Raw genomic sequence first — 51,517 nt, 5'->3', positions numbered from 1 at the left:
GCTCCCCCATGACCCGGGTACCCGGGCCAGGCGAGGGCACGGGGGTGATGGAAAAACCAGAATGTCCCCATTTTCCTCCCCCCGCTATACTGGCCACTTCCGACTCCGACGAGGCTGCCGATGGCCGGGAAGACGCTCTACGACAAGCTGTGGGACGCCCATGTGGTGCGGGTCGACGAGGGCGGCACGGCCCTGCTGTACATTGACCGCCATCTGGTCCACGAGGTGACTTCGCCCCAGGCCTTCGAGGGCCTGCGGCTCGGTGGGCGGAGGCCCTGGCGCGCCGGCGCCAACGTGGCGGTGCCCGACCACAACGTCCCCACGACCGACCGTGCGGCGGGCATCGCTGACCCCGTCTCCCGGCTCCAGGTGGAGACCCTGGACCAGAACTGCGCCGAGTTCGGGGTGTACGAGTTCCGGATGGACGACCCCCGCCAGGGGATCGTCCACATCATCGGCCCGGAGCAGGGGCTCACCTACCCGGGGATGACCGTGGTCTGCGGGGACTCCCACACCTCGACCCACGGGGCGCTCGGGGCCCTCGCCTTCGGGATCGGCACCTCCGAGGTGGAGCACGTGCTCGCCACCCAGTGCCTGCTGCAGAAGAAGTCGAAGAACATGCGGGTCCTGGTGGAGGGGCAGCTGCCCCCCGGCGTCACCGCGAAGGACGTGGCGCTCGCGGTGATCGGTGAGATCGGCACCGCCGGGGGCACCGGCTACGCCGTGGAGTTCGCCGGCGAGGCGGTGCGCTCGCTCTCGGTCGAGGGCCGCATGACGCTCTGCAACATGGCGATCGAGGCGGGTGCGCGGGCGGGGATGGTGGCGGTGGACGAGACCACCATCCGCTACGTACAGGGCCGCCCCTACGCCCCGTCGGGTGTGCTCTGGGAACGGGCCGCCGCCGCCTGGCGAGAGCTCCACAGCGACCCCGACGCGGTGTTCGACCGTGAGGTCCGCCTCGCCGCCGCCGCGATCCGGCCCCAGGTGACCTGGGGCACCTCGCCGGAGATGGTGGTGCCCGTGGACGGCCGCGTGCCCGACCCGGCGCAGGAGTCGGACCCGGTCCGCCGGGCCGGCCTGCAGCAGGCGCTCGATTACATGGGACTCGCGGCCGGGACCCCCATCCGGCAGATCGCCCTCGACAAGGTCTTCATCGGGTCCTGCACCAACGGTCGGATCGAGGACCTGCGCGCCGCGGCGGAGGTCGTGCGGGGCCGCCGGGTCTCCCCGGGCATCAAGCTGGCCCTGGTCGTGCCGGGGTCGGGGCTGGTGAAGCGTCAGGCCGAGGCGGAGGGCCTCGACCGGGTGTTCACCGAGGCCGGCTTCGAGTGGCGCGAGCCCGGCTGCTCCATGTGCCTGGCGATGAACGCCGACCGGCTGGAGCCGGGCGAGCGCTGCGCCTCCACCTCGAACCGCAATTTCGAGGGCCGGCAGGGCGCGGGCGGGCGCACCCATCTCGTGAGCCCGGCCATGGCCGCCGCCGCGGCGGTCGTGGGGCGCTTCGTCGACGTGCGGGAGCTCGGCCGGTAGGACCCGTGCCTGTCGGGAAGGGGCCCCGGGCCCCGTCCCCGGGCAGCGGCGACCGGCAGGGGGCGGGGCGGGCGCACCCCGCCGCGGCCCCGCAGGCGGCCCCGCCCGGCGTCAGCCGCCGTGCGGGTCAGCCGCAGTGCAGCCGGCGGTGCTCAGTCGCGGGGAAGGTCTTGCGGATGTTCGCCACCCGCTCCAGGTCGATGTCCGCGCCGATGACGCCGGGGCCCCGGGAGAGCTGGCCGAGGATCGCGCCCCAGGGGTCGACGATCGTGCTGTTGCCGAAGGTCTCGCGGCCCCCCACGTGGAAGCCGCCCTGGCCGGCCGCGATGACGTAGGAGAGGTTCTCCACCGCGCGGGCGCGTACCAGGACCTCCCAGTGGGCGCGGCCCGTGACCGCGGTGAAGGCGGAGGGCAGGGTGATCACCTCCATGCCCTGGTCCAGCATGCAGCGGAACAGCTCCGGGAACCGCAGGTCGTAGCACACCGCCAGTCCGATCCTGCCGAAGGGGCTGTCGATGACGACCGGCTGGCTGCCCGGGTCGATGGTGCTCGATTCGGCGTAACGCTCTTCCACGGCGGCCTTCACCGTGACGTCGAAGAGGTGCAGCTTGTCGTAGCGCGCAACCCGCTCGCCGGAGTCGTCGTAGACGAGGCACGCCGCGCGGTAGCGGTCCGTCTTCGGGGACTCGAGGGGGATGGTCCCCCCCACGAGCCAGACCCCGTGGCGCGCGGCCTGGGCGGCGAGGAAATCCTGGATACGGCCCCTGCCGTCGGTCTCCCGCACGGCGCGCCAGTCTCCGTCGCCCGTGCTCATGTGGGCGAAGTTCTCGGGCAGGACGACGAGCTTCGCCCCACCGTCCACCGCCTGGGCGATCAACCGTTCGGCTTCACCCAGATTGGCGGAGACGTTGGGGCCCGAGGCCATCTGAACGGCGGCGACCCATGTCATGGCCGCAGAATACCAGCCGTTCCGCGATTTGACACTTCCGACGGGGCTTCGTTAAGGTGCGGGCGGGCCCGGCACCGGGCCCGCGGGAATTGACCAGCACACCGCTGCCCCGGGGCGGGGCTCGCCGTACTGCCCCCGGGCCTTCTTCGTCGAGCATGGGGACGCTTACGTGCGCTTCGCCCTGAGAGAGAACGAGTACCCCACGCGCCAGGTGCTGCGTGGGACCGGACGGACGTCGCCTCGGGAGGCCCGCCGGGAGGCGCCGGCCGCCCCGGGCCGCGGGATGCCGGGGGTGGCGCCGTGAAGCCCGTGTGCGTGGGGCTGCTCGGCCTCGGCACGGTCGGCGGCGGCACGGTCGTGGTGCTGGGGCGCAACGCCGACGAGATCGCCCGCCGGGCGGGGCGCGGGATCGAGATCGGGCACGCGGCCGCGGCGAACCTGGACCGGGCCCGGGAGCTCGGGCTGAGCGAGGCGAGGTTGAGCGCCGACCCGGCCGCGGTGGTGAGAGACCCCGAGGTCGACATCGTCGTGGAGCTCTTCGGCGGCTACGAGCCGGCTCGCACGCTCATCCTCGACGCCATCGCCCACGGCAAGCACGTGGTGACCGCGAACAAAGCCCTGATTGCCCTGCACGGCAACGAGATCTTCGCCGCGGCGCGGGAGCGGAGGGTGATGGTGGCGTTCGAGGCGGCGGTGGCGGGCGGTATCCCGATCATCAAGGCCATCCGCGAGGGGCTCGCCGCCAACCGGATCGAGTGGGTCGCCGGGATCATCAACGGCACCAGCAACTTCATCCTCACCGAGATGCGCGACCGCGGCCGGGAGTTCGCGGACGTGCTGGCGGAGGCGCAGCGGCTCGGGTACGCCGAGGCCGACCCCACGTTCGACGTGGAAGGGGTGGACGCGGCCCACAAGCTGACCATCCTGGCGGCCATCGCCTTCGGCGTCCCGCTGCAGTTCGACAAGGCGTACGTGGAGGGCATCAGCCGCATCGCCCGGGAGGACGTGGCCTACGCGGAGGAGCTCGGCTATCGCATCAAGCTGCTCGGCATGGCCCGGCGCACCGCGAAGGGCATCGAGCTGCGGGTGCACCCGACGCTCATCCCCGAGCGCCGCTTGATCGCGAACGTGGACGGGGTCATGAACGCGGTCCTCGTGAAGGGCGATGCGGTCGGCGCCACGCTCTACTACGGAGCCGGCGCGGGCGCCGAGCCGACCGCCTCGGCGGTCATCGCCGACCTGGTGGACGTGACCCGGGCGCTCACCACCGACCCGGAGAACCGCGTGCCCCATCTCGCCTTCCAGGCCGACGCCCTCACCGACCTGCCGATCCTGCCCATGGAGGCCGTCGAAACGGCCTACTACCTGCGCATCGCGGCGGCCGATCGGCCCGGAGTGCTGGCCGAGGTGGCCCGCATCCTCGGTGACCGGGGGATCAGCATCGAGGCGCTGATGCAGAAGGAGCCCGTCCCTGGGGTCGAGCACGTGCCCCTCATCATGCTGACCCACCGGGTGACGGAGGGCCGCATGAACGAGGCCATCACCCGCATCGAGGCGCTCGACGGCGTCGCCGGAAAGGTCGTCCGCATCAGGGTCGAGCGGCTGGACGCGTGAGGGCCGCGGGGCGAAGGGCGCCTGCGCGCGGACGGGGACAGGGACAGGGACGGACGTGATGGCGAGACGGATCGTCCGCCGCGTCCTGCCCGACCCCCTGCCGCCACTCCCCCCGGGGCTCTCCCCGCTTCTCGCCAGGGTCTACGCGGCCCGTCAGGTCTCGGGTCCCCTCGAACTGGATTACAGCCTGGCGCGCCTGCACCCCTTCGCGGGCCTCGGCGGCATCGGGACGGCCGCGCGGCTCCTGGCCGACGCGCTCGCGGCGGGGGATCGCCTGCTCGTGGTGGGCGACTACGACGCGGACGGGGCGACCGGGGCGGCGCTGATGGTGCGCGGGCTGCGGGCGATGGGGGCGGCCGACGCCGACTACCTGGTCCCGACCCGGCTCGATTACGGCTACGGGCTGACCCCCGAGGTCGTCGAGGCGGCCGCCGCCCGCCGGCCCGACGTGATCGTGACGGTGGACAACGGGATCGCGAGCCTCGAGGGGGTGCGCGCCGCCCGGTCCCTCGGCATCCGGGTCCTGGTCACCGACCACCATCTGCCCGGGCCGGAGCTGCCCGAGGCCGACGCCATCGTCAACCCGAACTGTGCGGGCGACGCCTTCCCGAGCCGGAGCCTGGCGGGCGTGGGGGTCGCCTTCTACGTGATGGCGGCGCTGCGCGCCGAGCTGCGGGGGCGGGGCTGGTTCCCGGCCAGGGGGATCGAGGAGCCGAATCTCGCCGCCCTGCTGGACCTCGTGGCGCTCGGCACCGTCGCCGACGTGGTTCCCCTCGACTACAACAACCGGGTCCTGGTGGCCCGGGGGCTGGCGCGGATCCGGGCCGGGCAGGGTTGCCCCGGCATCCGCGCGCTCGCTCGCGTCGCGGGCCGCGACCCGGCCCGGATCGGCGCGACGGATTTGGGATTCTCCCTCGGCCCGCGCCTGAACGCGGCCGGCAGGCTCGCGGACATGTCGCTCGGCGTGGCCTGTCTGCTGGCCGACGACGATGCCGAGGCCCTGCGCCTCGCCCGTCAGTTGGACGCCCTGAACGGGGAGCGCCGGGCGGTGGAGGCGGAGATGCACGCCCAGGCCCTCGGCGCCCTGCGCCGCCTGGAGATCGGGGAGCAGGGCGCGCTGCCCTCGGGCCTCTGCCTCTTCGACCCGGACTGGCACCCGGGTGTGGTCGGGATCCTGGCTTCGCGCATCAAGGAGCGGTTGCACCGTCCGGTGATCGCCTTCGCGCCGGTCGCCGGGGGCGACCTGCGGGGGTCGGGCCGGTCGGTGCCCGCGGTCCACCTGCGCGACGCCCTGGAGGCCATCGGCACCCGCCACCCAGGACTCCTGGTGCGCTTCGGCGGACACGCGATGGCCGCGGGGCTCACCATCGACCCCTCCGCGCTGCCCGCGTTCTCCGAGGCCTTCGACCGGGAGGTCCGGGACCGCGCCGGCCCTGGGGGGCTCACCGGCGTGCTGTGGACCGACGGGCCGCTCGCACCCGAGGAGATGGCGATCGGGGTCGCCGAGTCGCTGCGTGAGGGGGGGCCCTGGGGGCAAGGGTTCCCGGAGCCGCTCTTCGACGGCGAGTTCCAGCTCGTCTCCCGCCGGGTGTTCGCCGAGCGGCACCTGCGCCTCGGCCTGCGGGCCGGGCCCTCCGGGCGGACCGTGGAGGCGGTGGCCTTCAACGCCCTCGAGCAGCCCTGGCCGGCCCCGGGGGGCGCCGTGCGGCTCGCCTACCGCCTGGAGGTCGACGAGTGGCAGGGAAGGCGCAACGTGCGCCTCGTCGTGGAGGAGGCCCAGCCGTTACAATAATTCTTTCGCGCCTCCAGGCCTCTGCCCCCTCGCGGTGAAGGCTGCCGCGCCAACGGGACCTGCGCCATGCTCGAGCTGAACGCCGTCTTTGCCCGCATTCGCGACATCCAGGGCCGTGTCCAAGCCCTCAGGGGGTATCTTTGACTTCGACGGCAAGCGCGAGCGGCTGGAGGAAGTCCAACGCGAGCTCGAGCAGCCCAACGTCTGGGACAACGTGCAGCGGGCCCAGGACCTCGGGCGCGAGCGGGCGCGGCTGCAAGAGGTAACCGGCGAGATCGCACGCCTCGGGAGCGCCCTCGAGGAGGCCGGTGACCTGCTGTCCCTGGCCGAGGACGACCAGGACGAGGCCACCGCGCAGGCCGTCGTGGCCGACGTGGACCGCATCGAGCGCGCCGTGGCCGACCTTGAGTTCCGGCGCATGTTCTCCGGCGAGATGGCCTCCCACCCCGCGTTCCTCGACGTCCAGGCGGGCGCGGGCGGCACCGAGGCCCAGGACTGGGCCGAGATGCTCCTGCGCATGTACCTGCGCTGGGCGGAGCGGCGCGGTTTCAAGGCCGCGATCCTGGAGGCGTCGCCGGGCGAGGTCGCCGGGATCAAGAGCGCGACGGTCCACGTGCAGGGCCCCTACGCCTTCGGTTGGCTGCGGACGGAGACCGGCATCCACCGGCTGGTGCGCAAGAGCCCCTTCGACTCGGGCAACCGGCGGCACACCTCGTTCGCCGCGGTCTTCGTCTCCCCGGAGATCGACGACGACGTCGCCATCGAGATCAACCCCGCCGACCTGCGCGTCGACGTCTACCGGGCGAGCGGCGCCGGTGGCCAGCACGTGAACCGCACGGAATCCGCGGTGCGCATCACCCACAACCCGAGCGGCATCGTGGTGCAGTGCCAGAGCGAGCGGTCCCAGCACCAGAACCGGGACCACGCCATGAGGCAGTTGCGCGCCAAGCTCTACGAGATGGAGATGCAGAAGCGCCAGGTGGCCCAGCAGGCGCTCGAGGATTCGAAATCCGACATCGGCTGGGGCCATCAGATCCGCTCCTACGTGCTCGACCAGTCCCGGATCAAGGACCTGCGCACCGGGTACGAGACCGGCAACCCCCAGCCCGTCCTGGACGGGGACCTGGACCCGTTCATCGAGGCCAGCCTGAAGGCCGGCCTGTGAGAGAAAGGAAACCCGCATGACGGACACCGTGGACACCCATGACCAGCTGGCCCTGCGGCGCGCCCGGCTCGCGGCCCTGCGCGAGGCCGGCAACGCCTTCCCCAACGACTTCCGCCGGGACACGCTCGCCGCAGAGCTGCGGGTCCGGTTCCAGGACCTGGACGCGCAGGCGCTCGAGGGCGCCCCGGTGCGGGTGCGCATCGCCGGGCGGATGATGACGCGCCGCGTGATGGGCAAGGCGAGCTTCGCCCACCTGCTGGACGGGTCCGGCGAGCGGGTCCAGGTCTACGCCCGGGCGGACGCGCTGCCCGAGGGGGTCTACGAGGACTTCAAGCGCTGGGACGTGGGCGACATCCTCGGCGCGGCCGGCACCGTGTTCCGCACCCGGACCGGGGAGCTCTCGGTGAAGGTCGACGAGCTGCGGCTGCTCACCAAGTCGCTGCGTCCCCTGCCCGAGAAGTGGCACGGCCTCGCCGACACCGAGACGCGCTACCGCCAGCGCTATCTCGACCTCATGATGAACGAGTCGACGCGCAAGACGTTCGAGGCGCGTGCCCGTACGGTGGAGCTCGTGCGCCGGTTCCTGGTGGACCGGGGTTTCCTCGAGGTCGAGACGCCCATGATGCAGGCCATCCCCGGCGGGGCGGTGGCGCGGCCGTTCGTCACCCACCACAACGCGCTCGGCATGGACCTGTACCTGCGCATCGCGCCCGAGCTCTACCTGAAGCGCCTGGTGGTCGGCGGGCTGGAGCGGGTGTTCGAGATCAACCGCAACTTCCGCAACGAGGGGGTGTCCACGCAGCACAACCCCGAGTTCACGATGCTCGAGTTCTACCAGGCCTATGCGGACTACCGGGACCTGATGGACCTCACCGAGGAGATGTTCCGGGGCGTCGCCCAGGTGGTGGCGGGCTCGCCGCAGGTCGTCTACCAGGGGGAGACCCTGGATTTCGGCAAGCCCTTCGCCCGCATGACCGTGAAGGAGTCCATCCTCCACCACAACCCCGGGGTGAGGCCGCAGGAGCTGGAGAGCCTGGAGCAGGCCTGCGCCGCGGCTGGCCGCCTCGAGATCCCCGTGAAGCCGACCTGGGGGCTCGGGAAGGTCCAGGTGGAGATCTTCGAGAAGACGGTCGAGCATCGCCTGCAGGACCCGACCTTCGTGACGGCGTACCCGACCGAGGTCTCGCCGCTCGCTCGCCGCAACGACACCGACCCCTTCGTCACGGACCGCTTCGAGCTCTTCATCGCGGGGCGGGAGATCGCGAACGGGTTCTCCGAGCTCAACGACGCCGAGGACCAGGCCGAGCGCTTCCGCCGGCAGGTCGCGGAGCGGGACGCGGGTGACCTCGAGGCGATGTACTACGACGAGGACTACGTCACCGCGCTCGAGTACGGCCTGCCGCCGACGGCGGGGGAGGGCGTGGGCATCGACCGCCTGGTCATGCTGCTCACCGACTCACCTTCCATTCGCGACGTGCTCCTGTTCCCCCACCTGCGCAGCAGGGCCTGACACGCGTCCCCCGTCTCCTCAAGCCCGTCTCCTCGGACCCGTCCCCTCGGACCCGGTCTCCGGCCCCTGGCCGGGTCCCGACGGACTGGACATGGCGAGAATTAGAATATTAGCTTATGCTTAAGCCTGGAGTGGACGAGGGTGCCGAAATGGCCGAGAAGCTGATGTGGGCGACCGCCCTGCTGATGTACGGGCTCGCTGCAATCCTGCTCTGGAACTTCCACTGGTCCTTCTGGGTCGCCGTGGGTCTGGGGACGGTGGCGGCCACGATCGGCAACTCCCTCCGGGCGCCCGACCTGGGCGCGGGCAACGCAAGACACCCCCGGGGTAACGCCCCGGCGCTCTGAATCGCTTCCGCCGTGCAGGGGCTCGCACGGCCCTTCCTCGCTCTGGCCCTGGCCCTGGCTCTGTCCCAGGGGTGCGCCGGGGCGCTCGCCGCCGGAGACGACGGCCTCGAGACGGTGACGGCCGAGCTGCCGCGCTGTGGCTACGAGGTCGTGCGGACCCTCCCTCACCGCGCCGACGCGTTCACCCAGGGCTTGGCCCTGGCGGACGGACTGCTCTACGAGGGGACGGGCCGTTACGGGCGCTCCACCCTCTCCCTGCTCGACCCCTCCAGCGGGCGGGCCCTGCGGGAGCGGCCGCTCGCCCGGGGGTACTTCGGTGAAGGGGTCACCGTGCTGGGGGACCGGGTCTACCAGCTCACCTGGCGCGAGGGCACCGGCCTCCTCTACGACCGCAAGACCCTAGAGCCCCTGGGAAGCTTCCGCTACCCGGGCGAGGGCTGGGGTCTCACCCACGACGGCCGGCGGTTGCTGATGAGCGACGGCAGCCCGGAGCTGCGCTTCCTCGACCCGGGCCCGCTCGAGGAGACCGGCCGGATCACGGTCCGGGCGCGCGGGCGGCCGGTCGCGGCGCTGAACGAGCTCGAGTACGCCCGCGGTGAGGTCCTCGCGAACGTCTGGCGGTCCGACGTGCTGTTGCGGGTCGACCCGGACGACGGCAACGTTCTCGGCTGGATCGACCTTGGGCCCCTGCGGGCGCGGGAGGGGCGGCTGCCGGAAGAGGCGGTGTCGAACGGGGTCGCCTTCGACGCCGCCTCCGGGGAGCTGACGGTGACGGGGAAGCTGTGGTCCCGGCTCTACGTCCTGCGTGCCCGGGGCCCCGGGTGCGGGCCCCTCGCCCGGCGCGCGGCCCCGGGGCTAGTCCCCGCGCCTGGCCGCCGCGATGCGCATGCGCAGGGCGTTCAGCTTGATGAAGCCCGTGGCGTCCTTCTGGTCGTAGGCCCCGGCGTCGGACTCGAAGGTGGCGATCCGCTCGTCGAACAGGCTGTCGGTGCGCGAGCGCCGGCCCGCGACGCTCACACCGCCCTTGTACAGCTTGACCCGGACCTCGCCGTTGACGTGGCGCTGGGAGGCGTCCACCAGCCCCTGGAGCAGCTGGCGCTCCGGGCTCCACCAGTAGCCGTTGTAGACCAGGCTGGCGTAGCGGGGCATCAGCTCGTCCTTCAGGTGCGCGGCCTCGCGGTCGAGCGTGAGCGACTCGATGGCCCGGTGTGCCTTCAGGAGCACGGTGCCGCCCGGGGTCTCGTAGCAGCCCCTGGACTTCATCCCGACGTAGCGGTTCTCCACCAGGTCCAGGCGGCCGACGCCGTTCGCCCCCGCCACGCGGTTCAGCGTGGCCAGCAGGTTCGCGGGCGACAGCCGCTCGCCGTCGAGCGCCACCGGGTCGCCGTGCTCGAAGGCGATCTCCACGTAGGTCGGCCGGTCCGGCGCCCGCTCGGGCGAGACGGTCCAGCGCCACATGTCCTCCTCGGGCTCGGTCCAGGGGTCTTCCAGCGGGCCCCCCTCGTAGGAGATGTGCAGGAGGTTCGCGTCCATGGAGTAGGGCGACTTCTTGCCGCGCTTCATCTCCACCGGAATCCCGTGCGCCTCCGCGTAGGCAAGGAGCTTCTCCCGCGAATCGAGGTCCCACTCCCGCCAGGGCGCGATGACGCGGATGTCCGGGCGCAAGGCGTAGGCCCCGAGCTCGAAGCGCACCTGGTCGTTGCCCTTGCCGGTGGCGCCGTGGGACACGGCGTCCGCGCCGGTCTCGGCCGCGATCTCGACCAGGCGCTTCGCGATGAGCGGGCGGGCGATGGAGGTCCCGAGCAGGTACTCGCCCTCATAGACCGCGTTGGCCCGGAACATCGGGAACACGAAGTCGCGCACGAACTCCTCGCGCAGGTCCTCGACGAAGATCTCCTTCACCCCCATCGCCTCGGCCTTCTTGCGGGCGGGCTCCAGCTCCTCGCCCTGACCGACGTCGGCGGTGAAGGTGACCACCTCGCAGCCGTAGTTGTCCCGCAGCCACTTCAAGATGATCGACGTGTCGAGCCCGCCCGAGTAGGCCAGCACCACTTTCCGGATCTCGCTCACCACCACTTCCTCCTCGCGTTCGAAGTCTTGTCACGCCGCAGGGACGCGCAGGCGCAGGGAACGGCTCACGTCACGCCCCCGCGTCAGCAGCGCCTCTGCGGTCAATTCCCAGCACCGGGGCCGCCGCTCGTGCCCAGGTCGCGCAGGATCCCCGCGAACAGCCGGCGGTTGCCGAGGTCGACCTCACTCACCGCGATGTGCGCGGGGAACGTCGTGCCGTCCTTGCGCAGCCCCTGCGCCTCGCGACCGACGCCGATGACCCGGCGCTCGCCGGTCTCCAGGTAGCGGCGCACGTGGGCGTCGTGCTCCTCGCGCCAGGGCGAGGGCATCAGCAGGTTGACGTTCTGCCCCACCGCCTCCTCGCTCGAGTACCCGAACATCCGCTCCGCGGCGCCGTTGAAGATGCGGATGAGGGCGTGGTCGTCGATCACGACGATCGCGTCGACGGCGGAGTCCAGGATGGCCCGCAGGGTCCCCTCCTGCTCGCGCAGATTGCGCTCGGCCACCCGGCGCTCCCGGATCTGGCGCTGGAGCTCGCTGTTCGCGTGGGTGAGGCGCTGGGTGCGGTCCCGTACCCTCAACTCGAGCTCGTGCTGGGCGCGGCGCAGCTGGTCCTCGGCGGCGAAGCGCTGGCGCTCGGAGAGCTTCAGGAACCGCAGCATGAAGAGCGCGACGAGTGTGAGTGCCACCACGAAAAGCCCCGTCTCCCGCCAGATCGCCTGCCGCGCCCGGCGCTCGAGGCCCGCGTCGGGCAGATCCGCGAGCAGCCAGTCGGTCCCGGGCACTGGCACGACCGCGGCGACCCGCCCGATCTCCTCGGGGGTCAGCTGCGGCTCGCGCTTGATCTGGTCGCGCGCCCCCTCCGCAGTCACCTCGATGACCCCCGAGAGGGACTCCCGCAGCAGGAGCAGCAGGTGGCGGTCCGGGGCGTGGCTCCCCAGCAGGCGGGCGACCACCGTGGGGTGGAAGCTGACGAAGAAGACCTGACTCTCTCGGCCGGGGTGGTCGAGCCGCGCCATCAGGTCGAAGTGGTAGGCCCCGGGCTGGGGGTGGATGTAGACGCGGTTGGGGTGATCCCCCGCGGCGAACTGGGCGATGTCCACGACGCAGAGGTCGCCGATCAGGTTGTCCACGTCGTCGACCAGGGTCTTCCCGGCCGCCGAGACCACGGCGAAGGAGAGGCGGTCCGAGAAGTGCCGGTCGAGCCGGGCCGCGAGCTGCTCGTGGCGCACCCGGTCCTCCGGGTGGGCGGCCAGCTGCCCGATGAGCTCGGCCTCCTGCTCGGCGAACAGGTGCACGCGCCGACGCAGCTCCTCGACCTGGAGCGCGACCTCGCTCGCGGCGGCCCGGGCGCCGCGCGTGGCCATGTCCGTCTGGTGGTCGCGGTAGTCCCGAACCCGCGACTGCCCGTTCCAGACGAGGAGCACGAGGGCCAGGGCCAGGATGAGGAGTACGAACAGCCCCGAGGCTCGGACGGTTCTGGTCATTTCACGGTCCTCGACAGGGCGGTCCCGGCCCTGGGCTGGGGGGCGCGACGGGCCTCGGCGGGGCGGCAGGGGGTCAGCATGGTAGCCGAGCGGCGTCCGGTTTGCCTACGGGGTCCCGGCGAGCGGCTCGGCCGGCTCGCGCGAGCGCGCCCGGGTGGCCGCAACCCCGGCGGCGAAGACGAGGGCGGCGCCGATGCCCGAGAAGAGCGTCGGGGTGTTGCCCCAGAGGAGCCAACCGTAGGCCGAGGCGAACAGGACCGAGCTGTAGGTGAAGGGACCGATCTGGGCCGCCGGCGCGAGCCCGTAGGCCGCGGTCATGAAGGTCTGGCCGAAGGTGGCCAGGAGCCCGAGCAGGACGAGCAGGGCCCACCCCTGGGGGTCCGGCGGGGTCCAGCCCCAGGCGAGGGGCAGGGCCGACAGGAGGGTCGACACCAGGGCGAAGTAGAACACCACGCGGGTGATGGGCTCCGTTCGCGTGAGCTGGCGCACGCCGGTCTTGCCCGCGGCGGCGAGCGCCCCCGCCCCGAGCGCCACCAGCAGGACGGGAGAGAGTTCGCCGAAGCCCGGCCGCAGGATGAAGGCGACACCGGTGAACCCGATCAGCACCGCCAGGGCCACGTTGCGCGGGACCCGCTCCCCGAGCCAGAGGAACGTCACCAGCGGGATGAAGAGCGGGGCCGTGAGCTTCATCAGGACGGCCTCGGCCATGGGGACGTGGGCGAGGGCGTAGAAGAAGCAGTACATGGACCCGAGCCCCGCCAGGGCCCGCACGACGTGCCAGCGCAGGTGGCGGGTCGCGAGTCCGGGGGTGCCCGGGCGCAGCACCCAGGGGAGGAGGAAGAGCAGGCCGAAGAGGTTGCGGAAAAAAACGATCGTCTCGTTCGAGAGGTCCGCCGAGGCGAGCTTCACGCTCGCGGCCATGCTGGTGAAGAAGAGCTCGGCCACCACCGCGTAGAGCGCCCCGCGGGCCGGGTCGTAGCGCAGGGCCCCGGGCGGGGTGGCGCGCGTGGGGTCCTGCGGCCCCGACGGCTCGGGACCGGGGGCGGGGGGCACGGTGGCGGTCATGCCGAGGGCGAGGCCGCTCGCCGGCAGTGGTCGAAGAGGACCCGGGCGACGGCGGCCGTCAGCCGGCGCGCGGTGGGCAGGTGCAGGAACTCGTTGGGGCCGTGGGCGTTCGCCTGGGGTCCGAGGACCCCCGTGATGAGGAATCGGGCCGTCGGGAAGCGCGAGGCCAGCATGCCGATGAAGGGGATCGATCCCCCCTCGCCCATGTGGGCGGCGGGCTCACCGAAGAAGGCCCGGGAGGCCTGGTCCAGCGATTCCGCGAGCCAGGGGTCCTCGGGCGGGGCATCCCAGCCGCCCATCGCCGGCTCCGGATCGAAGCTCACCCGGGCGCCGCAGGGCGGGTCGGCCCGCAACAGGGACTCGAGCTCCCGGGTGGCCGCCGCCGCGTCGCAGGTGGGGGGCAGGCGCAGGGAGAGCCGCAGGGCCGTCCACGGGCGCAGGACGTTGCCGGCCCGGTCCAGGGGCGGGAGGCCGGCGGCGCCGGTCACCTCCAGCGCGGGGCGCCAGGTGCGGTTCAGCACCAGTTCTGCAAGGTCGCCGGAGACCGGGCGCGTTTCGCCGGCGAAGGGAAACTTCCCGTGCACGCCGGAGCCCATGGCGGTGGCCGCCCGGGTGGCCTGGGCGCGCCGGACCGGCGGGATCTCGACGTGGAACGGCGCAGGGCGGATGGACCCCGTGGCCGCGTCCTCGAGCCGGTCGAGCAACTGGCGCGCGACCCGGAACGAAGAGGGCACGACGCCGCCCGCGTCCCCCGAGTGGACCCCCTCCGTCAGCACGTCGACCCGCAGGTTCCCGCTGACCAGGCCGCGCAGGGACGTGGTGCACCAGAGCTGGTCGTAGTTGCCGCAGCCCGAGTCCAGGCAGACGACGAGGCTCGGGGTGCCGATGCGCTCCGCGAGGGCCTCGACGTAGTGGGGCAGGTCGAAGCTGCCGCTCTCCTCGCAGCACTCGATGAGGACGAGGCAGCGGGCGTGGGGCAGCCCCAGGGACTGCAGGGCGGCGACCGCGGTGACCGAGGCGAAGACGGCGTAGCCGTCGTCCGCCCCGCCCCGCCCGTAGAGCCGGTCTCCCTCGCGCACCGGTGTCCAGGGCCCGAGCCCCGGGCGCCAACCGGTCATCTCCGGCTGCTTGTCCAGGTGCCCGTAGAGGAGGACGGTGTCCTCCCGGTCCCCGGGGATCTCCATCAGGAGGACGGGTGTGCGCCCCGGCAGGCGGACCACCTCCACCGTCGCCTCGCGCAACGGCTGGCGCCGGCACCAGGCCTCGGCGAGCGCCACGGCCTCGTCCACGTAGCCGCGGGCGGCCCAGTCGGGGTCGAAGTGGGGGGAGAGGGCGGGCACCCGGATGTACTCGGAGAGGACCGGCAGGATGTCGTCCTCCCAGGCGCGTTCGACGTACTCCAGGGTCTGTTCGTGGCGCATGCGGTCGGCTCGCTCGAGGGCGCGATGCCCACATGCTAACGGCCGCGGGCGTCCGCGGGGTATGACCCAGGGCACGCGGGGCGCCGCGGGCCCGCGCGGGGTCCGGCCCCGGGTCCGCGCGCCGGCTACACTTGCAGGGTGTGTGGAGCGGGGAAGGTAGGTACGACGCGAGGGGTCTGCGGGGATCCCCCAGTGTGAATCCAGGCCGGTTCCGTCGTATGCTGGAACGCGTGCCCCGCTGGGGCCGGTAGGGGATCGGACATGCGCCCGTTCGGACTTGCCCTTCTGGTGATCGGACTGCTCCTGGGTCCCGCCTACTTCGTCTACGCGAAGTTCTTCTCGGGGGTGGCGGTGGGCAGCTACGCGCTGCGCGCCGGCCCGGGTGGCTTCGAGCCGGTCTCGGTGGCGCTCACCCCCGAGGCGAGCCCGGTGCGGGTGGTGCTGAGGCTTTCGGTGCAGTACGGTCCCTCGAAGGACGGGCCGAGCGTCCCCCGCAACCGCTACCAGGCCGTCGCCACGCGGGACGGGGCGAACGTGGCGGAGCACTCGTTCGAGTTGGTGGCCAACAGCGTGGAGTCCTCTTTCCAGGAGTTCACCTGGGACTTCGCGACGCTGCAGGTCACCGAGCCGGGCGACTACCGGCTGACCCTGCGGGAAGCGGCGCCGCCCGAGATGCAGGTGACCAGCGCGTACCTCCATGTCCGGCGCAACGTCCTGGAGCCCGACCTGCGGGTGGTCTGGGCCGGGGCGGGCCTGATCGGCCTGGCGGTGCTGCTGGTGCTCCTGGGGCCGTAGCGGGCGGCCAGGCTAAAATCACCGGCCGCTCGGCCGACAAAGTGAAACGACCCATGCGCGGTCTACCCCTCATCGTCGTCGCCCTGGTCCTGGCCGCAACGCCAGCCGCGGCCCGCATCTACCAGTGGGTCGACCCCGACAGCGGCAACGTCTACCTCTCCGGCTCGCCCCCTGCGTGGTACCGCTCCGGCGGGCGGGGTCCCCGGGTTCTCGTCTTCGAGGGCGGCAAGGTCGTGGACGACACCGGCCGCCAGACGAGCGAGGAGGAGGCGGCTGCGCTGCGGGAGAAGGCCCTGCTGCAGGAGCAGGTCCGCCGGGAGGAGCAGAGCGCCCTCGAGGCGGCGGCGAGCCAGACCCCGGACTCGGGTGCCTCGAGCGGCGAGACCTCGGCCGACGTGCCGGCGGACGTGGGCATCGAGAATCAATTCAAGGCGTCGGTCGCCGAGTACTTCAAGAGCGTCGTCAATCAGTACTTCGACCAGATGCAGCGGGGCGCTCCCCCCGGGGCCGGGGCCCCCCCACCGCCGGCGCCCGCCGTGCCAACGACCATCCGATAGAGCCAGTTCCAGTCCTCAGCCTTCCCCGCGGAACAGCCCCAGCAGTCCGTCCAGGAACGAGCGCTCGCGGATCTGCACTCCGGAGCGCAGCACCTGCAGCTGTTTGTTGCTCGGGTCCACGCGCAGGCCCTCGCTGAGGTAGGTCTCCGCCGCGGCGTAGTTGCCTCGCCGGATCTGGGCCTCGGCCATCTGGGCGTAGCGCCGGCCGATGTCGGCGATCCCCTCGACCGCCTGGGGATTGCCCGGCTCGAGCTCGAGCAGCCGGGAGAAGTAGTAGTGGGCGTTGTCCTCGGGTGGCGTGGTGAGCTTCGATTCCTCGAGGCTCTTGCGTCCGAGCCACTTCAGCGCCGTGACGACCTGGCGCTGCATGGCGTCCGCCTCGCCGCCCTCGCCCCTGGCCCCGGGGGCCGCCCCGGCGCCCGGCTCCGGGGCGCGTGTCCCGGCTCGCGGCGGCCCGTGGGAGGGGGTGATCGAGACGGTGGTGTACTGGTTGATCTGGTGGGCGAAATACCCGGCCAGGGCCCCGGTCAGGAGCAGTGCGAGGGCGCCCAGGATGCTCCACACCCGCAGGCGGTTGCCCTGGGCGGCTGCCATGCTCTGGGTGACGTGCCCCCCCCGGTACGCCTGGCCGGCCTCGGGGGAGACCGGCCCGACGCCCGGGCGCTGCAGGAGCCGGGTGCCCTCGAAGCTGACCTGCAGGGCCTTCACCTGGCTCACCAGGGTGGCGGCGTCGCGCGGGCGCTGGTCGCGCCGCTTGGCGAGCATCCGCTCGAGCAGCGGTTGGTAGCGCTCGAGCCCCCGGGGGAGGCGCGGCACCGGCGCCTGCAGGTGCTGCAGGACGATGGTGATGGCCGAATCACCCTCGTAGGGGCGCCGTCCGGTCAGCATCTCGTAGAAGATGATGCCCAGGCTGTAGAGGTCGGACCGCCCGTCGAGCTCCACTCGACCCTCGGCCTGCTCGGGGCTCATGTAGTAGGGGCTGCCCAGGATGGTGCCGGTGGAGGTGAGCTCGGAGTCCCCCGCCTGTTTCGCGATCCCGAAGTCGGTGAGGACGGGTGTCCCGTCGTCGCGGTAGAGGATGTTGGCCGGCTTCACGTCCCGGTGCACGACGCCCCGGGCGTGGGCAAAGGCGAGCGCGGTGCCGATCTGGCGCACGATGTCGAGGGCGCCCTCCGGGGTCATTCCCTGGGCGATGCGCAGGGCGAGCGACCCGCCGCCGAGGTATTCCATCGAGATGTAGAGGAAGTCCTCCGCGATCCCGATGTCGAAGATGGTGATGATGTTGGGGTGCGAGAGCGAGGCGAGGACGTGGCCCTCGTTCAGGAAGCGCTTGCTGAACTCGGGGGTCGTCTCGAGGTTGGTGCCCATGACCTTGAGCACCACCGGCCGGCCGAGGGACTCCTGGATGGCGAGATAGACGGTCGCCATCCCGCCCTTGCCAATCTCGCGCTGGATCTTGTAGCCGGGTATCTCCATGCTTTCGCTTCGGCTCTCCGGGAAGTCGGCCAGACCCCGCCGCCTCGATTATACGGGGCCGGGGCGAGGCGGCCGGAGTGCACGACTTCTCCGGTGCTTAGCGGACCTTTTGCAGCCGGGTTGAGAGGCCGGTGTTCCGGGGCGGGCTTGCGGCCCGGCGCCCCGGGCCGGATTCCATCAGAGGCGAGACCACGGGGAACGGATCCATGACCGACACCTTCTTCCAGCATCTGCGCAGCACCCGGGTCGACTCGCTCAACCTGACGGTGGAGGAGTACCGGCACGGCCCCACGGGGGCCCGGCACGTGCACCTGGCCGCCCCGGACACGAACAACGCCTTCCTGGTGGCGTTCCTCACGGTGCCCCAGGACTCCACCGGGGTCGCGCACATCCTGGAGCACACCGCGCTCTGCGGCAGTCGGCGCTTCCCGGTCCGCGACCCCTTCTTCATGATGACCCGGCGCTCGCTGAACACGTTCATGAACGCCTTCACCGGTGCCGACTGGACCGCGTACCCCTTCGCGACCCAGAACGCGAAGGACTTCGACAACCTCCTCCAGGTCTACCTGGACGCGGCCTTCTTCCCTCGGCTGGCCGAGCTCGACTTCACCCAGGAGGGTCACCGGGTCGAGTTCGCGGTCCCCCAGGATCCCTCGAGCCCCTTGCTGCTGAAGGGGGTGGTCTACAACGAGATGAAGGGGGCCATGAGCGCACCGACCACGCAGCTCTGGCACGCCCTGCAGGAGCGCCTGTTCCCGACGACCACCTACCACTGGAACAGCGGGGGGGACCCGGAGCGGATCCCCGACCTGACCTGGGAGGGGCTGCGCGCCTTCCACGCGACGCACTATCACCCCTCGAACGCGGTCTTCATGACCTACGGCGACATGCCGGCCCTCGCCCACCAGCGCCGCTTCGAGGCCCTCGCGCTCGCGGGCTTCGAGGCGCGGCCGGTGCGCTTCTCGGTGCCCGACGAGCGCCGCCTGCAGTCACCGATCCGCGTGGAGACGGCGTACGCCGTCGACCCCTCGGAGCCCACCCGGGACCGTACCCACATCGTGCTCGGCTGGCTCCTGAATCGGGTGACCGACGTGAGATCGATCCTGCACGCGCACCTGCTGAGCGGGGTGCTCCTCGACAACAGCGCCTCGCCACTGCGGCACGCGCTCGAGACGACGGACCTCGGGCGCTCGCCCTCCGAGATCTGCGGCCTGGACGACTCGACGCGCGAGGCGAGCTTCGCCTGCGGCCTCGAGGGGTCGAGCCCGGAGCGCGCCGAGGCGGTGGAGGAGTTGGTGCTGGGCGTGCTCCGCCGGGTCGCCGACGAGGGGGTGCCGGCCGAGCACGTGGAGTCGGTCCTGCACCAGCTCGAGCTCTCCCAGCGGGAGATCCGGGGGGGGCACGTCCCGTACGGCCTGCGGCTGATGGTGAACGTGCTCGGACCCACGCTGCACGGGGGCGACCCGGCCGACCTGCTCCACATCGACCCCGCGCTCGAGGAGCTGCGCGCTGCCACACGCGACCCGGCCTTCATCCGCGACCTGGTGCGGACGCGGCTCCTCGAGAACCCCCACCGGGTGCGGGTCGTCATGCGCCCGGACCCGGAGCTGTCGGCGCGCCGCGAGCGGCAGGAGACCGAGAGGCTGGCGGCGATGCGGGCAGGCCTCGACGAGTCCGGGGCGCGCCGGGTGGTGGAGCGGGCCGCCGCGCTCCTCGAGCGCCAGCGGGCCCAGGACGACCCCGACCTGCTGCCCCGGGTGGGTCTCGCGGACGTCCCGGCCGACCTGCCGATCCCCACGGGCCAGGGGGCGCCCGTCGCGGGGCTCCCGGCCCACTGGTACGTCCGGGGGACGAACGGCCTCGTGTACGTGCAGGTGGTGGCGGACCTTCCGGCCCTCTCCCCCGAGGACACCGACCGGCTCCCCCTCCTCTGCGACTGGGTGACGGAGGTCGGCTGCGGTGGGCGCGACTACCGGGCCACGCAGGCCTGGCAGGCCGCCGTGACGGGGGGCATCTCCGCCGACGCCTCGGTGCGTGCCAGCGTGTCGGCGACCGCCCGGGCGCGGGGACTCTTCGTTCTGTCCGGGAAGGCGCTCGCCCGCAACGCGGACGGGTTGGCGGAGGTCCTGCGGGAGACCTTCCAGCGAGCCCGCTTCGACGAGCGCGAATGGCTGCGGGAGCTCGTGGCCCAGTCGCGGGCCGAGCGCGAGCAGGCCGTGGTGGGCCACGGCCACGTGCTCGCGATCTCCGCAGCCTCGGCGGGAGCGAGCCCGGTGGGGCGGTTGGTCCACCGCTGGGACGGCCTGCTGGGTCTGCAGCGTCTCAAGGCCCTGGACGACGCGCTCGACCGCGAGGAGGCCCTCGTCGAGCTCGGCGAGAGTCTCGCGCGGCTGCGGGACCGGCTGATCGAGGTCCCGTTCCGTCTGCTGGTCGTCTCCGAGGCCTCGCGCCAGGACGCGTTGCGTGAGGCCCTCGAGAGGCGCTGGGGCGACCTCCCGCGGCCCGCCGGGGCCAGCGGGTTCGCCCTGGAGTCGGCGCCGTCTCCGGTGCGCGAAGGGTGGGCGGTCCCGAGCCAGGTGAGTTTCTGCGCCCGGGCCTACCCCACCGTGCCTGCCGACCATCCCGACGCCCCGGTCCTCGCCGTCCTGGGCCACTTCCTCACCAACGGCTTCCTGCACCGCAAGGTTCGTGAGGAAGGCGGGGCCTACGGGGCGGGGGCGGGCTGGGACTCGGACACGGGCACATTCCGCTTCTTCTCCTACCGCGACCCGCGCCTGGCGGAGACCCTCGAGGACTTCGACGCCGCGCTCGATTGGCTCGCGGGCGGCGCCCACGCGGCACGCCAGGTGGAAGAGGCCGTCCTCGGGGTCGTGGGGGCCATCGACCGCCCCGAGTCCCCCGCCGGCGAGGCGGTGAAGGCCTACTTCGGGGAGCTGCACGGCCGCTCGCCGGAGCAGCGCCGGCGCTTCCGCTCGCGGGTCCTCGCGGTAACCCTGGACGACCTGCAGCGCGTGGGCGCAGCCTGGCTCGACCCGGCGCGGGCGAGCACCGCGGTCGTCGCCGACCGCCGGGCCCTGGAGAGCGTCGCGACGAGCCTCGGGCTCGAGGTGCAGGGGGTGTGACCCGCGTGGGGTAGGGCGGCGCCGGCGACCCGGGGGCGCGAGGACCCTCGGTGCTGCCCGGCCCGGCCCGGTTCGGCCCGGCCCGGCGCCCGCCGGCACCCGGGTGTGGCTCGCCCCGGTGGTCAGCCCTCCAGGGCGTAGCTGGCGACGATGCCGGCGAAGACGGTCGCGCCGAGCCAGTTGTTGTGGAGGAAGGCCCGGAAGCATTGGGCCGGGTCCCGGTCGCGGGCGAGCCAGAGCTGGTAGACCGCGAGCCCGGCCGCCACCCCCAGGCTGGCGTAGTAGGGCCAGCGCAGCCCGGCGAGCCGGCCCACGGCGACGAGGAGCAGGAGGACGGCCGCGTGCACCCCGGCGACGACCGGGAGATCCGCGGAGCCGAACAGGATCGCCGTGGACTTCACCCCGATGCGCAGGTCGTAGTCCCGGTCGACCATCGCGTAGAGGGTGTCGTAGGCCACGGCCCAGAGCACCACCGCGGCGAGCAGGACCCACGCCACGGCCGGCGGCCAGCCGCCGGTCTCGGCGGTGAACGCCATGGGCACGCCCCAGCCGAAGGCGACGCCGAGGTGCACCTGGGGCAGGTGGTGATAGCGCTTCATGAAGGGGTAGGTCACCGCCAGGGCGACGGCCGCTGCGGAGAGCAGCACCGTCAACCGGTTCATGAGCAGGACCAGCCCGAAGGACACCAGGCACAGGGCGAAGAACAGCACCAGCGCCTCGGACGGGCTGACGCGCCCCGTGGCGAGGGGTCGGTCGCGGGTGCGCTCGACGAAGGGGTCGAAGTCCCGGTCGGCGTAGTCGTTGATGACGCAGCCGGCGGAGCGCATGAGGAACACGCCGGCGACGAACACCACCAGGACCAGCGGATCGGGCCGGCCCTCGCTGGCGATCCAGATCCCCCAGAGGGTGGGCCAGAGCAGCAGGAAGGCGCCGATGGGGCGATGCAGCCGCATCAGGCGGACGTAGTCGGCGAGGTGCTCGGTCAGAGGCGGCACGAGGGTTCCTTGTCGTCGTTCGGCGTCAGGGTAGCTCGGCAACCCCGGGCAAGAACACCTCGGTGACCAGCACCGGTTTGCCCCGGGGGTAGAAGAGAGACCTGCGGGCCCACAGGGGGGCCTCAGGCGGGCACCCGAGGCCCCTTGCCGCGGCCTCGTACAGGGCCTGTCCGGGGCCGACGGGGGCGACCTCGATCGTGCCCCGGGCGGCCGGTACGGGGCCGAAGAGCAGCACCGCGAGCGGGCGGGACCCGAGCCGCGCCAAGCGCCCGTTGGGGCCGCCGAGGCTCCCGGGTGGTATCACGCTGCGCGCGAAGACGAGCGGCCGGTTCCCACAGAGCAGGTAGACCTGGCGCACCAGCGCCACGCACCCCGACGGCAGCGCCAGGGCCCGGCGCTCGTCCGGCAGTACCGGACCGCGGGAGGAGCCGAGGAGCCGCAGGGCGAACCGCTCGCCGCAGCGCGCCACCAGGCGACGGGTGAGCGACCCCTTCTCGAACAGCCAGTCCTGCAGGCCGGGGGGGAGGGGGGAGCCCACGGCCTGCCGCCGCGACTGCCATCGCGGGGCTCGCGCTCGCATCGGGTGGTCGGCCTCGGCTGAGGGGGCGGCGGCGGGGCAGGCTCCAGGCGCGGTGTGTGGGGCACGAAACCCACCGCACGCGGCAGGGACGGGGCCCGCGTCAAACGTGACCATAGTCTACCCGATCGCCGCCCCACCGGCGCAGGAGGGCGGCGACGCGGTCCGGGTCGCGGGCGAGGTCGCCGGCGGCGGCGGTGACCCGCTCGAGCAGTCCCCGGTCGCGCAGGGGGTCGGCGACCCGGAACTGGAGCAGGCCCGTCTGCCGGGTACCGAGCACCTCCCCGGGTCCGCGCAGGCGCAGGTCCTCCTCGGCGATGGCGAAGCCGTCCGTGTGTCGGCGGATGACCGAGAGGCGCCGGCGGGCGGTCTCGGAGAGGGGTCCCCGGTAGAGCAGCACGCAGGTGCTCCTCTCGCTGCCACGGCCGACGCGGCCGCGGAGCTGGTGCAGCTGGGCGAGCCCCAGGCGCTCGGCGTTCTCGATCACCATCAGGCTCGCCCGGGGCACGTCCACCCCGACCTCGATCACGGTGGTGGCCACCAGCAGCCGGACGTCGCCCGCCTGGAAGGCCGCCATGACGGCGTCCCGCTCCCCCGGGCGCATGCGCCCGTGGACCAGGCCGACGGCGATCCCCGGCAGGCCCGCCCGCAGGCGGGCGGCGGTCGCCTCCGCCGCCTCGGCCTCCAGCACCTCGGATTCCTCGATGAGCGTGCAGACCCAGTAGGCCTGGCGCCCCGCGGCGCAGGCCTGCCGGATGCGGGCGACCACCTCGGCGCGGCGCGCCTCGGGCACCGCCACGGTCTCGATCGGCTGACGGCCGGGGGGCAGCTCGTCCAGCACCGAGAGGTCCAGGTCCGCGTAGGCGGTCATGGCGAGGGTGCGCGGGATGGGGGTGGCGGTCATGATCAGCTGGTGGGGGTAGCGCCCCAGGCGCAGGCCCTTCTCCCAGAGCGCCAGGCGCTGGTGGACGCCGAAGCGGTGCTGCTCGTCGACCACCACGAGCCCGAGCCCGGCGAAGCGGACCTCGCCCTGGAAGAGGGCGTGGGTGCCCACGACCACCCGGGCCTCGTGGGCGGCCAGCCGGCGCAGGCAATCCTCCCGCTCTTTCGCCGCCTGCCGGCCGGACAGCCAGGCGACCTCGACCCCCAGCGGCTCGAACCACCCGCGCAGGGTGCGCAGGTGTTGCTCGGCGAGCAGCTCGGTGGGCGCCATGACCGCGACCTGGAATCCGGCCTCCACCGCCAGCGCGGCGGCGAGCGCGGCGACCACGGTCTTCCCCGAGCCCACGTCGCCCTGGAGCATCCGCTGCATGGGGTGGCCCTCGGCGAGGTCGCGCCCCACCTCGGCGGCCACCCGCTCCTGGGCCGCCGTGAGGCGAAACGGCAGCTGGTCCCGCAGGCGGCGGGCCAGCTCCCCGCCCGGGCGCAGCGCCGGGGCCGGCAGGCGGTCGGAGCGGGCCCGCAGCTCCCGCAGGCTCAGCAGATAGGCGAGCAGCTCCTCGAAGGCGAGCCGCTGCCGGGCCGGGTGCTGCCCGCAGAGGAGGGAGTCGACCGGAGCGTGGGGCTCGGGCCGGTGCAGGAGGCGAAGGGCCTCTGCCATCGGGGGCAGGCCGGTGCGCCGCAGAAGCTCCCCCGGCAGCAGCTCGAGGCCGGGCGCTGTCTCGAGCGCCTCGAGCGCGGCAGCGGCAAGCCGCCGCAGCAGGGGCTGGGTCAGCCCCTCGGTGCTGGGGTAGACGGGGGTCAGCGCGGCATCGAGGGCGGCGGGCTCGGCGCCGGCGAGCACCCGGTGCTCGGGGTGCACCATCTCGAGCCCCGCCGGACCGGGCCGGACCTCGCCGTAGGCTCGCAGGCGGGTCCCCCGGGCGAGCTGGGCGTGGAGCCCGGGGCCGAAGTGGAAGAACCGCAGCGTCAGCCGGCCGGTGCCGTCGCCGAGCAGGTAGACGAGGGAGGCGCGGCGCCCCGGCCGGGCCGAGGCCAGTTCCACCTCGCCCTCCACGACGGCGGTCTCGCCCGGGCCGAGGGCCCCGATGGGCGTGACCCGGGTGCGGTCCTCGTAGCGCAGGGGCAGGTGCAGGAGGAGGTCCTGCACCGAGCGTACACCGAGGCGGGCGAGGCGCTCGGCGACGCGGGGGCCCACCCCGCGCAGGGTCGTGACCGGGGCTGCGGCGAGGTCCCCGGCGGAGCCGGCGGCCGGCCCGGCGTCGGGGCGGGGTGCCACGCGGCTAGCGGCCGAGGACGAGCACCGCGTCGACCTCCAGGAGCGCGCCGCGGGGCAGGGCGGCTACGCCCACCACGGCGCGGGCGGGGTAGGGCGGGCGGAAGTACTCGGCCATGACCTCGTTGACGGCGGTGAAGTGGCCCAGGTCGGTCAGGTAGACGGTGAGCCGGACCGTGTCGGAGAGGCTGCCGCCCGCCGCCCCGGCGACGGCGCTCAGGTTGAGGAAGACCCGCCGGGCCTGCTCGTGCGCGTCGCCCGGCACCAGGCGCATGGTCGCCGGGTCGAGCGGGATCTGGCCGGAGAGGTAGACGGTGTCCCCCGCGCGGACAGCCTGGGAGTACGTGCCGATGGCCGCGGGGGCCGCCTCGGTGTGGACGTGGGTGATGGACAAGGGAGCTCCTCCTGGGGCCGCTTGGTCCGGGCGTCCCGCGCGCGGACGGGGGGGCGGGGTGCCCTCACCCCCGGACGCGGAAGATGCGGGTCACCTGGCGGATGCCCCGCACCCGCCGCAGGATGCGGGCGAGGTGCGTGCGGTGGGTGACGTCGATGGTGAAGGTGATCGCGGTGTAGAGCCCGTCGTGGTCCGCGATGTCCACGTTCTCGATGTTGGCGCCCTCGTCGGCGATCGCCGCGGCGATCGTGGCGAGCACCCCGCGCTGATCGGCGACCTCGACGCGGATGTCCACCGGGAAGTCACCCCGCACCGCCGGCGCCCACGCCAGGTCGATGATCTTGTCCATGCGGGTGGGGCGCTCGGCGACGTTCTTGCACCACTGGGTGTGGATGACGATGCCCCGCCCTGCGGTGACGAAGCCCTGGATCGGGTCCCCCGGGATCGGCCGGCAGCAGCGGGCGAAGTTGACCACCATGCCCTCGGTGCCCTTGATGGCCAGGGGACGGCCCCCGTGCTGGGGCTCGGGCTCGGTGGGCATCCGGTCCTCTTCGCCGCAGAAGGCGAAGCGCCGCGCCACGAGCTGGGCGATGCGGTTGCCGAGCCCGATGTCGGCGAGCAGGTCGTCCTCGGTGGCGAGCCCCATGCTGTGCAGCGCGGCCTGCATGCACGGCGCGGGGATGTCCTGGGGGGAGAGGGACTCTTCCGCCAGGGCGTTCTTCAACAGGCGGCGCCCGAGCTCCACCGCCTCGCCGCGCTGCAGCCCCTTCAGGGCGCTGCGGATGGTCGAGCGGGCCTTCCCCGTGACCACGAAGTTCAGCCAGTTCGGGTTCGGGCGCCCCCAGGGGGCGGTCACCACCTCCACCGTCTGGCCGTTGGCGAGGGGGGTGCTGAGGGGCGAGTAGCGGCGGTCCACCTTGGCCGCGACGCAGGTGTTGCCTACGTCTGTGTGGACCTGGTAGGCGAAGTCCACCGGCGTCGCCCCCCGCGGCAGGCGCTTGATCTCGCCCTTCGGGGTGAACACGTAGACCTCGTCCGGGAAGAGGTCGACCTTGACGTTCTCGATGAATTCGACCGAGTTGCCCGCGTCGCGCTGCAGCTCCAGCAGGTCGCGCAGCCACTCGCGCGCCCGCCTGTGCGCGCTCGCCGCCCCCCCGTCGCCATCGCCGCCCTTGTACAGCCAGTGCGCGGCGATCCCCGACTCGGCGACCTCGTGCATCTCGCGGGTGCGGACCTGCACCTCGATGGGGATGCCGAACGGCCCGAACAGCACCGTGTGCAGCGACTGGTAGCCGTTCGCCTTGGGGATGGCGATGTAGTCCTTGAAGCGTCCCGGCACGGGCTTGTAGAGGTTGTGGACGGCCCCGAGGACGCGGTAGCAGCTGTCGACGCTGTCCGTGACGATCCGGAACGCGTAGACGTCGAGCACCTCGGAGAGCCGCGACCCCTTGGCCCGCATCTTCCGGTACAGGCTGTAGAGGTGCTTCTCGCGCCCGATCACCTCCCCGGGGAGGCCCTCCTGGCGCAGGCGGCGCTTGATGGCCATCTCGATCTTCTGCACCACCTCCTTGCGGTGTCCGCGGGCCTTCTTCACCTCCTGCGCGAGGACGCGGTAGCGCGAGGGGTGCAGCGCGGCGAAGCCGAGGTCCTCGAGCTGGTGGCGCAGGTGATTGAGGCCGAGCCGGCTCGCGATGGGGGCGTAGATGTCGAGGGTCTCGCGGGCGATGGCCCGGCGCTTCTCCGGGCCCAGGGCGCCCAGGGTGCGCATGTTGTGCAGGCGGTCCGCGAGCTTCACGAGGATGACGCGGATGTCCTGGGTCATCGCCAGGAGCATCTTGCGGTAGTTCTCGGCCTGGGCCTCGGCGCGGTTCCCGAGGTTGATCTGCGTGAGCTTCGTCACGCCGTCGACGAGCTCGGCGACCTCGGGCCCGAACTCCCGCGAAACGTCGGCCTTGGTGAGGACGGTGTCCTCGATGACGTCGTGGAGCAGCGCGGCGACGACGCTCTGGGCGTCGAGCCGCATCTCCGCCAGGATGCGGGCGACCTCGACGGGGTGGTAGACGTAGGGCTCGCCGGAGGCCCGATGCTGGCCCTCGTGGGCCTCGGCGGACAGGAGGTACGCGCGGTAGGCCTCGCGGACCTGCTCGGGCTCGAGGTACGCCTCGAGGTTGTCGCACAGGTCGCTGATCAGGTAGGGCTGCGACGGTGGTGCGGCCACGGTGTGCGACATGGGGTACGTCTGCGGTGGGTGGCGCTCCTCCGCCTGTGCGGCGCCCCCCGGGCGGAGCGGGGGCGGCGCGCTGGTCACGTGCTAGGGCGCTGCGCTTTCCGGCAGCTCCTCTTCGGCCACGAGGGACTCGGCCGCGTGCTCGGCCGCGGTCACCTCGTGCAGGACCTCGGGTCCGACCACGCCCGCCGCGATCTCCCGCAGGGCGATCACGCTGGGCTTGTCGTTCTCCTCGTCCACCAGGGGCCGAGCCCCGAGCGCAATCTGCCGTGCCCGCTTGGTGGCGACCAGCACCAGCTGGAAGCGGTTGGGTACGTGGGCGAGGCAGTCCTGAACCGTGATTCGTGCCATCGTTTTCCAGACTCCAGGGGCGGTGCGCCGGGTTCCCCGCAGTCTAGCGGGAACGGCCCGGGGCTTCCAGAAGCTCGGCGATCAGCGCGGACTCGCGCTGGCCCTGGACCTCCCGCCGCAGCCGTCGGGCCACCAGGATGGACTGCAGCTCGCCGAGGGCGGTGACGAGCTTGCGGTTGACCAGGACGTAGTCGAATTCCCGCCAGTGCCCGATCTCGGCGCGGGCCTCCGCCAGCCGGCGGCGGATGACGGAATCGGGGTCCTGACCCCGGCCGCGCAACCGGTGCTCCAGGGTCGCGCGCGAGGGCGGCAGCAGGAACACCCCGACGCAGTCGGGCATGGCCTGGCGGACCTGGCGAAATCCCTGCCAGTCGATGACCAGCACCACGTCGAAGCCCTCGGCGAGCCGCGCCTCGGTCGGGCCCCGGGGAGTGCCATAGCGGTGCCCGAAGACCTCGGCGTGCTCCAGGAAGTCCCCCGTGGCGGCCATGGCCTCGAAGGTGGCGGCGTCCACGAACCGGTAGTCGACCCCGTCGCGCTCGTTCGCCCGCGGGGGGCGGGTGGTGCAGGAGACCGAGGCGACGACGCCGGGGGTCTCCTTGATCAGGGCCTGGATCAGGGTGGTCTTGCCCGTGCCGGACGGTGCGGCGACGACGTAGAGGCTCCCCGTGGGCATCGGCGGCTACTCGACGTTCTGGACCTGCTCGCGCATCTGCTCGATGAGGACCTTCAGGTCGACCGCGACGCGGGTCGTCTCGGTGTCGGCCGACTTGGAGCCGAGCGTGTTCGCCTCGCGGTTGAGCTCCTGCATCAGGAAGTCCAGCCGGCGCCCGACGGGGCCGCCCTCGGACAGGACGCGCCGGACCTCGGCGATGTGCATCGAGAGGCGGTCCAGCTCCTCGGCGACGTCGACCCGTTGCGCGAAGAGCACGATCTCCTGCTCCAGGCGCTGCCCGTCGACCTCGGCCCGCAGCTCGGCCAACCGGCCCCGCAGGCGCTCGCGGGTGGCGGCGACGACGGCCGGCATGCGCTCCGCGGCGGTCCGAACCCGCGGCTCCATCTCGGTGAGCCGCGCCTGCAGCGCCTCGCGAACCTTGGCCCCCTCCCGCTCCCGGGTCGCGACCAGGTCGCCCACGGTGTCCTCGAGCAGGGCCAGGAGATTGCGGGTCACCGCATCGGCGTCCGGCAGGTCCGTCTCCAGGACTCCGGGCCAGCGCAGGACGTCGAGGGCGTGGACGGGGGCCGGGTTGTAGAGGATCTGGTCGACCTCCCGGCTCAAGCGCGCGAGCTGCTCGGCCAGCGGCCGGTTCAGGCGCATGCCCGCGACGTTGCCGACGGCCGCCTGGTAGCGCAGGGCGCACTCCACCTTGCCCCGGCGGACCCGCTCACCGACGCGGGCGCGCACCTCGGGCTCCAGGGCGCGCCAGTCCTCGGGCAGGCGCACGCTGACATCCAGGTAGCGGTGATTGACCGAGCGGAGCTCCCAGGCGGCGGTGCCCCAGGGGGTGTGGGTCTCCCGGCGGGCGAAGGCGGTCATGCTGCGTAACATGGTGGTGGCGCTGGCAAGGGCCCCGGCGGCCCGGACGCAGGGTAGCAAGGCGGCCGCAAGGCCGTAAACGGCCCGCGTGGGTGCCCGTGGCCCGGTGGCACCCATGCGGGCCGCGGGCACCCCGGCGAACCGCTATAATCCGCCGCCTCTCCACCCGACCCGACAGGACTCCCCATGCGCCCGAGCGGCCGCGCCCCCGACGAGCTTCGCCCGATCCGGTTCCGCCGCCGGTACACGCGTCACGCCGAGGGGTCGGTGCTGGTGGAGTTCGGGGAGACCCGAGTCGTCTGCACCGCCACGGTGGAGGAGTCCGTGCCCCGCTGGCTGAAGGGCAGCGGCCGGGGCTGGGTGACGGCGGAGTACGGCATGCTGCCCCGGGCGACCGGCGAGCGCACCAGCCGGGAGGCGGCCACCGGCCGCCAGGGCGGGAGGACGCTGGAGATCCAGCGCCTGATCGGCCGCAGCCTGCGCGCGGTGGTGGACCTGCAGGCCCTCGGTGAGCGGCGGGTCATCCTCGACTGCGACGTGATCCAGGCCGACGGCGGCACCCGCACGGCATCGGTCTGCGGTGGCTACGTCGCGCTGGTGGACGCGGTGAACGGCCTGCTGAGGCGGGGTCGGATCCCCCAGAGCCCCATCCACGGCCAGGTGGCGGCGGTCTCGGTGGGGATCTCTGGCGGGGAGCCCATCCTGGACCTGGACTATGCCGAGGACTCGGGGGCCGAGACCGACATGAACGTGGTGATGAACGACGCCGGGGCCTTCGTGGAGATCCAGGGCACCGCCGAAGGCCACGCCTTCCGCATGGACGAGCTCATGGCCCTGCTCGAGCTCGCCCGCCGGGGCACGCAGTCCATCATGGCCCTGCAGCGGGCCGCGCTGGAGGAGGGGTGAGCATCGCCGCCCCCGAGGTGCGGTGGGTCCTGGCGAGCGGCAACGCCGGCAAGGTGAGGGAGCTCAACGTCCTCCTGGCGGGCTTCCACGCCCAGGTCGTCCCCCAGTCGGCCCTCGCCGTTCCGGAGGCCGAGGAGACGGGCCTCACTTTCGTCGAGAACGCCATCCTGAAGGCCCGCAACGCCTCCCTGCACGCCGGCCTGCCGGCCATCGCCGACGACTCGGGTCTCGAGGTGGACGCCCTGAACGGGGCCCCCGGGGTGCGCTCGGCGCGCTACGCCGGTCCGGGGGCGGGGGACGCGGCCAACGTGGAGAAGCTCCTGGAGGCCCTGGCGGAGGTGCCCGAGCCCGGGCGCACCGCCCGCTTCCAGTGCGCCATCGCCTTCCTGCGCCGTGCCGAGGACCCGACGCCGATCGTCTGCCAGGGTACCTGGGAGGGCCGGATCACCACTGCGCCGAGGGGCGCGAACGGCTTCGGGTACGACCCGGTGTTCTTCGTACCGACCCACGGGTGCACCGCGGCCGAGTTGCCCGCCGAGGTGAAGAACGCCCTCAGCCACCGGGGCCAGGCCCTGAGGGCGCTGGTGGAGGCCTTTCACGCGCGTCTCGGGTGACGTCCGCGTCATGTCCGCGCACGGCGGGGAATGAGCGGGGAGGCGGGCCTGCGCGGGGCACCCCCTCCGCTCTCGCTCTACGTGCACGTGCCCTGGTGCGTGCGCAAGTGCCCGTACTGTGACTTCAACTCCCACCCCCTGGGGCCGGAGGGGCTGCCCGAGGCGCAGTTCCTGCGGGCGCTGCTCGAGGACCTCGCCGAGGAGTCCGGGGACGCGGCGGGCCGGGCGCTGGTGAGCGTCTTCTTCGGGGGCGGCACACCGAGCCTCCTCGCGCCGGAGACGGTGGCCCGCGTCCTGGAGGCTGCAGGCCGCGGCCCGGGGCTCGCGCCCGGCGCGGAGGTGACCCTCGAGGCCAACCCCGGGACGGTCGACGCCGGGCGGTTGCGGGAGCTCCGGGCGGCGGGTGTCGACCGGCTTTCGCTCGGGGCGCAGAGCTTCGACGACCGCCTGCTCCGGCGCATCGGCCGGATCCACTCGGCGCGCGAGGCCGCGGCCGCGGTCGAGGCGGCCCGGTCGGCGGGCTTCGGGAACGTGGGGCTCGACCTGATGTACGGACTCCCGGGACAGACGGCCGCGGGGGCGCTCGCGGACGTGGAGGCGGCGCTCGCGCTCGAGCCCGAGCACCTCTCCCACTACCAGCTCACCCTCGAGGCGGGGACGGCGTTCCACCGGGACCCGCCCCCCTTGCCCGACGAGGAGGTGGTGGCGGACATGGAATCGGCCTGCCGGGCGCGCCTCGCCGACGGAGGGCTCGCGCGCTACGAGGTCTCCGCCTTCGCGCGCCCCGGCCGGCAGTGCCGGCACAACCTCAATTACTGGACCTTCGGCGACTACCTGGCGCTCGGCCCCGGCGCCCACGGAAAACTCACCCGGGTCGCCGGGGGACGGGTCCTGCGGCGGGCGCGGCCCGCCCACCCGGGTGACTACCTGCGCGCCGGTCCCGGGGGGCGCTGGGCCGAGGTCCGGGAGCTCGCGGTGGGAGACCTCGTGCTCGAGTTCTTCCTGAACGTGCTGCGCCTGGCGGAGGGCGTACCGGAGGCCCTATTCGCGGAGCGTACCGGGCTGTCCCTTTCGACCGCCGCCGGCGCCCTCGCCGAGGCCCGGGCGCGGGGCCTCATGACCGCCGAGCCCGGCCGGCTGCGGGCGACCGAGGCCGGACTCCGGTTCCTGAACGACCTCTGCGCGCTGTTCCTCCCCGCCGGCTCCGGGCTGCCCCCGGTCGTCCCGCCCGAAGAGACGGCGTAGCCGGCCCACGACCGACCCGATGGCGCGCCACAGGCGCGGCAGCGCCCAGGCCACGACCAGGACGAAGACCCCCAGCAGCGCGAGGAAGAGCCAGGGGTGGTGGAGCGCCGTCCACAGGCCGCCGACGACCGCCGCGTCCTCGGTGACCGAGGCCGCCCAGTTCGAGACGGGCTCCGGGGAGGTGTTGATCACGACGCGGGTGCCCGCCTTGGTGGCGTGGGTCGCCGCGCTGAGCCCGCCCCCCACCAGGCCCGCGGCAAACTGGGCGGCGGGGCCGACCTCGCCCACCGCGGCGGCGGCGAGGACCGCGCCGGCGGGGATCCGCACGAAGGTGCTGAGCGCGTCCCAGGCCGTGTCCACGCCGGGTGTCTTGTCGGCGAAGAACTCGACGACGTACATGAAGCCCGCAGCCGTCAGCACCAGGGGGTTGGTGAGCGCCTGGAGCTCGGCCGGCAGCTGCACGTTGCCCGTGGCCCCGAGGAGCCCCAGGACGAACACCGCCGCGTAGAGATTCAGGCCGCTCGCCCAGGCGGCACCCATCGACAGGGCCACGAGCTCGGTGGCGTTCACGGAAAGCCCTCCCTCGCGTCGGGCGCCGGGCCGCCCCCGTGCGCCGCGTCCCGGATCCTAGCGGATCCGCCCGCGCTCGGGGCCGTTCCCGCGGGCTTTCTCCCGCGTTGAGGTATGATCGGACCTGACGCGCGCATACACTCCGGGGAAGGGCGCCGTATCTCTCGCCCGTCCTCTTCACCACCTGAGCAGGGGCATGTCCGAGCTGGTCGACCGTCAGCTGCTGAAGAACCTCGTTCCGCCGGGCTCGCTCAGCCACGAGAGCTTCCAGGCGCTGGTGCGCCAGATGGTCGTCGAAACCGTGCCGGCCGGGCGCACGATCTTCCGTGCCGGCGAGCTCGACCGCCGCACCCTGTACGTGCTCTCGGGCGAGGTGGAGCTGCTCGGGGAGCGTGGGGTGGAGCAGACGGTGCGGGCCGGCACCGAGGTCGCCCGCTACCCGCTCGCCAATCTGCAACCGCGCCAGCACACCGCCAGGGCGCGCTCCGACGTTCGGATCGCCCGCTTCGACGCCGACCTCCTGGACATCTACGTCACCTGGGACCAGCTCTCCGGGATCGAGGTCAACGAGATCAGCACCGGGGATTACGCCGAGGGTGAGACCGGGGACTGGATGACCCGCATCCTGCAGTCGAAGGTCTTCATGCGCATCCCCCCCGCGAACATCCAGCAGATGTTCATGCGCCTCACGGAGGTCGCCTTCCGCGCCGGCGACGTCGTCGTCCGCCAGGGCGACGAGGGCGATTATTACTACATCATCAACCGCGGGCGCTGCCGCGTGACCCGCAGCGCCAGCAGTGGCCAGGAGATCGCCCTGGCCGAGATCGGCGGCGGCGACGCGTTCGGGGAGGAGGCGCTCCTCTCCGAGGGCCGGCGCAACGCGACCGTCACGATGCTGACGGACGGCGTCCTGATGCGCCTGTCGAAGGCGGACTTCGACGAGCTGCTGAAGGCCCCGATGCAGAAGGAGGTCGACTTCGACGGCGCCCGGGAGATGTTGCGCGACGGGGCCGTCCTGCTCGATGTCCGCCTGGAGAGCGAGTTCAAGAACGGTAGCATCCGCGGGAGTGCCAACCTCCCCATCTACATGCTGCGCCTGAAGGCGGAAACGCTGGACCCGACGAAGCGCTACATCGTCTACTGCGACACCGGTCGGCGCAGCTCCGCCGCGGCGTTCCTGCTCACCGAGCGCGGTTTCGACGCCTATGTCCTCAGGGGAGGCCTGATGGCCCTGCACCAGGCCCGTGCTGCCCAGCAACGGGTCGGGGGGTTGTGACCGACCTCTACGCGGTGATGGGGCACCCCATCGCCCACAGCAAGTCCCCTCGCATCCACGCCGCCTTCGCGCGGCAGACCGGGCAGGACTTGGAGTACCGGGCGATCGCGGTCGCCCCGGGGCACTTCCCGGCTGCCGTCGCCGAGTTTCGCGCCGCGGGGGGCCGGGGCCTCAACGTCACCCTGCCGTTCAAGGAAGAGGCGTGGGCGCTTGCCGCCGAGCGCAGCCCCCGGGCCGAGCGGGCGGGCGCGGCGAACACCCTCGGGTTCCGGGAAGACGGCCGGGTCTGGGCCGACAACACCGACGGTGCGGGCCTGGTGCGCGACCTCACCGCCAACCTGGGTCTGGCGCTGGGGGGCCGGCGTCTGTTGCTCGTGGGGGCCGGCGGCGCGGCCCGCGGGGTCCTCGCCCCCCTGCTTGCGCAGGGCCCGGACACGCTCGTGGTCGCCAATCGCACCCCCGCGCGCGCCGAGGCCCTCGCCGCGGATTTCCGGGATCTGGGGCCGGTGTCCGCCTGCGCCTTCACGGCCCTCGCGGGCCGGCGGTTCGACCTGGTGGTGAACGCGACCTCGGCCAGCCTGCAGGACGAGGTGCCCCCGCTGCCGGATGGGCTCTTCGCGCCCGGCGGCTGGGGCTACGACATGATGTACGGCGACGGTCCCACCCCTTTCGTGCGCTGGTCGCTCGCCCAGGGCGCCGCGGACGCCCGAGACGGCCTGGGCATGCTGGTGGAGCAGGCGGCGGAGTCGTTCTTCGTCTGGCGGGGGGTGCGGCCCGAGACCCGGCCCGTGATCGCGGGGCTGCGGGGACGCCCGGGGTGACGCCCGGTCTGTCGGCCCGGGAAATCCGCTAGGCGCCGTCCGGAGCGCCCGCGCCTGGGCCCGCGCCCGGGTCAGCGGCGGCGTCGGCGAGACGCGCGAACTCCTCCACCGCGACCTGCTCGGCACGGGTGGCCGGGTTGACCCCCGCGAGGCGGAAGCCCTCGGGTCCGAGCAGGCCGGCGAGGGCGTTGCGCAGGGTCTTGCGGCGGGCCGAGAAGGCCCTGCGCACGACCTCCGCGAACAGGCGCTCGTCGCGCACGGGGGCGCGCGGCCGCGGCAGCGGGACGAGCCTGACGACCGCCGACTCGACGCTGGGCGCCGGGGAGAAGGCCCCCGGCCCTACGTCGAAGAGGCGCTCCACCCGGCAGCGGAACTGCACCATCACCCCCAACCGGCCATAGGCTTCGTCGCCCGGGCCGGCCGCCAGGCGCTGCACCACCTCCCGCTGGAGCATCGCGTGCACGTCCCGGATGGCCGGGGCGGCCTCGAGCAGGTGGAAGAGCAACGGGGTGGAGATGTTGTAGGGCAGGTTTCCCACCACCCGCAGGGGCTGGCCCCGCTCGCGGGCGAGGCGGGTGAAGTCGAAGCCCAGGGCGTCCCCCGCGTGGACCACCAGGGTGCCCGCCTGGGCCTCGGGGCTTCCGGCGAGCTCGCGGACCAGGTCCCGGTCGATCTCCACGACGTCCAGCCGTTCGCAGCGCCGCAGCAGGGGGCCCGTGAGGGCCCCGCGGCCGGGCCCGATCTCCACCAGCGCCTGTCCGGGCCGGGGGTCCACGGCGGCGAGGATCCGGGCGACCACCGCAGGGTCGTGCAGGAAGTGCTGGCCGAAACGCTTGCGCGGGCGCTGGGTCACCGGCCGTCACCCGTTCCGGGCGCGCGGGGAGGGGAGGCCCCGACGCCGCGAGGCCGCCCGGCGGGCGGCAGGTCCGGGCGGCTCACTCCTCGGGGCGCACGTCGACGTAGGCCTCGTCGCGAAGGCGGCGGATCCAGGCCTGGGTCTCCTCCTCGATCTTGCGCTGGCGCACGAACTCGCGCGCGCGGGCGCGCCGGAGCTCGTCGGTGCTGTCGTGCTGGCGGCGGTCCGTCACCTGGGCGATGTGCAGCCCGAACTGGGTACGGAACGGCTCGCTCACCTCCCCGGGCTGCAGGGAGGAGACGACCTGCTCGAACTCCGGGACCACGTCCCCCGGGTTCAGCCACCCCAGGTCGCCACCGCGGGAGGCGGAGCCGGGGTCCATCGAGTGGGCGCGGGCAAGCTCGGCGAAGTCCTCCCCGCCCTGGATACGGGTTCGCAGCTGTTGCAGGCGGGCCCGGGTCGCATCCTCGGGGTGGGCCGCGTCGATACGGACGAGGATGTGGCGGACCCGCGGCTGGGACACCACAGCGCGCTGCGCCCGGCGCACCTCGAGGAGCTTGACGACCTGGAAACCGCTCGCGTCCCGAACCGGCTCGCTCACCTGGCCCGGCTTCATCCGCACCACCGCGTCGGCGATGGCGGCGGGGAGCTGACTCAGGCGGCGCCAACTCACCTCTCCACCCTGCAGGGCGCGCCCGTCCTCCGAACGGCCCGCGGCCAGCTGGGCGAAGTCGGCACCCTTGCCCAGTTCGTCGACCAGCCCCTGGGCCCGCTCGCGCGCGGAGGCGACGTCACCGGGGGACGCGCCCTCCCGCACCGGCACGCGGATCTGGGCGACACGGTACTCGTCGTCGGCGTTGGCCTGGCTGGCCGCGGTCACCAGGACGTTGTCGATCTCCCGCTCGGTGACCTGGATCCGGTTCTCGACCTGCCGGCGGCGGACCTCCGAGATGGTGAGCTCGTCGCGAAGCTGCTCCCGGAAGGCATTGAAGTCGTACCCGTCCTTCTCGAGCGTCTGCTTGAACTGCGCCAGGGTCAGCTTGTTCTGCTCGGCGATCTTGCGCATCGCCCCGTTCAGCCCTTCGTCGTCGAGCCGGATCCCGCTCTTCTCCGCGATCTGCAGCTGCAGGCGGTCGACGATCAGGCGCTCGAGCACCTGGCGGCGCAGGGCGTTCGGCGGTGGCAGGGGAGCCGACTGGCGGCGCAGCTGGGCCTCCGCGGTCTTCAGGCGCTGGCTCAACTCGCTCTGGAGGATGACGTCGTTGTTGACGACTGCGACCACCCGGTTCAGCGGAGTCCCTGCGGGGGACGCGGCGGCCGGGGCGTTGCCGGCGGTGGGGGGCTCGGCGAGCGCCAGCGCGGGCAACAGGGCGAGGAGCAGAAGGGCGGCGGGGCGTTTCATAGGGTGTCCTCAGAAATAATCCTCGTAGCCGGGGATGTGCTCCCGGAGCAGATCGGTCGTGCCCTCCCCGAAACCACCCAGCCCCTTCAGGACGAGCTGCAGGAACAGGCCGTTGGAGTAGGTGTCGTCATCGGTCAGGAAGCGGCGGGCGACCGCGCGCATGCCCCAGCAACAGCTCTCGTACTCGAAGCCCGCAAAGGTGTCGATGGTCTGGGTGGTGGGGAGCTCGTAATTCCAGCGGCCCACGACGCTCCATTGCGGGCTGAGCTGCCAGCGCAGCGACACGTCCGTCTGGTCCACGTAGTCCCTCAGGTACTGATAGCCCACGTTGAACACCTGCCCCGGCGCGGGGCGGTAGCGGGCCACCACCGAGGAGCGGTCGGTGCGCTCGTCTTCGGGGTTCCACAGCACAGTGCCGCGCACCTGCCAGCTGGCCCCGAGGTACGTGGCGAGCTCGCCCACGTAGTCGGAGCGGTGGCTGTCCTCGGCCTCCACATAGGGCAGCTGCACTTTGCGGTCCCGGAAGTACTGCACCTGGCCGACGCTCACCCGCGCGAGCTCGGCGCCCGAGTCCTCGTCGGCGAGCCGGCTGGTCAGCGCCAGCGCGACCTGGTTGGCGTCCCCCATGCGGTCCGCGCCGCTGAAGCGGTTCTCCCGGAACAGCTGGTAGAAGCTGAACGTGTAATTGGCCGTGTCGAAGACGGGGAGGTCGTCCTGGTCCCGATAGGGGACGTAGACGTAGTAGACGCGCGGCTCCAGGGTCTGCACCAGCGCGCGTCCCCCGAAGGAGGTCTCACGGTCGAAGAACGCCCCCGCGTCGACGCTCAGCGTCGGCACGAAACGGTCCGGGGAGCCGGAGCTCCCCGCGGGCCGGGGGTCGGCGGCCGTGCCGGGGGCGTCGTCGCTGAGCTCGTAGCTCGTGTAGCGGGCCCCGACCTTTGGCACCAGGAACGTGGAGAGGGTGCGCACGGGGTAGCTCAGCGTGGGGTAGAGGTCGGCCCGGATCCCCTCCACGCGGTCCGGCTGGGCGAAGCGCACGAGCTCCGTCTGCATGCCGGCGGCGAGGCCCTCGAAGCGCTCCGGGGTTCCGAGGTTCAGGAGCAGCTGGGGCAGCCGGGCGTAGGGCCGGCTCGCGCGCGCCAGGTCGGGGTCCACGGTGGTGTAGTGCTGGAGACGGCCGAGGGCACTCCACCCGCTCCCGGACGTCCCCACGTCCAGGCGCTGCTCGAGGAACTGGTCCGCGGTCTCCTTGAGACTGGTGCCGAGGTCCTCCACGTAACGGTCGTCGGACACGACGGCGGCGTCCACCGTGGTCCACCAGGAACCCGCGAAGGTCTGCTTGTGCTGAAGCTGCCCCGCGCCCCGGGTGCCCCCGTCCTCCTGGTCGTGGGGGATCACCTCGAACTGGAGGCTCCCCCGGCCGGTCGGCATCAGGTAACGGTACTCGCCCCCGAGCAGCGGTCCGCGCTCCGTCAGCTCACCGACCCGCAGCGTCGCGTCGCGCTCCGGGGCGATGTTCCAGTAGTAGGGCACCACGAGCTCGAAGCCGCGCTTGTTGGAGCTGCCCACCAGCGGCGGCAGGAACCCGCTCTTGCGCCGGCCGCTCAGGGGAAAGTCGAGGTACGGCGTGTAGAGGACCGGCAAGCCCTTGAAGCGGAGCGTCGCGTCGCGCGCGACGCCCAGGTCCTCCGGGCGGTCCAGCGTGATCTCGCGGGCCCGGATCACCCAGTCCTCCGAGCCCGGGTCGCAGGTCGTGTAGCTGCCCGCGTCGATCACCGCGAGCCCGGAGCCGGTCACCGAGGCCGAGCGCGCGTCGCCGTGACCTGCGGTGGTGAGGAACCGATAGTGCACGTCCTCGAACCAGGCGTCCTCCGAGCCCAGATCCATTTGGCCCTGGGCGGCCTGGGCGTACATCTCGCCGCTCCAGAAGCGCACGCCGTCCAGCGCCTCGACCCGGTCGGCCTCCCGGTAATACGTGACCGTATCCGCGGCCACCGTCTGGTCGCTGCGCTTGAGGACCACCCGCCCGAGGATGTCGGAGGGGCCAATCCTCCGGAGCTCGGCCTCATCGGCGACGATCCCCGTCGCCGACTCCGGGGCGGGGGGGGCGGCCGGGACGGGGACCCCGGCCCCCGGGGGCCGGCAGAGCGAGCCCTGGCCGGGAGGCGCGGCCAGCGCGCCGCCGGCCGCCAGCAGCGCCGCCACCGCCGTGACCCGAACGGCGTTCGCGAAGGGGCGCGGCCGGGTCAACGCGTGGCACCCATTGCCAGCGCCCGGGCCCGGCTGGCGGCCAGGTCCGCCGCGACGGCCGCGGGGTCCCGGCCTGCGTCGGCCTCCGGCCAGCCCTGGGCCTGACGGGTCACGAGGTCCGCGAGCGCGGCGATGTGGTCGGGCCGGTCGTTGAGCGCCGGCACGTAGTGGAAGGACCCTCCCCCGGCCTCGAGGAAGAAGCCGCGATTCTGCTGGTCGATCTCCTCGAGCGTCTCGAGGCAGTCGGCCGAGAACCCCGGGCAGGCGACGTGCACCCGCCGGACGCCCTCCGCGCCCCATTGCTTCAGGAGCTCGTCGGTGTAGGGCCGCAGCCACTCCTCGCGCCCGACCCGGGACTGGAAGGAGAGGGCCCAGCGCTCCCTCGGCAGTCCGAGTGCCTCGGCGACCAGGCGCGCGGTCTTCTGGCACGCACAGTGGTAGGGGTCCCCGGCCTCCAAATAGCGGCGGGGCAGCCCGTGGAACGAGAAGAGCTGCCGGTCGGGCTCCCCCTGGCTCGCCCACGCCTCGCGCAGGCTCGCAGCGAGCGCCCCCACGTAGCCCGGGTCGTCGTGGTACTGGCTGAGGAACCGCAGCTCCGGAACCCAACGCCACGTCGCCAGATATCCCGCCACCGCGTCGAAGGTCGATGCGGTGGTCGTGGCGGAGTACTGGGGGTAGAGGGGGAGCACGAGGAGACGGCGCGCGCCTGCCGCGCGCAGCTCCTCCAGCGCACCGGCAATGGACGGAGTCCCGTAGCGCATCCCCAGGACCACCTTCACCGGGCCCGGGAGCCGGGAGGAGAGGGCGGCCTGGAGCGCGGCGGTCTGGCGCCGGGCGATGGCGAGGAGCGGCGAGCCCTCCTCGGTCCAGACCTTCCGGTAGGCCTCGGCGGCGTGACGCGGACGCACCCGCAGGATGATGCCGTGCAGGATGGGCAGCCACTGCCAGCGCGGGAGCTCCACGACCCGGGGGTCCGCGAGGAATTCGGCGAGGTAGCGGCGCACGGCAGGCGGCGTCGGCGCATCCGGTGTGCCGAGATTGGCGACGAGCACCCCGAGGAGAGACGGCGCTCCGTGGGTGAATCCGGGGTCTCCGCGGTATGCCATAATCGCCTCACACTGCGCCGGGGGGCGAGGCGCGCAGTATACCCTGCCCGACTGATCTCACGACCGGAGCGGCCATGCCCAACGCAGTCGATTGCGGCGTGTTCCCGGGCGTCGCCAGATCCCTTCGGGGCGCCGTCGCCGGGCGTGCGCCGACCCGGCCGCCAGGCACGGGCGGAGGCCGGTGGCGGCGGTGAATCGCGCCCGTCGCGCGCTCCTGCTCGGCCTCGCGGGCGGCCTCGCCGGCGTCGGTGCGCTCTACGGCCGGGCGCGGCGCAGCGCCTCCCCGCTGCCCGCGCTCCGCGAGTCCCTCCACGTGCGCGACGTGCTCGCCGGCGAGGCCGCCGGCTTCGCCCGGGCCGACGGTCCGCGGTTGTTCCGCTTCCCCGCCGACCACGGGCCGCACCCGGAGTACCGCAGCGAGTGGTGGTACCTCACGGGCAACCTGCGCGGACCCGACGGCCGGCCCTTCGGGTTTCAGTTCACGCTGTTCCGCTTCGCGCTCGTGGCGGACCCGCCGGCGCGGGCCTCGGCCTGGACGGCGGCCCAGGTGTACATGGGCCACCTGGCGGTGACGGACCCGGGGGCGGGGCGATTCCGGGCCTTCGAGCGGTTCTCCCGGGAGGCGCTCGGGATCGCGGGGGCACGCGGGGACCCGCCCCGGGTCTGGCTCGAGGACTGGGTGTTCGAGGGGCGCGGTGACCGCGACTTCGGCATCTCCGCGTTCGCGGGGGACGTGGGGGTGGACCTCTCGTTGCGCTCGGCGAAGCCGCCGGTCCTCCAGGGTGAGGCCGGCCTCAGCCAGAAGAGCGGCGAGGCCGGCAACGCCTCCTACTACTACTCCTGCACCCGGATGGAGGCGCAGGGCTCGCTCCGGGCGGGCGGACCGCCGGTGCCGGTGACGGGGCTCGTCTGGATGGACCGGGAGTGGGGAACCAGCGCCCTCGGACCGGGCCAGGTCGGCTGGGACTGGTTCGCGCTCCAGCTCGACGACGGTCACGACCTCATGGTCTACCGGCTGCGCCGCGCGGACGGCACCCTCGACCCCCACAGCAGCGGCACCCTGGTGGCCCCGGAGGGGACGGCGCGCACGCTGCCGGCCGGCGAGGTCGCCTTCGACGTGCTCGGCGAGTGGCGCAGTCCCCGGGACGGGACCCGGTACCCCGCGCGCTGGCGCCTGCGGGTGCCCTCCGAGGGCCTGGACCTGGAGGTCCGGCCCCTGATCCCCGACCAGGAGCTGCACCTCTCCGTGCGGTACTGGGAGGGGGCGGTGGTGGTAACGGGCCGCCGCGCGGCCCACCCGGTCGAGGGGCGCGGGTACGTGGAGCTGACGGGCTACGCCGGCAGCGGGCGAGTCGACGCGGTCGGATGATCGAGCGAAGGAGCGGGAGCGGGAGCGGACGAGCGTGCGCTATTCCGTCCGCGGGGTCACTCTGGTAACGTGACCTCCCGTCCCGCGGCGGTTGGCTTGCGGCCCTCCGGGCCGCCGAGTCCCGGCACTGCCGGCGTCGCGCCTCATCCCCAAATCTTCGAGTCGCCGCATGACGCGCTTCATTTTCGTTACGGGCGGGGTCGTGTCCTCGCTGGGCAAAGGCATCGCGGCGTCCTCTCTCGGGGCGCTGCTCGAGGCCCGGGGCCTGAAGGTCACCCTGCTCAAGCTCGACCCCTACATCAACGTCGATCCGGGCACCATGAGCCCGTTCCAGCACGGCGAGGTCTACGTCACCGAGGACGGTGCCGAGACCGACCTGGACCTGGGGCACTACGAGCGCTTCGTGCGCTCCACCATGGGGCGGGACAACAACTACACCACCGGCCAGATCTACGAGAGCGTCATCCGCAAGGAGCGGCGCGGCGACTACCTGGGTGGCACGGTCCAGGTGATCCCCCACATCACCGACGAGATCAAGCGCTGCATCGAGAAGGTCGGTGCCGGCGTCGACGTGGTGCTGGTGGAGATCGGGGGCACCGTCGGCGACATCGAGTCGCTCCCGTTCCTCGAGGCGATCCGGCAGTTGGGGATCGAGCTCGGGCGCGACCGAGCGCTCTTCATCCACCTGACGCTCGTCCCCTACATCCCCTCGGCCGGCGAGATCAAGACCAAGCCGACGCAGCATTCGGTGAAGGAACTGCGCTCCATCGGCATCCAGCCCGACGTGCTGTTGTGCCGTGCGGATCGTCCCCTGCCGGAGGGCCATCGGCGCAAGATCGCGCTCTTCACGAACGTCGAGGAGCGTGCGGTCATCTCGGCGGTGGACTCCGACTCGATCTACAAGATCCCGCGCGGGTTCCACGAGCAGGGCCTCGACCAGATCGTGGTGGAGAAGCTGCGCCTGGACGCCCCGACCATCGACCTCTCCGAGTGGGACCGCGTCGTCGACGGGCTCGAGCACCCGACCGGCGAGTGCACCATCGCGATGGTGGGCAAGTACGTCGACCTGACCGAGTCCTACAAGTCCCTCTCCGAGGCCCTCGTGCACGCGGGGATCCGCACCCGTACGCGCGTGCGCATCGAGTACATCGACTCCGAGGAGGTGGAGCGCAACGGTACGGGGCTCCTCGAGGGCAAGGACGCGGTGCTGATCCCCGGGGGCTTCGGGAGCCGCGGGATCGAGGGCAAGATCATCGCCGCGCGCTTCGCCCGGGAGCGCAAGGTGCCCTATCTGGGGATCTGTCTCGGCATGCAGGTCGCGACGATCGAGTTCGCGCGCGACGTGGCGGGGCTCAAAGGGGCGCACAGCACCGAGTTCGACCCGAGCACCCCGTACCCCGTGATCGCCATGATCTCGGAGTGGCTCGACCAGGACGGCCGCGTGCAGCAGCGCAGCGTGGGGGCGGACCTCGGCGGCACCATGCGCCTCGGGGCCCAGAAGTGCCGGCTCCTGCCCGGCACCCACGCGCGTCAAATCTACGGTGAGGCCGTGATCGCCGAGCGCCACCGGCACCGGTACGAGTTCAACAACCGTTTCCTGAACGTCCTGCAGGACGCGGGTCTCGTGGTGGCCGGACGGTCCATCGACGGCAATCTGGTGGAGATGATCGAGCTGGCCGACCACCCCTGGTTCATCGCCTGCCAGTTCCACCCCGAGTTCCACTCGACGCCGCGCGACGGTCACCCGCTGTTCACGGGCTTCGTCACCGCCGCCCGGGAGCGGGCCGAGGGCAAACTCTGATGCGTCTCTGCGGCTTCGAGGCCGGTCTCGATCGCCCGCTCTTCCTGATCGCCGGCCCCTGCGTCATCGAATCCGAGTCCCTCGCGCTGGAGTCGGCCGCGCGCCTCAAGGAGATCACTGGCCGGCTCGGTGTGCCGTTCATCTACAAGTCCTCCTTCGACAAGGCCAACCGCTCCTCGGGTGCGAGCTATCGTGGGCCGGGCCGGGAGGAGGGGCTGCGCGTGCTCGAGCGGGTGCGCCGCGAGGTCGGCGTGCCGGTCCTCACGGACGTGCACGAAGACACGCCGCTCGACGAGGTGGCGGCCGTCGCCGACGTCCTGCAGACCCCGGCCTTCCTCTGCCGCCAGACGAACTTCATCCAGGCCGTGGCGCGCCAGGGTCTCCCGGTCAACATCAAGAAGGGGCAGTTCCTGGCCCCCTGGGACATGGCGCAGGTGGTGGAAAAGGCCCGCGCGACCGGCAACGAGCGGATCCTCGTTTGCGAGCGGGGCGTGTCCTTCGGCTACAACAATCTCGTCTCCGACATGCGCTCGCTCGCGGTGATGCGGGCGACCGGCTGCCCGGTGGTGTACGACGCGACGCACTCGGTGCAGTTGCCCGGGGGGCAGGGCACCCGCTCCGGCGGCCAGCGGGAGTTCGTGCCCGTGCTGGCGCGGGCCGCGGTGGCCGCGGGTGTCGCCGGGCTCTTCATGGAGACGCACCTCGACCCGGAGCGGGCGCTCTCCGACGGCCCGAACCTCTGGCCGCTGGACCGGATGGAGGAACTGCTGGAGACGCTGCGGGCGATCGACGAGGTGGTCAAGTCGCGGCCGTTTGCGGAAGCAAAGCTCATGGGGGCTGGCAGCCCGGGCAGGAGCGACTGATCGCATGCGGGTGGCAGGTTCCCGGTGCGCTCCCGCGGGACACGCCGTGAATACGTCCCTGTAGGCTCGGATGCCGCCGTCCGGGCGGCATACGGTCCCGCAAGACCGCACCGGGAACCTGTCCGTAGGTTGGCGGGCCCCATCGACCCAGAGGCAAAGGCCCAGGGCAACAAGGAGACGAAACGGCATGTCGGCAATCCAGGACGTTCGGGCACGGGAGATCCTCGACTCGCGGGGCAACCCCACGGTGGAGGCGGACGTGGTGCTGGCTTCCGGCGCCAGGGGCAGTGTGGCGGTGCCCTCCGGGGCCTCGACCGGCACCCGGGAGGCGGTGGAGCTGCGCGACGGGGACAAGGGACGGTATCTCGGCAAGGGCGTGCGCAAGGCCGTCGGCAACGTCAACGGCGAGATCCGCTCGGCCGTCCTGGGGATGGACGCGCTCGAGCAGGTGGCCCTCGACCGCCGCATGATCGAGCTCGACGGCACGCCCAACAAGGCGCGCCTCGGCGCCAACGCGATCCTCGCGGTCTCGATGGCGGCGGCGCGCGCGGCGGCGGCCGAGCAGGGCCGGCCGCTCTACGCTTGGCTCGGCAACGGCGCGCCCTACACGATGCCGGTGCCCATGATGAACATCCTGAACGGGGGCGCCCACGCCGACAACAGCGTGGACATCCAGGAGTTCATGGTCATGCCCGTCGGCGCGCCCAGCCTGACGGAGGCGGTGCGCTACGGGGCGGAGATCTTCCACGCCCTCAAGTCGGTCCTGAAGGGCCGCGGCCTGAACACCGCCGTGGGCGACGAGGGCGGTTTCGCCCCCGACTTGCCGTCGAACGAGTCGGCCGTGGAGGTCATCCTGGAGGCGATCGCCAAGGCGGGGTTCCGGGCCGGGGACGAGGTGGCGCTCGCGGTCGACGCGGCGAGCTCGGAGTTCTACGGCGACGGGCGCTACCGTCTCGCCTCCGAGGGCAAGGCGCTCTCGTCCGGGGAGTTCGCGGCGTTCCTCGCCTCCTGGGTGGACCGCTACCCCATCGTCTCGATCGAGGACGGCATGGCCGAGGGGGACTGGGAGGGGTGGAAGACCCTCACGGCGCGCCTCGGGAAGCGCATCCAGCTCGTGGGTGACGACGTCTTCGTGACCAACACCGCCATCCTCTCCGAGGGGATCGCGCAAGGGGTCGCCAACTCCATCCTGATCAAAGTGAACCAGATCGGCACCCTGACGGAGACGCTCGAGGCGATCGCGATGGCGCGCAAGGCGGGCTACACGGCGGTCATGTCCCATCGCTCCGGGGAGACCGAGGACGCATTCATCGCCGACCTGGCGGTCGCGACCGGTGTCGGCCAGATCAAGACCGGGTCGCTCTCGCGCTCCGACCGGATCGCCAAGTACAACCGCCTCATCCGCATCGAGGAGGAGCTCGGCGGGGCCTGTCGGTACCCGGGGCGGGCGGCGCTCGCCGGGACGCGCTGAGCGCTCTGAGCGCGGCGAACGCGCAAGGTGCGCTGGCTGCTGGTCATGTCGGTGCTGTTCGTGCTGCTGGTGGGTCTCCAGCAGCAGCTCTGGCTCGGCGACGGCAGCCTCGAGGAGGTCCGTGACCTCGATCGCCGCACCCGGGCGCAGCAGGGGGAGAACGAGCAATACCTGGAGCGCAACCGGGCGCTCGACGCGGAGGTCCGGGACCTCAAGGGCGGACTGGAGGCCATCGAGGAGCGGGCCCGTCGGGAGCTCGGCATGACACGCAAGGACGAGACGTTCTACCTCCTGGTGGAGGAGTGAGCCCGGGGTGGTGAGGATCAGGCGAAGGGTCTCGTGGCCGATGTGAAGATTCGCTCGGAGACGAACGTCCCGATCCCGGGCTACTGGGCGGTCATCGCCGCGGCGGGCGGCGGGAAGCGGATGGGCGCAGGGGTGCCCAAGCAGTACCTGCCCCTCGCCGGGCGCCCGCTGCTGGCGCACGCCGTCGAGCGCGTCGCCGGACACCCGCGGGTGTCCGGGGCCGTGGTCGTGCTCGCGCGGGACGACGCGCTCTGGGATGCGGTCGAGCTCGGCCCCGTGCCGCGGCCGCGCCGGGCGACCGGTGGTGCCGAGCGCTGCCATTCGGTGCTGAACGGACTGGAGGCCCTGGCCGACGACGCGGCCGAGGACGACTGGGTCCTGGTCCACGACGCCGCGCGCCCCTGCGTGCGGCGCGAGGACATCGACCGGCTCATGGACGAGCTTGCCGGGCACCCGGTCGGCGGACTGCTGGGGCTGCCGGCGCGCGACACCCTGAAGCGGGCGGACCCGGACGGCAACGTGCGGGAGACCGTCGCCCGCGCCGGGCTCTGGCGCGCCCTGACTCCCCAGATGTTCCGCTTCGGCCTGCTGCGCCGGGCGCTCCAGGCGGCGATCGGCAGGGGGCTCCTGGTCACCGACGAGGCCCAGGCCGTGGAGCTTGCGGGTCACGTTCCCCGCCTGGTCGAGGGCAGTCCCGACAACGTGAAGGTGACGGCGCCCCGGGACCTGGCGCTCGCCGAGTTGTTCCTGAGGGCCCAGGAGGCTCACCAGTGAGAATCGGTCACGGCTTCGACGCACACCGTTTCGGTGCCGTCCGGCCCCTCGTGATCGGAGGCGTGACGGTGCCTCACCCCCAGGGCCTCCTTGCCCACTCCGACGGCGACGTCCTGGTGCACGCCCTGTGCGACGCCCTGCTCGGGGCGGCGGGCCTCGGCGACATCGGCCGACACTTCCCGGACTCGAGCGCCGAGTACGCAGGCGTCGACAGCCGGGTCCTGCTGCGCCGCGTGGTCGCCCTGCTGGGGGCACAGGGGCTCGGGCTGGGCAACGCCGACCTCACGGTCGTGGCCCAGGCGCCGAAGCTCGCACCCCACGTGCCGGCCATCCGCGCCACCCTGGCGGCGGACCTGGGCGTCGACCCGTCGCGGGTCAACGTGAAGGCCACCACCACCGAGGGGATGGGGTTCACCGGGCGCGGGGAGGGGATGGCCGCCCACGCGGTCGTCCTGCTCGTGGAGCGGCAAGCCTCCCCGGCCGCGCCGGCGTGACCGCCGATCGGCCGGACGACTGCCCGCCGATCCCCTGGGAGGACCTGCCCCGGGCCCACGGGGAGCCGCCCGCCCGGGCACGCTGGCGGGTCGCGCCGGAGGACTTCGCGGTCGACGAGGTCCTGGGTTTCGAGCCGCTCGGCACCGGGCAGCACGTCCTCCTGCAGCTGCGCAAGCGCGGGGCGAACACCGTCTGGGTGGCCGGCCAGCTCGCACGCCTCGCGGGTGTGGCCCCGGTCGCGGTCGGCTACTCGGGGCTGAAGGACCGCGACGCCGTGACCACCCAGTGGTTCTCCGTCGACCTGGCGGGCCGTCCCGAGCCCGACTGGGGTCAGCTCGCACCCGGCGCCGTCGAGGTGCTCGCCGCGCGGCGCCACGACCGCAAGCTGCGCCGGGGCAGCCACCGCGCCAACCGGTTCGTCCTGGTGCTGCGGGATGTCACGGGCGTGCGGGCTGCCCTCGAAGAGCGCCTCGGCGTCCTGCGTGACCGTGGCTTCCCCAACTATTTCGGCGAGCAGCGGTTCGGCCGGGACGGGTCGAACCCGGCCCGGGCGCGGGCGATGCTGGGGGGGCGCCTGCGGGTCCGGGACCGCGCCGAGCGCGGGCTCTACCTCTCGGCCGCCCGCTCGGTCCTCTTCAACCGTGTCCTCGCTGCCCGGGTCGGCGGCGGGACCTGGGACCGCCCCCTCGCGGGCGAGGTGCTGATGCTGGACGGCCGCCACAGCCGTTTCCTGGCCGAGGAGCCGACGCCGGAGTTGATGGAGCGCGCTGGGCGGGGGGAGGTACACCCCACGGGACCGCTCTGGGGTCGGGGCGAGCCGGAGCCCCGTGAGGAGGCCCGGCGGGTCGAGGAGGAAGCCCTCGCCGGCTGCGGGGACTGGTGCCGAGGGCTCGAAGAGGCGGGGCTCGAGTCGGACCGCCGCGCGCTACGCGCCCGGGCCCACGACCTCGCCTGGCGCTGGACCGGGGACGACGCCCTGGAGCTCGCCTTCACGCTCACCAGCGGGGCCTACGCCACCGCCCTCCTGCGCGAGGTCGCAGCCCCCGATCAGCCCTTCAGGAGCACGTAGACCGCCCCGGTACCGCCGTCCACGGGGCGGGCCGAGCAGAACGCGAGCACCTCCTCGCGCTGGCGCAGCCAGTGGTTGACCTTCACCTTGAGCACCGGCTGACCCTGACGGGAGCGCAGGCCCTTGCCGTGCACGATGCGCACGCAGCGCCGGCCGCCCCGCTGGACCTCGTGCAGGAAGGCGCCGAGCGCGGCCCGCGCCTCGTCGACCGTGAGACCGTGCAGGTCGAGCTGGGGGCCGACGCTGAACTGGCCCCGGCGCAGGCGCCGCAGCAGGGAGTAGGGCAGGCCCGGCCTCAGGTAGACGAGCTCCTCGCCGGTCTCCAGGTCCGCCGGGTCGAGGCCGTCGGAGAGGAGGTCACGCAGCACCTGCTTCTCGTCGCGCCGGCGCTGGGAGGGCACCGGCGGCGGTCCTGCCGTCTCCGGGAGGTGGCGATCGTGCTCCAGGGCCCGGACCGGTCCGACCGCGTCGCGGAAGAGCCGGACTTCCTCCTCGCTGGGTGTGTGCCGCTTCAAGCTTGCCCCCTGTTCCCCCCATCATACGCAGAGCTGGGAGTGCCGGGGACTCTGTGGTACATCATCGCCCTTTGCCAACGGGAGGGGACCCATGATGAAGTGGCTTGAACGGACCTTCGAGGCCATGCTCTGGCAGAGCCGGGTCGTGGTGCTGTTCGCGGTGGTCGCCAGCCTGCTGTCCGCGTTCGCGATGTTCTACCTGGCCACCGTCGACGCGGTCTACATGTTCCTGCACCTGGCGCATTACTGGGAGCCGGGGCTCGACGCCGTCGCCCGCGCCGACCTGCACGGCGAGGCGGTCGCCCACGTGGTGGAGATCGTGGACGGTTATCTGCTCGGGGCCGTCCTGCTCATCTTCGCCCTCGGGCTGTACGAGCTCTTCATCAGCAAGCTCGACGTGGCCAAGGCGTCCGAGACCTCGAACAACGTGCTGCTGATCGGAAGCCTGGACGACCTGAAGACGCGGCTCGCGAAGGTCATCCTGATGATCCTGATCGTGAAGTTCTTCGAGCACGTCATCGACATGCACTTCGACCGGCCGCTCGACCTCCTCTACCTGGCGGGCGGGATCGCGCTCATCGGCGCGGCGCTCTGGCTCACCCACTCCGACGACCACGGGCAGGGGAACCACCAGGGCGCGCCGAGGGACGAGCCGAGCGACGAGCATCCCGTGAGCTAGGTCGCTGGCAGGCGGCCGATACGCCGCGCGGCTCGCTGGACGCCTTCGAGGATCGACGGGCGAGGCTCGTGCGTGCGCGCCCCCGCGGGCTCAGCCCGGGCCGAAGAATCGCCGCTTGGCCGCCTCCGTCGCCACGAGGTAGCCCGCGACGACCAGGGCCATGACCGCGAGGACCTGCCACGGCAGCGGAACGAAGTCGAAGCTCGCGGAGAGCGGACCGAGGTACGGACTGACAAGCGCAACGGCTGCGACGAGGACCGTCGTCCAGAGCAGCAGGCCGCTCGGCCTGCTCCGTATCGCGGACTGCTCTGTCCGCAGTACCAGCACGACGGCCAACTCGGTCATGAGGGAGACCACGAACCACGCGGTCTGGAAGGTCGGCTCGTCGGCCCGGAACACCTTCCAGAGAACGACGAACGTCAGCAGATCGAACAGGGTGCTGAGCAGGCCGAACACGAGCATGAACCGCCGCACGTCCCGGACGTGCCAGCGCTGGGGCAGGGCGACCTTGGCAGCGTCGACGTTGTCGGTCGAAATGGCGACCGATGGCAGGTCGGACAGGAAATTGTTCAGCAGGATCTGCTTGGCGGCCAGGGGCAGGAAGGGCAGGATCGGGGTCGCCAGGGCCATGCTCACCATGTTGCCGAAGTTCGCGCTGGTGGTGATGCAGATGTACTTCAGGGTGTTGGCAAAGGTGCGGCGGCCGTCTCGCACGCCTGCGCCGAGCACCTTGAGGTCGCTGCGCAGCAGAATCACGTCCGCGCTGTCTCTCGCGACGTCGACGGCCCCTTCGACCGAGATGCCGACATCGGCGGCATGCAGGGCAGGAGCGTCGTTGATGCCGTCGCCCATGTAGCCCACGGCGCAACCGGTTCGCTGCAGCGCCCGGACGATGCGCTCTTTCTGTTGCGGGTCGACCTCCACGAAAAGGTCGGCCCGCCCGACTCGATACCAGAGTGCCTCGTCCTTCAGTCTGGCGATCTCTTCACCGGTGATCATCGCCTGCGGGTCGAGCCCGATGCTGCTGGCCACGTGTGCCGAGACGTAGCGGTTGTCACCGGTGATGATCTTGATTCGAATGCCCAGTCCTGCCAGGTCTTCGATCGTTTTTCTTGCGTCTGGCCTCGGCGGGTCGAAGAAGAGGAGAAGGCCCCGCAGGCACATCTCCTTCTCGTCGCTGCGAACATACTCTTCCCTTGCCGCGACACGTTTCGTCGCGAGCGCGAGTACCCGAAACCCCTCCGTGCTCCTCTCGCGGAAATAGGCGTCCAGCCGTTCGCGAGCGGCGTGGTCCAAGGGGACGTCGCTGCCTTCCCGGTCGAGCGAGGAACAGACCGCGAGCACCTGCGCGAAGGCGCCCTTGGTGACCATCCAGTGATGGCCGCTGTCTTCAGCCGGGGCGGCAACGATCGTGAGGCGCTTGCGCACGAAGTCATAAGGGATCTCATCGACCTTCTTCCAGCCTTCGGTGGTGAGCCCTTCCCGCGTCCCGGCCGCCGTCAGCGCCTCGTCGAGGGGGTTGTCGATGCCCGTCTCGAAGGCCGCGTTGAGGTACGCGAGGCGGAGAACCGAGGCCGAGTCCCGGAAGTCCAGATCGACCGCGGCCCGCAGGGCGATGCGCCCCTCGGTGAGCGTGCCGGTCTTGTCCGTGCAGAGGACATCCATGCTGCCCAGATTCTCGATCGCTTCGAGCCTCCGGATGATCACCCCGCGCCGGGCCATGGCGCGGGCCCCGTGGGAGAGGGTCACGCTCACGATGGCGGGCAGGAGCTCCGGTGAAATCCCCACGGCCAGGGCAACCCCGTACAACAGCGATTCGATGGCGGGCCGGTCCAACCAGTGATTGACGGCCAGGACGAAGACCACCATCACGAGCATGACGCGGACGAGAAGGTGCCCGAACTGTCGCACACCCCGGGCAAACTCGGTTTCC

Annotated in this window: 43 protein-coding genes and 2 pseudogenes (1 of these 45 running past the window's edge); 24 read left to right on the top strand and 21 right to left on the bottom strand. The window is 72.5% G+C overall.

The genetic code is table 11. From position 1 onward, the window contains the following. The first annotated feature begins 120 nt into the window (after positions 1–120). Positions 121–1,530 (top strand): 3-isopropylmalate dehydratase large subunit, encoded by a 1,410-nt coding sequence (gene leuC / locus KA217_03690; GenBank protein MBP7711553.1) that lies wholly within the window; start codon positions 121–123, stop codon positions 1,528–1,530. Positions 1,531–1,657: 127 nt separating this feature from the next. Here the strand turns inward: leuC and KA217_03685 are convergent, their stop codons facing one another. After that, positions 1,658–2,479, bottom strand: coding sequence for a carbon-nitrogen hydrolase family protein (locus KA217_03685; GenBank protein ID MBP7711552.1), 822 nt, complete (start codon positions 2,477–2,479; stop codon positions 1,658–1,660). Between the two features lie 300 nt (positions 2,480–2,779). Here KA217_03685 and KA217_03680 point away from each other — a divergent pair, with 300 nt between their 5' ends. The 6 genes and pseudogenes from KA217_03680 to KA217_03655 all read left to right on the top strand — a co-directional run bounded on the left by KA217_03680 (position 2,780) and on the right by KA217_03655 (position 9,720). Next, on the top strand, positions 2,780–4,093 hold the full coding sequence (locus KA217_03680) for a homoserine dehydrogenase (protein MBP7711551.1): 1,314 nt from the start codon (positions 2,780–2,782) through the stop codon (positions 4,091–4,093). Between the two features lie 58 nt (positions 4,094–4,151). Next, positions 4,152–5,885, top strand: a complete 1,734-nt coding sequence (recJ, locus tag KA217_03675) for a single-stranded-DNA-specific exonuclease RecJ (GenBank protein MBP7711550.1) — start codon at positions 4,152–4,154, stop codon at positions 5,883–5,885. A 66-nt stretch (positions 5,886–5,951) separates the two neighbouring features. Then, positions 5,952–7,050 (top strand): peptide chain release factor 2 gene (gene prfB / locus KA217_03670; GenBank protein MBP7711549.1). Its coding sequence is split into 2 segments (ribosomal slippage): positions 5,952–6,026 and positions 6,028–7,050, totalling 1,098 coding nucleotides; the frame shifts between segments, so codons are not numbered across the junction. A gap of 16 nt (positions 7,051–7,066) precedes the next feature. Then, positions 7,067–8,560 carry a lysine--tRNA ligase gene (lysS, locus tag KA217_03665; GenBank protein ID MBP7711548.1) on the top strand — a complete coding sequence of 498 codons (1,494 nt, stop codon included), beginning with the start codon at positions 7,067–7,069 and terminating at the stop codon, positions 8,558–8,560. Between the two features lie 149 nt (positions 8,561–8,709). Further along, positions 8,710–8,907 (top strand): hypothetical protein, encoded by a 198-nt coding sequence (locus KA217_03660; protein ID MBP7711547.1) that lies wholly within the window; start codon positions 8,710–8,712, stop codon positions 8,905–8,907. Between the two features lie 12 nt (positions 8,908–8,919). Continuing rightward, a pseudogene (locus KA217_03655) lies at positions 8,920–9,720 on the top strand (glutaminyl-peptide cyclotransferase). 42 nt (positions 9,721–9,762) lie between these two features. Here KA217_03655 and KA217_03650 read toward each other — a convergent pair. From KA217_03650 to KA217_03635, 4 genes are all read right to left on the bottom strand, one after another. Beyond that, positions 9,763–10,980, bottom strand: coding sequence for an argininosuccinate synthase (locus tag KA217_03650; GenBank protein ID MBP7711546.1), 1,218 nt, complete (start codon positions 10,978–10,980; stop codon positions 9,763–9,765). A 98-nt stretch (positions 10,981–11,078) separates the two neighbouring features. Continuing rightward, entirely contained in the window at positions 11,079–11,996 is a 918-nt protein-coding gene (locus tag KA217_03645) for a PAS domain S-box protein (GenBank protein MBP7711545.1), read from the bottom strand. A 573-nt stretch (positions 11,997–12,569) separates the two neighbouring features. Further along, a complete protein-coding gene (locus KA217_03640; protein MBP7711544.1) occupies positions 12,570–13,517 on the bottom strand; it encodes a DMT family transporter in 948 nt (315 codons plus the stop codon). Positions 13,518–13,525: 8 nt separating this feature from the next. After that, positions 13,526–14,950 carry a M20/M25/M40 family metallo-hydrolase gene (locus KA217_03635; GenBank protein MBP7711543.1) on the bottom strand — a complete coding sequence of 475 codons (1,425 nt, stop codon included), beginning with the start codon at positions 14,948–14,950 and terminating at the stop codon, positions 13,526–13,528. A gap of 261 nt (positions 14,951–15,211) precedes the next feature. Here KA217_03635 and KA217_03630 point away from each other — a divergent pair, with 261 nt between their 5' ends. Together KA217_03630 and KA217_03625 are read left to right on the top strand one after the other, a co-directional pair. Beyond that, positions 15,212–15,745, top strand: coding sequence for a hypothetical protein (locus KA217_03630; protein MBP7711542.1), 534 nt, complete (start codon positions 15,212–15,214; stop codon positions 15,743–15,745). A gap of 53 nt (positions 15,746–15,798) precedes the next feature. Beyond that, entirely contained in the window at positions 15,799–16,302 is a 504-nt protein-coding gene (locus KA217_03625) for a DUF4124 domain-containing protein (protein MBP7711541.1), read from the top strand. 15 nt (positions 16,303–16,317) lie between these two features. Here KA217_03625 and KA217_03620 read toward each other — a convergent pair whose 3' ends face one another. Next, entirely contained in the window at positions 16,318–17,778 is a 1,461-nt protein-coding gene (locus tag KA217_03620; GenBank protein ID MBP7711540.1) for a protein kinase, read from the bottom strand. Between the two features lie 206 nt (positions 17,779–17,984). Here KA217_03620 and KA217_03615 point away from each other — a divergent pair, with 206 nt between their 5' ends. Continuing rightward, entirely contained in the window at positions 17,985–20,900 is a 2,916-nt protein-coding gene (locus tag KA217_03615) for an insulinase family protein (protein ID MBP7711539.1), read from the top strand. A 122-nt stretch (positions 20,901–21,022) separates the two neighbouring features. Here KA217_03615 and ubiA read toward each other — a convergent pair whose 3' ends face one another. The 8 genes from ubiA to KA217_03575 form a co-directional block, all read right to left on the bottom strand. Then, positions 21,023–21,853, bottom strand: a complete 831-nt coding sequence (gene ubiA / locus KA217_03610; GenBank protein ID MBP7711538.1) for a 4-hydroxybenzoate octaprenyltransferase — start codon at positions 21,851–21,853, stop codon at positions 21,023–21,025. A gap of 67 nt (positions 21,854–21,920) precedes the next feature. Then, the gene (locus tag KA217_03605) at positions 21,921–22,433 is read right to left on the bottom strand and encodes a chorismate lyase (GenBank protein MBP7711537.1); all 513 of its coding nucleotides are present in this window, start codon (positions 22,431–22,433) and stop codon (positions 21,921–21,923) included. Between the two features lie 142 nt (positions 22,434–22,575). Continuing rightward, a complete protein-coding gene (recG, locus tag KA217_03600; GenBank protein MBP7711536.1) occupies positions 22,576–24,690 on the bottom strand; it encodes an ATP-dependent DNA helicase RecG in 2,115 nt (704 codons plus the stop codon). 4 nt (positions 24,691–24,694) lie between these two features. Continuing rightward, positions 24,695–25,081, bottom strand: coding sequence for a RidA family protein (locus KA217_03595; GenBank protein MBP7711535.1), 387 nt, complete (start codon positions 25,079–25,081; stop codon positions 24,695–24,697). Positions 25,082–25,145: 64 nt separating this feature from the next. Continuing rightward, entirely contained in the window at positions 25,146–27,311 is a 2,166-nt protein-coding gene (locus KA217_03590; GenBank protein MBP7711534.1) for a RelA/SpoT family protein, read from the bottom strand. An 81-nt stretch (positions 27,312–27,392) separates the two neighbouring features. Continuing rightward, on the bottom strand, positions 27,393–27,659 hold the full coding sequence (rpoZ, locus tag KA217_03585) for a DNA-directed RNA polymerase subunit omega (protein MBP7711533.1): 267 nt from the start codon (positions 27,657–27,659) through the stop codon (positions 27,393–27,395). A gap of 43 nt (positions 27,660–27,702) precedes the next feature. Continuing rightward, entirely contained in the window at positions 27,703–28,335 is a 633-nt protein-coding gene (gene gmk / locus KA217_03580) for a guanylate kinase (protein MBP7711532.1), read from the bottom strand. Positions 28,336–28,341: 6 nt separating this feature from the next. Further along, the gene (locus KA217_03575) at positions 28,342–29,208 is read right to left on the bottom strand and encodes a YicC family protein (protein MBP7711531.1); all 867 of its coding nucleotides are present in this window, start codon (positions 29,206–29,208) and stop codon (positions 28,342–28,344) included. A 174-nt stretch (positions 29,209–29,382) separates the two neighbouring features. Between KA217_03575 and rph the strand changes: the two genes are divergently transcribed. From rph to hemW, 3 genes are read left to right on the top strand one after another with little or no spacing between them, the layout of a single operon-like run. Further along, a complete protein-coding gene (gene rph, locus KA217_03570) occupies positions 29,383–30,102 on the top strand; it encodes a ribonuclease PH (GenBank protein ID MBP7711530.1) in 720 nt (239 codons plus the stop codon). Next, entirely contained in the window at positions 30,099–30,716 is a 618-nt protein-coding gene (gene rdgB, locus KA217_03565) for an RdgB/HAM1 family non-canonical purine NTP pyrophosphatase (GenBank protein ID MBP7711529.1), read from the top strand. The genes rph and rdgB overlap by 4 nt, the downstream gene beginning before the upstream one ends. Positions 30,717–30,746: 30 nt before the next feature. After that, positions 30,747–31,961, top strand: a complete 1,215-nt coding sequence (gene hemW, locus KA217_03560; protein MBP7711528.1) for a radical SAM family heme chaperone HemW — start codon at positions 30,747–30,749, stop codon at positions 31,959–31,961. Positions 31,962–31,967: 6 nt separating this feature from the next. Here hemW and KA217_03555 read toward each other — a convergent pair. Continuing rightward, a pseudogene (locus KA217_03555) lies at positions 31,968–32,501 on the bottom strand (DUF4126 domain-containing protein). 226 nt (positions 32,502–32,727) lie between these two features. Between KA217_03555 and KA217_03550 the strand changes: the two are divergent. Together KA217_03550 and aroE are read left to right on the top strand one after the other, a co-directional pair. Next, entirely contained in the window at positions 32,728–33,807 is a 1,080-nt protein-coding gene (locus KA217_03550) for a cyclic nucleotide-binding domain-containing protein (GenBank protein MBP7711527.1), read from the top strand. A 17-nt stretch (positions 33,808–33,824) separates the two neighbouring features. Continuing rightward, positions 33,825–34,628, top strand: a complete 804-nt coding sequence (gene aroE, locus KA217_03545) for a shikimate dehydrogenase (protein MBP7711526.1) — start codon at positions 33,825–33,827, stop codon at positions 34,626–34,628. Positions 34,629–34,656: 28 nt separating this feature from the next. On the opposite strand, the gene rsmA is transcribed toward aroE, so the two are convergent. The 4 genes from rsmA to KA217_03525 form a co-directional block, all read right to left on the bottom strand. Next, a complete protein-coding gene (gene rsmA / locus KA217_03540; protein MBP7711525.1) occupies positions 34,657–35,481 on the bottom strand; it encodes a 16S rRNA (adenine(1518)-N(6)/adenine(1519)-N(6))-dimethyltransferase RsmA in 825 nt (274 codons plus the stop codon). Positions 35,482–35,563: 82 nt separating this feature from the next. After that, positions 35,564–36,886: a peptidylprolyl isomerase gene (locus tag KA217_03535; protein ID MBP7711524.1), complete on the bottom strand. Its 1,323-nt coding sequence runs from the start codon at positions 36,884–36,886 to the stop codon at positions 35,564–35,566. A 9-nt stretch (positions 36,887–36,895) separates the two neighbouring features. Next, entirely contained in the window at positions 36,896–39,136 is a 2,241-nt protein-coding gene (lptD, locus tag KA217_03530; GenBank protein MBP7711523.1) for an LPS assembly protein LptD, read from the bottom strand. Next, positions 39,133–40,242 carry a ferrochelatase gene (locus tag KA217_03525; protein ID MBP7711522.1) on the bottom strand — a complete coding sequence of 370 codons (1,110 nt, stop codon included), beginning with the start codon at positions 40,240–40,242 and terminating at the stop codon, positions 39,133–39,135. The genes lptD and KA217_03525 overlap by 4 nt, the downstream gene beginning before the upstream one ends. Positions 40,243–40,423: 181 nt before the next feature. Here KA217_03525 and KA217_03520 point away from each other — a divergent pair, with 181 nt between their 5' ends. The 8 genes from KA217_03520 to truD all read left to right on the top strand — a co-directional run bounded on the left by KA217_03520 (position 40,424) and on the right by truD (position 48,390). Next, positions 40,424–41,611, top strand: a complete 1,188-nt coding sequence (locus tag KA217_03520) for a carotenoid 1,2-hydratase (protein MBP7711521.1) — start codon at positions 40,424–40,426, stop codon at positions 41,609–41,611. Positions 41,612–41,780: 169 nt separating this feature from the next. After that, complete coding sequence (locus KA217_03515) at positions 41,781–43,412, top strand: CTP synthase (GenBank protein MBP7711520.1); 1,632 nt, start codon at positions 41,781–41,783, stop codon at positions 43,410–43,412. Continuing rightward, on the top strand, positions 43,412–44,275 hold the full coding sequence (kdsA, locus tag KA217_03510) for a 3-deoxy-8-phosphooctulonate synthase (protein ID MBP7711519.1): 864 nt from the start codon (positions 43,412–43,414) through the stop codon (positions 44,273–44,275). The genes KA217_03515 and kdsA overlap by 1 nt, the downstream gene beginning before the upstream one ends. Before the next feature lie 187 nt (positions 44,276–44,462). After that, complete coding sequence (eno, locus tag KA217_03505) at positions 44,463–45,746, top strand: phosphopyruvate hydratase (GenBank protein ID MBP7711518.1); 1,284 nt, start codon at positions 44,463–44,465, stop codon at positions 45,744–45,746. A 45-nt stretch (positions 45,747–45,791) separates the two neighbouring features. Then, the gene (locus KA217_03500) at positions 45,792–46,052 is read left to right on the top strand and encodes a septum formation initiator family protein (protein MBP7711517.1); all 261 of its coding nucleotides are present in this window, start codon (positions 45,792–45,794) and stop codon (positions 46,050–46,052) included. A 120-nt stretch (positions 46,053–46,172) separates the two neighbouring features. Then, positions 46,173–46,826 (top strand): 2-C-methyl-D-erythritol 4-phosphate cytidylyltransferase, encoded by a 654-nt coding sequence (locus KA217_03495; protein ID MBP7711516.1) that lies wholly within the window; start codon positions 46,173–46,175, stop codon positions 46,824–46,826. Further along, the gene (gene ispF / locus KA217_03490; GenBank protein MBP7711515.1) at positions 46,823–47,320 is read left to right on the top strand and encodes a 2-C-methyl-D-erythritol 2,4-cyclodiphosphate synthase; all 498 of its coding nucleotides are present in this window, start codon (positions 46,823–46,825) and stop codon (positions 47,318–47,320) included. Before KA217_03495 ends, ispF begins: the two co-directional genes overlap by 4 nt. Before the next feature lie 29 nt (positions 47,321–47,349). Continuing rightward, entirely contained in the window at positions 47,350–48,390 is a 1,041-nt protein-coding gene (gene truD / locus KA217_03485) for a tRNA pseudouridine(13) synthase TruD (GenBank protein ID MBP7711514.1), read from the top strand. Here the strand turns inward: truD and KA217_03480 are convergent. Beyond that, entirely contained in the window at positions 48,369–48,905 is a 537-nt protein-coding gene (locus tag KA217_03480; protein MBP7711513.1) for a Smr/MutS family protein, read from the bottom strand. The genes truD and KA217_03480 overlap by 22 nt on opposite strands. Positions 48,906–48,996: 91 nt before the next feature. On the opposite strand from KA217_03480, the gene KA217_03475 reads away from it, so the two are divergent. Further along, the gene (locus tag KA217_03475; protein MBP7711512.1) at positions 48,997–49,584 is read left to right on the top strand and encodes a YqhA family protein; all 588 of its coding nucleotides are present in this window, start codon (positions 48,997–48,999) and stop codon (positions 49,582–49,584) included. Between the two features lie 90 nt (positions 49,585–49,674). On the opposite strand, the gene mgtA is transcribed toward KA217_03475, so the two are convergent. Continuing rightward, positions 49,675–51,517, bottom strand: partial view of a magnesium-translocating P-type ATPase gene (mgtA, locus tag KA217_03470; GenBank protein MBP7711511.1) — the 3' portion only. Its footprint extends 647 nt past the window's final position; the window shows 1,843 of its 2,490 coding nt (coding positions 648–2,490); its start codon lies off the right edge, out of view — the gene reads right to left on this strand; it ends in the stop codon at positions 49,675–49,677.

The sequence above is a fragment of the Gammaproteobacteria bacterium genome, assembly GCA_017999615.1.
Taxonomy (GTDB): domain Bacteria; phylum Pseudomonadota; class Gammaproteobacteria; order JAABTG01; family JAABTG01; genus JAGNLM01.
This window is presented reverse-complemented; position numbering and strand designations above follow the sequence as displayed.

Coding starts and splice junctions, on each gene's coding strand:
- leuC (MBP7711553.1), top strand. CDS start 121: ATGGCCGGGAAGACGCTCTACGACAAGCTGTGGGACGCCCATGTGGTG.
- KA217_03685 (MBP7711552.1), bottom strand. CDS start 2,479: ATGACATGGGTCGCCGCCGTTCAGATGGCCTCGGGCCCCAACGTCTCC.
- recJ (MBP7711550.1), top strand. CDS start 4,152: ATGGCGAGACGGATCGTCCGCCGCGTCCTGCCCGACCCCCTGCCGCCA.
- lysS (MBP7711548.1), top strand. CDS start 7,067: ATGACGGACACCGTGGACACCCATGACCAGCTGGCCCTGCGGCGCGCC.
- KA217_03660 (MBP7711547.1), top strand. CDS start 8,710: ATGGCCGAGAAGCTGATGTGGGCGACCGCCCTGCTGATGTACGGGCTC.
- KA217_03645 (MBP7711545.1), bottom strand. CDS start 11,996: ATGGCGCGGCTCGACCACCCCGGCCGAGAGAGTCAGGTCTTCTTCGTC.
- KA217_03635 (MBP7711543.1), bottom strand. CDS start 14,950: ATGCGCCACGAACAGACCCTGGAGTACGTCGAACGCGCCTGGGAGGAC.
- KA217_03630 (MBP7711542.1), top strand. CDS start 15,212: ATGCGCCCGTTCGGACTTGCCCTTCTGGTGATCGGACTGCTCCTGGGT.
- KA217_03625 (MBP7711541.1), top strand. CDS start 15,799: ATGCGCGGTCTACCCCTCATCGTCGTCGCCCTGGTCCTGGCCGCAACG.
- KA217_03620 (MBP7711540.1), bottom strand. CDS start 17,778: ATGGAGATACCCGGCTACAAGATCCAGCGCGAGATTGGCAAGGGCGGG.
- KA217_03615 (MBP7711539.1), top strand. CDS start 17,985: ATGACCGACACCTTCTTCCAGCATCTGCGCAGCACCCGGGTCGACTCG.
- ubiA (MBP7711538.1), bottom strand. CDS start 21,853: ATGCGGCTGCATCGCCCCATCGGCGCCTTCCTGCTGCTCTGGCCCACC.
- KA217_03590 (MBP7711534.1), bottom strand. CDS start 27,311: ATGTCGCACACCGTGGCCGCACCACCGTCGCAGCCCTACCTGATCAGC.
- rpoZ (MBP7711533.1), bottom strand. CDS start 27,659: ATGGCACGAATCACGGTTCAGGACTGCCTCGCCCACGTACCCAACCGC.
- gmk (MBP7711532.1), bottom strand. CDS start 28,335: ATGCCCACGGGGAGCCTCTACGTCGTCGCCGCACCGTCCGGCACGGGC.
- KA217_03575 (MBP7711531.1), bottom strand. CDS start 29,208: ATGTTACGCAGCATGACCGCCTTCGCCCGCCGGGAGACCCACACCCCC.
- rph (MBP7711530.1), top strand. CDS start 29,383: ATGCGCCCGAGCGGCCGCGCCCCCGACGAGCTTCGCCCGATCCGGTTC.
- hemW (MBP7711528.1), top strand. CDS start 30,747: ATGAGCGGGGAGGCGGGCCTGCGCGGGGCACCCCCTCCGCTCTCGCTC.
- KA217_03550 (MBP7711527.1), top strand. CDS start 32,728: ATGTCCGAGCTGGTCGACCGTCAGCTGCTGAAGAACCTCGTTCCGCCG.
- aroE (MBP7711526.1), top strand. CDS start 33,825: ATGGGGCACCCCATCGCCCACAGCAAGTCCCCTCGCATCCACGCCGCC.
- KA217_03535 (MBP7711524.1), bottom strand. CDS start 36,886: ATGAAACGCCCCGCCGCCCTTCTGCTCCTCGCCCTGTTGCCCGCGCTG.
- KA217_03525 (MBP7711522.1), bottom strand. CDS start 40,242: ATGGCATACCGCGGAGACCCCGGATTCACCCACGGAGCGCCGTCTCTC.
- KA217_03515 (MBP7711520.1), top strand. CDS start 41,781: ATGACGCGCTTCATTTTCGTTACGGGCGGGGTCGTGTCCTCGCTGGGC.
- kdsA (MBP7711519.1), top strand. CDS start 43,412: ATGCGTCTCTGCGGCTTCGAGGCCGGTCTCGATCGCCCGCTCTTCCTG.
- eno (MBP7711518.1), top strand. CDS start 44,463: ATGTCGGCAATCCAGGACGTTCGGGCACGGGAGATCCTCGACTCGCGG.
- KA217_03500 (MBP7711517.1), top strand. CDS start 45,792: ATGTCGGTGCTGTTCGTGCTGCTGGTGGGTCTCCAGCAGCAGCTCTGG.
- KA217_03495 (MBP7711516.1), top strand. CDS start 46,173: ATGGGCGCAGGGGTGCCCAAGCAGTACCTGCCCCTCGCCGGGCGCCCG.
- KA217_03475 (MBP7711512.1), top strand. CDS start 48,997: ATGATGAAGTGGCTTGAACGGACCTTCGAGGCCATGCTCTGGCAGAGC.